Source organism: Algoriphagus kandeliae, from assembly GCF_004571135.1.
Lineage (GTDB): Bacteria > Bacteroidota > Bacteroidia > Cytophagales > Cyclobacteriaceae > Algoriphagus > Algoriphagus kandeliae.
Genome location: NZ_SPSB01000004.1, coordinates 689,917 through 747,587, shown reverse-complemented (window position 1 = coordinate 747,587; position 57,671 = coordinate 689,917). Strand labels below are relative to the sequence as shown.

Sequence of the window (57,671 nt, the reverse complement as noted above, 5' to 3'; positions counted from 1 at the left end):
GGGCTCGAACCCGAAACGTGTAATCACCTTCTTGAATATTGCCAAAGGTAGCGGATGTCCTACGTAAGATCGGGCTCCAATCAGACTCATAACCTTCTAGAATATGCTGATATTCGATCAGGTAGGGTTTTGCCAATTCATTTGTGCTAAATTCAATATTGATCTGATTATGTCTGTAGGGCAGCTCCAAATTTTCAGGAATTGGGATAAATGGGGTAATTCCATCCATTTTTACCCCCTCAAATTTTTCCTTCAACTCTTGTTTTTCAGCAGCAGGAAGCCTTCTGCCCAAAGTAATCAACTGGTCAGTAATGCTTGAGAAGGATTCAGAGCCCGAGCTTTCTGCCAATAAATGCCATGGGACCACCTCCTCATTGAGTCGGACCTGTTTGATTTCCACGATTGGAGGAGTAGAATCGGTCTGAATTCGACTCGGGTCCATTCGGACTAGCCCTGTCTTAACACTGCCCGTTCCTGCCCAAACCAATCCTTTGGAATCTAATAGCATCCCGTTTTGACCATCGGTAAGGTCTTTTACCGGGAAGCCAGTATCGGAATTGAAAATCTCAAAATTTCTGAGTTTTGGTTCTTGTTCGGGGTGGTATTCCAGTCTTGTGATCCCTTGATTTGTTCCTAGGGAAATTGCTTTTCCTGGCAAGTCTACTATCTGTAAAATAAAATTGTCTGGAAGGCCATCTTCGGTATTAAAGCTTTCAAAAGGATTGGCTTGAATTTCTTCTCCGGAAGTGATTTTGTTTTGAATCTCTCTTGGTAAAATGCTCAATCCATGCGTCGTTCCTATCCAGAGGTTTTTGGATTCATCCATTTCCAGCCTCACCACAGTTGGATCAATCAGGCCTTGATCTATTCCGAAATTGACAAAACTTTCTCCATCATATCGGCTGATCCCCCCGTCCAAAACTCCAAACCAGATTATTCCTTCACTATCTTCTTCAATGCTCGTAATAATCTCTCCAATTAAACCTTGGTCTTTGGTAAAGTGCTGAAAGCTTTCCCCATCAAAACGGCTGACTCCATAATCTGTACCTATCCAAATATCCCCTGACTGACTTTCAAAAAGAGAATAAATCTCATTGGAAAGGGGTCCTTGTTCAATACCGAGTTTTGAAATCTGATTTCCATCCAAAATACTGAGGCCATCACCTGATGTACCAAACCAGATTCGGTTTTGTTGGTCTTCAAGTAAGCTGTAAACAATATCCCCAGATAGACCCTGAGAAGAGGAATAGGTGGTAAATGATCTTCCGTCGTATTTACTGACACCCCAGCCATTGGTTCCAAACCACAAGTTGCCTTCGTGATCCTCCGTACTAGTCAAGACAATATTTCCAGCCAAACCCTGCTGATTGGTATAGCTTGTAAAACCCAAACCATCCAAGCGACTTACTCCACCTCCGTCAGTACAGAACCATAGCTTTCCTCGCTGATCTTTGACAATGTCCAGGACGCTGTTTCCTGCAAGCCCCTGTTCAGTAGTATAACTGATGATTTGATCTCCTTCAAATCGACTGACACCTGTCTCGGTAGCTATCCAAATCCATCCTTCTGAATCCTGATTAATGGCTCTGACTACATTTCCTGCCAATCCGTCTTTTTGCGTGAAGCAGGTGAATTTACCTCCTTCTAATCTGCAAACACCGCCTCCTAAAGTGCCTACCCAAATCTTTTCGGGAGATTCTGCAAAAATTGCTCGTATTCGATTGGAGGGGAGACCGCTTTCTTGCCCGAAGGAGGTTAAATTTTCACCATCATAGGAAAAAAAACCAGACCCATTGGTGCCTATCCAAAGAATTCCATCTGCATCAGTTGCCAAGCTAATAATGGCCTCTTCACCCAATTCTTCATTAAAAGGAGCCGGAGAAAAGTCATTTCCATCATATTGGATTAGTCCGGCACCATCTGTTCCCATCCAAATATTTCCTTCTTTGTCTTCTGACAAGGTATAGACGATGTCATCTCCCAATTCATTGTAGCCGAAATTTTGGAAGACTACTCCATCAAACTTACTTACTCCGCCCTCTACGGTTCCAAACCAAAGATTCCCTTGTGAATCTTCCAGAATATCACGTACGGCATTGCCGCCAAGTCCTTGACTTTCTGTGTATGTGAAGAACTCCAAACCATCAAATCTACTCACACCGCCACCGGCAGTACCGAACCAAATATGTCCTCGACTATCAACTAGGGCACAGTTGACCCCATCAATTGGGAGTCCTTCATCGGAAGTGTATTTTTTGAATTGGGCGATTCCCCCTTCTCCTAAAATGAAAGCTTTCCCAGTAGAATCCAGAAGTACAGAACCATCTTCATTTCTTAAAGCTTTAAAATCATTGCGCTGGGGAGGTTCAATTCCCCCTCTGGAGTAATTGGTTAAGAAAACCTGCTCCGGAGCGACAAGCTCAGCAATAGGGATTTTTTCAGGTTGATATTCTTTGGCTAATTCCCTAATAGAAATTCTGATTGGAGGCTCGGTTTTTTGAAAATCCACTTCCGAAAAATTCTCCTCCTGTGTGCTACAGGAAAAAAGGATTGTGCTTAATAACAGAATGTATGATAAAAAATACTTCATATAGAATCAAAAAAGAAAGGAATTGAGGAATACTCTATAGATGAAATTGAGGCGAAAAAAACTTTAAAATGGTACATCAGTCCTGGGATTGCGTAAAAATTTAAATTAGAGTGAAAACCGATTTCCTCCAATTTGTATTGGGAAAATACAAAAAGTATTTCAATTCTGTGAAAATCTCAGAAATAACTTAACTTACCAAAGATCAAACGGAACTTTCTAGTTTTTAGTGGTTTCGGATATTTCCGACAGGAGCTAACTATTTAATTTAATTAAATAAGATTTGGTCAATTTTTCAGGTCTTATTCTTATATTGACACAGACCTTTCTAGGCAAAATCATATTTTCAATTATTGTTTATCATCAATTTTTAACCCATGGAAACAAAAATTGGCGTAGGAGCCAGCAATCAAACCAATTCCTTTGCAGCCGGAAAAGAGGCTGCATCTCAAGCTATGAAAAACGGAAAAATCGAACGTCCCGATTTTGCCTTAATTTTTTGTGGCGGAAAACATGACCCCAGAGAGTTTTTGAATGGAGTCAATGAAATTATTCCAGATACCCCGAAGACAGGAGGATCCTCTTTTGGAATCATCACTGATGAATTTATCGGATATGATGGATTTGAAGTTGGAGTGACCATCTTCAGTTCCGATAAGATTCGATTTGAAGTTTTTGCAGAGGGAGATTTGAACAAAGATGAATATCAAGCAGGAATGAAGCTTGGTCAAAAAATCCAGTCTGCCATCAAGGATGATGCATGCGGGTTGTGGGTGTTTTATGATTCTTCCAAGCAGCAAAACCCTCCCATGCTCAATTTCGCGACTCCATTATTCGCTGCGATTGAGCAATTCATTCCTGAAGAGCTTTCGGTAGCAGGAGGAGGATTTTTGACTGATATGATGCTAAGTACTTGCTATCAATTTGTCAACAATGAGATTTATTCCCAGCATGTCGTAGGAATTTTGATTTCTGGAGCTTGCAAAATGGATACCGTCATTCTTCACGGATGCCAACCATGTAGTGATTACATCACCATCACAAAAGTTCAGGGACCGGTTGTTTTTGAGATAGAGAATAAGCCAGCCTTGGAAGTTATCGATGAATTGCTTGGTCCAGACCATGGTATTAATGTTAAGGATTTTGCCATGAATGTGACCCTTGGAGTCAACCGAGGTGATAAATTCGGAGATTTTCAGGAGAAGGATTATGCCAATCGATTGACTTTGGCTGTAGATGAGCCAAATAAGGCCTTGGTCATGTTTGAACCTGATTTGAAGGATGGAGCTGAGGTGCAATTAATGCGAAGAAATCTTGAACCAGATTATGTGGAGGAAGTTATCAATGAGTTGAAAGAACAAGCAGGAGATTCCAAACCAGTATTTTCTTTTTACATTAATTGCGGAGGCAGAGCAAAACCTTTTTCGGGTGTGAATTTTGAAGATGCCGAAGAAGTCCAAAAAGCCCTCAAAGGGATTCCATTATCCGGGTTTTATTCAGGAGTGGAAGCGGCTCGAGTGGGGGCGAATATTCAGCCACTGGATTGGACTGGGGTTTTATGCCTGATTTCAGAAGACTGATAATTAATGAGCTCCAACGAAAACAGCGACAGCGCACAGCGGGAAATAAATTACTACAAGGAAAGACTCAAGAAGCTCACCAGCTCCTACATGAGTCTGGAATATCGTAATGCCGATCTCTCAAAGGATGTGCTTCAGATGAGCGAGGGGCTCAAGGTTATCGCCGAACTTCAAAATCAAAAGGCTGAAAGCAAAATGGAAGAATTGCTCGAAAGCCTATCAGAACAAATCAACATCCGACTAAAAATGGATGTAACCCTGGTTTTAATTCCTGATGAAAAGGGGTCTTTTATTCATAGCCCGAAATTCATTAAGGCTTATGCAGGGTACCCAATAGAAAAAGTCAAATCTCTTTCCATAGCTATACCTCCTGATTTCTTCGAATCCAGGAGGTATATTATTTTCAATCAAGGAGCAGATGAGGATGACTTTGCTTCAAGTCTTCTAAAAGATTTTGATATGAGTCAGTTTCTTCTTTCGCCTATCATTCACAATCAACAGGTTTTTGGATATTTTTTTGTCGGAAGAAGATCACAACTCTTACAATCTGGTACTGGGATTTTGCCTTATCATCAAAACATTTTAGATGCGATGGGAGGGGTAGTTTCAGCTGTTCAAAATCAAATTGACAGGAATGTGATTCTAGAGGAGTGTGTAGAGGAAAGAACGAAAGAATTGAAGAAAGAGAAGGAATTGACAGAAGAACTTTTGTTGAATATCCTTCCCTATGAAACGACTCAGGAACTCAAGGCTACTGGCTATGCCAAGGCTAAGGATTACAATGTGGTCACTGTTTTATTTACAGATTTCAAAAACTTTACCCAGTTCAGTGCCGGGATGCCCTCTCATGAGCTAGTAGCTGAAATTGATTTTTATTACCGAGCCTTTGATCAAATCACGGCCAAACATGGTATTGAAAAGATCAAAACAATCGGTGATAGCTATATGTGCGCCTCGGGATTACCAGTGGTCAAAGAGCGACATGCCCAGGATGCGATCGATGCCGCCCTGGAAATTCGGGATTTTGTCAATCAAGTCAAGGAAGAACGAATTGCCATGGGGCGACCCTTTTTTGAAATCAGGATTGGGTTGCACAGTGGGCCTGTGATTGCAGGAATTGTTGGAATCAAAAAATTCGCCTATGACATCTGGGGAGATACGGTCAATGTTGCTTCCAGAATGGAGTCTTGTAGTGAAGCTGGGAAAGTAAACATCAGTAACGTTACCTACGAGCTAGTCAAAGATGAATACGATTTTGACTACCGAGGAAAAATAGAAGCAAAAAACAAAGGGGTCATTGACATGTACTATGTGGAAAGGAAGAAAAAGCCTGCCACTTCCAAATAGTTGATTGTTTCCTTTTATCATAATTAACCCAATTTTTTCCCGGATTCGATTCGGGAAATAGTCTTTTTTTATAATTCATAAAACCTAACGTATGAGTCAATTTGATTTTCCGAGGATCAATTTTCATGGATCTGTGCTCCTCGATGTCCCGACAGGTAATAACGGGAAGTTTTCACCTTTAAAAATTTACAATCAGGATGCTGCCCTTCCCTATCGGCCTCCAAGAGTAAATATCTCTCCGGATTTAGTCTCGAAAATTCAGGGTTTAAATTATGATGTCAAGACTGATGCTTCAGGTCAGAGCTATGTTGTGATCGATTCCGTTACAGATGAGGTTTATGATGATTGGGCTACGTATTTGCTCGGGACATCCGGGCATGATGATAAATTTGTTGACCTTTATAAAAATGTTCCTTTAGATGGACCTGGAGATCAGCCTTCTCTTTATGAAGGATTGGTTCAGCCGGGATATTGGAATTACTATGGAGACCTTAGCGTCTATGCGGAGGAAATCCGAATTACCGGGGTACAAATACCGGATGGGCAGGGAAAAGTGATTACTTATACTCCGGATAATAGCGATGGATGTCCGGCAGGTTTAGCCCAGCTTTTGGGTCAGTCATTTTCATTTCACCAGCAGTTTTTTGATAAAAAAAGCAAGACAACAGCCATGTTTTGCGATGTAGATAGTATTAACGATACCTGTACACAGCTTTTCATTTCTCTGGCTGGGATCTATGGCGAGCCGAACGGAGAAGAAAAGACTTTTTTATCGGGAGTTCCCTGTAAATCTACCTTTACTTGGTTGTCACTTTGCAAGGTCTTAAACTACAATAATGGCCTGCTTATGCCTATGAGTGGAGGCACTTATTTTGAATCCACTATTAATTTGAATGCTAATCAAACAGATGCTTCCGTTCAACAGGATTTGAACCAATATGCAGGTTTTCAGGTAGATGCGCTCTCTATGAAAATCCTCCTTCATCAGGTGTATGAGGTAAGAAATCCTATTTATTCTGAAATGCCAACGGCTCCACTAGGAAACAACCAAACTTCGGTTCATAAGAACCCGGCAAGGGTGGCATTTTCGGGTTCGCTTTGTCCCTTTGTGGAAAGCGTGGATATGAAAACCCACAATGTGGGTAGAATTTTGAAGAATGAAATAGTCAATAACCCGACTATAAAATACACTGAGGCTAATCCTCCCGTAGTTGCTCCTACTCCAAAGGGAGAGAATCAAAAGCCTCTTGATCTTCCAGATACGGTTCAGCTGCCTCCTGCTTTTGTGAGGGTTAATCCAAAAGAAAATCTGATCAGCTTAGATGTAATTAACACAATCTGTGAATATGGTGTCGGCTTTGAAGAGGAGTATAGCAAGTATGGAGGAGATACCTCGATTAAGAAATTTCTTGGTTGGGAAAATTATGACTTCGGTGAGTTGACTCTCAAATTTGTCCCTGATGATAAGACAGCCCCTACTACCATAGGGAGTTTTAATCATAAACTGGATTATAACATGAATACCTTCCTTGCACGGGGAGGAGTGATGGATTTTCCGCTTCCAAGTGAAATTTCTGACTTTTCAGCAGGAAAGTTTGCTATCTATACCAGTTCGGACCAGGAATTATTGATGGAGGATGACTATCTAATTATGTCAGATCAACAAGGTTCCTATGCAGAACAGGGACAGCTGCCTTCTGAGGGATATAAGTCTGATGGTGCAGGGCGTGGCCCCGTTATTTTAAGATGCTTTTATAGAGGGGCTCCGGTTACGACTCCGGTATTGGGGAAAATCCGAAATGGCAACACAAATAAATTCCAGGACTTTTATTTCTCAGATGGTGTGCCTTTCGAGTACTGCACCAATGAAGCAGGATGTGTTCAGTATATCTTGGGGATTACTCCTGAGCAATACAATGCACCCGCATCTCAGGCGGAGGGACTTTATTTTGCTGCCAATGGCTATTTTATAGCTACTCGGGTGCTTTCTGCTGATAAGGATTTGGAAGTCTATCTCAATGGGGAAAAACCTTTGACCTTCCAGGTGCTGTATGACAATATTCTTTCGAATTACAACAATGTCCTGCCTATAATGAATGCTATACTTCCATTTAAGGAGGAGGTTTGGAGTGAGCCCTACACCATGCGTAGAATGCTGATGCTTACCGACGAGAAAAACTGGGGAGGCTATATGTATATGCCTGTTACCCGGGAGCTTTCCAAGAATCAGCAAGCCTTACTGCAGATGTGGGCGAAACTTAAAATCAATTCCTAGTCTCAAATTTTTGTGATATGAAAAATTTAATCTTTAGAGTATCAGGATTATTCCTGCTACTTCTTCTTAATCAATATTGTTCCAGTCCTACGGATAACGAAACTGCGGATGAGACAATGGAAATGGCTGATTCTCCATTATATGATAGAATTCAACAGCTATTCGAATCAGATAGTACGGTTTCAGATTTTATCCAAGTGAGTCTGGAGGAGGTTGATCCTGGGTTTTGGATGCCGGAATTACAGAGTCCGGTCTATGCTACTATTGGTGAGCAATGGGTATTGTTTGGTGGGAGAAAATCCGGATTACATAATATGGCTAAAGATCCTCCTGCTTTCCCCAACTTAATGGCAAATGATTCCATTTGGGTGGTGGATTTTGCAAATAAAAAATCCACAGGGGTACCTATTCCAATGCCTTATTTTCACCAACTTTCAGGTAGTAGTATGCTTCATTATCAGGAAGGTGAAACACTCTATGCGTCTGGAGGATATACGAGTGATGGAACAGATTCAGTAAGCAACTGGACTTCAGATTACTTTTTCGAGATTAATGTCCCTAAACTTATTCAATATGTCCTTTCCGAAGGAGCAAATCCAACCTTGGATCAAATCTTCACTAAGGTGATACGAGATCCATTTCTACAAGTAACAGGAGGAGAAATGATGGTAGCAAATGGGAATTTCTACCTCATTGGAGGGCAGAATTATAAGGGCTCATATCTTCCTGGGAATACCGGAGATTATACCTCAGCTGTGCGAAAGTTTAGACTTGCTCAGGAAGGAAATGGTTGGGCTATTTCAGATACTTTATCGGTTATCGATTCGGCAAAACTCCATCGTAGGGATTACACCTTGGCGGAAGTCATTACATCGGGTCCTGATTCCTTGGGTGCAGTGATATATGGAGGGGTCTTCACTAGACAAGGTTTGGGATATCGATCCCCAGTCTATCTCAATGACCTTGGTTCGGGAAACCCCAATGTGACTTTGGATGAGCAAACTTTGCAAAAAGCGAATTTTTATTCAGCAGCTCAAGTAGATGCGGTCATGGCATTTGGCGAATTTCGTGTTAGTCGGATAAGCATTTTGGGAGGAATTACCTATATGGTTTATGATCCGAATTCCGGGCAATTGGCAGCACCCGATAGTATACCCCTACCATTTTCCAATTTGATTTCTACTTACTATACAAATGGCGAGGACGAAACCATAGAGCTGGTTCAAACTCCACCTCAGGCTCAGATGCCGGGATATTTGGGAGCAAATGCGGTCTTTTTTCCGCTCCCTAGTTTACTTTATGGAGAAGCGGCTTCCATTATTGACCTCAACAAAGTTTTCGAAGGAGATCCCTCAGGACCCGTACTGGTTGGATATATGTATGGGGGCATCGATTCTCCTGTTCAAAATCCTATGTGGGGCAATAGTAATTATAATACAAGCGTTAACTCCAACCTTTATGGAGTGTACATGACTTTGGTTGTTCCTTAAAAAATCAAAAATTTCGGATGGTGAATTCCCAAATTTGGGGATTCATTATCTGACTTATTGCATGAGTCAGGGTAAGAAGACAAAGACCAATCAAGCTGATCATGCTGATTTCAATAATGCCCTTGCAAAGGTTCAATTCTGCTTTTCGGGAATTCGGATTCGTTTTCATGGGCTTAAAAATTTAAATGAAGACAGGTAGAAAAATAATGTTGGCTATTGAAACTATCAAAAAAATTCAATAATTCAAAGAAATGTAATATTTTATTTTGCAATTGATTCAATAGGTGAAATATTCAGGTCAAAAAAATGAAAAATTGTTACTTTTTGAACAGTTGGTGGTTTTGAGCGTTTTTCAAGGAATTCTTAGAATATGAAGAGCTATTTATTTCCTACGCTGGTAGTCCTAATAGTCTGTTTAGCCTTACTATTTCCTGGTATTTTAGTTAATTGGGGAGGATTTGAAACCTCCCTTTTGATTGTTCCTTTGCTTCAGATCATCATGTTTGGAGTGGGGACAGAAATGAGTTTGGGTGATTTTTTGGGAGTAATCAAAATGCCCAAAGGAGTGCTAATCGGAATGGCCTGTCAGTTTACCATTATGCCATTTCTTGGTTTTTTATTAGCCAACGTTTTTTCATTTCCCCCAGAAATAGCAGCAGGATTAATTTTGGTAGGTTCCTCTCCCTCAGGATTGGCTTCCAATGTCATGTCCTACCTATCTAAAGCAAATTTGGCCTTATCGGTCACTATGACTGCTGTGGCAACAGCCCTTGCTCCGGTTTTGACTCCTTTTTTGATGAGTTGGTTGGGAGGAGCTTATGTTCCGGTTGACTTTTTCTCCATGATCTGGAGCATTATTCAGATTGTTATTATTCCGGTGGTTTTGGGATTGGTTTTTAATCATTTTATGAAAGGGAAAGCAGCCTGGTTGGACAGAATACTACCAGTCCTTTCTATGGGAGGGATTATTTTGATCATCGGAGTAATTACAGCAAATGGAAGGGATAGCCTATTGCAGATCGGAATACTGCTTGTTTTGGCATGTCTCCTTCATAATATCTTGGGATATGTACTCGGCTATGCGAGCGCAAGGGTTTTAGGATTAGATGAAAAATCTTCCCGAACAGTGGCTTTTGAAGTTGGGATGCAAAATTCAGGGCTCGCTTCTGGGATTGCGGTGCAAATGGGGAAAATAGCAACAGTTGGACTGGCTCCAGCCGTTTTTGGACCATTGATGAATTTTACCGGTTCGCTTCTAGCTTCCTTTTGGAGAAAAAAATCCGAAACCAACCAATAATCAAATTGCATTTTTTTCTACCTCAAGAAGTGCGTAGATTTTATCTCTTTATCGAAAATCCTTTGATCATGAATAAGAAACTACTTTGCTCGCTAATTATCGGCTTGGGAGTAACTGGTCTGTCCTTTTCTCAAGAAGGGCCTGGTTATTTTATGCATCCGGATGTTCACGAAAACACACTTGTTTTTGTGGCTGAAGGAGATGTTTGGATGACCTCCCTTCAAGGAGGAATGGCTACTCGGCTTACCACCCATCCTGGTGATGAATCCAATCCAAAAATTTCACCTGATGGGAAATGGGTGGCCTATGCTGCCAGCTATGAAGGGCCTACTGAAGTCTATGTGATGCCAATTACGGGTGGTTTACCTCGAAGATTAACCTACGAGCCTGCAAGTTCAATTCCAACGGATTGGCGGTCATCAAGTGAATTAGCCTATGTTACCAATCAATATTCAACCTTACCTCGGCTTCGAACGGTTGTCCTGGATTTGAACACTGGAGAAAAAGAGATTTTGCCTTTGGAAATGGCAGCTGAGGGAAGTTTTGATGAGGCAGGGGAGACTTATTATTTCGTCCGGCCTACCTATCACAACAATGTCACCAAACGCTATAAGGGAGGAACTGCAAGAAAAGTTTGGAAATATGGGGAAGGGGAGACGGAAGCTGTCAAACTGACCCAAAACTATGAGGGTGAGGACCATCATCCTACTTTCCATCAAGGACGGGTTTATTTCCTTTCATCAAGAGATGGTATCCAAAATGTTTGGTCTATGAACCCTGATGGTTCGGATATTCAGCAACACAGCAAGGAAGGCTCCTTTGATGTTCGTGAATTTTCCCTTTCTGGAAATACACTAGTATATCGATCAGGAGCTGACATATATCAAATGGATTTGATTGGAGGAAATCCAAATCGAATTGCCATTCGTTTGGTTTCTGATTTTGATCAGTTAAGGGAAAAATGGGTGGATAATCCGGCTTCTTACATAACCAATATTTCTGTTTCCAATGACGGAGAAAAAGTGGCTTTGACTGCCCGGGGTCGGGTTTTTGTCTTTCCGGCTAAAGAAGGGAGAATGGTTCGCTTGAGTAGAAAAGATGGGGTACGTTATCGAGATGCGGTTTTTACCACCGATTCCAAGGATATTTTGACTTTCTCTGACGAAAGTGGTGAATTTGAAATCCATCAGTATTCTGGTTTGGGTTTGGATCAGGGAAAGCAATTGACGGATAATGGGACCACGCTTCGCTTCAATTTGAGCCCTTCACCGGATGGGAAGTGGCTAGCTTGGACTGATTTAAATAATGACTTGTGGATCCGAAATCTTTCCACCGGAAAAGCGGTCAAGGCCAATCTGACCGACGAGGACCTACATGGCAGCATGTCTTGGTCACCCGATAGTCAGTGGCTGGCCTACGGACAGGCAGCTTCGAATATCTTTACTCAGCTCTTTGTCTTCAATCCGAGTACAGAAAAGCGAATCACCCTGACTTCTGACCGGACCAACAGTCTCAATCCCCAATGGAGTGCCGACGGGAAGTGGATTTATTTCCTTTCGGACCGAAATTTCGAAACCCGAGTAGGAAGCCCTTGGGGACAGCGTCAGCCGGAACCTTTCTGGGAAAAGCAGATGAAAATCTATCACATTCCTCTCCAAAAGGGTTTGATCTCTCCTTTCACTCCAAAAAATGAGCTGAAAGTAGAGGAGAAAAATTCAGAAGGCCCTGTTGCCGTGAAGATCGATGAGGAAGGCTTGATGGAGCGAGTGCAGGAAGTGCCCGTGCCAGCAGGCAATTACAAAAATCTGATTGTAACCGAAAAGGCCTTGTACTACCATCGGGTGGGACCCGGTCCGGGAGTTTATTACGGAGGAGGGGCATCCAATGATGATGAACCAGCTTTGATGATGACTCCGATTTCCGAAAAGGCGGAGCAGAAAGTATTTGCTGATAAAATCAACAGCTATGCGGTTTCAGCAAACAACAAGTATGTTTTGTTGCGTCAAGGGGCTAACCATTTTTTGGTGGAATTGGGGACTTCTCCGGTTTCGGATTTATCCAAAAACAGATTGGACTTGAGCGGCTGGAAATTCAGCATTGATCCTCGGGAAGACTGGAAGCAGATCTATACTGATGCTTGGCGAATGGAGCGAGATTATTTCTATGACGCAGGCATGCATGGTGTGGATTGGGATAAAATGTACGAGAAATATCTTTCGCTTGTGGATCGGGTGACGACTCGAAATGAGCTTTCGGATGTGATCGGGGAGTTGATTGGTGAACTTTCTGTACTACACACTTCCGTTCGAGGAGGGGATACCCGAGATGGAGAGGATAATATTCAGTTTGGAATGCTTGGGGGTCTTTTTTCCAGGACCCAAAATGGCTATCAAATCGACTACATTTTCCAAAGCGATCCGGACTATCCAGATGAGAAATCACCATTATCTCATCCAGCTTTTGGAATCAAGGAAGGCGATGTGATTACGCATATCGACGGGACATCTGTTTTGGAAGTGGATGATATGCAGGTATTGCTTCGGGATAAGGCTGGAAAGCAAGTTCGCCTGGCAGTAGCCGGAAAAGGGGACTTCATTCTGAAACCCATGAGCTCAGGCCAGGAAAGCAATCTCCGATACAACGATTGGGAGTACACCCGAAGACTAGAAACCGAAGCAAAATCCAATGGAGAAATCGGCTATGTCCACTTGAGAGCCATGACCTCAGGGGATATCGGACAATGGTATCGGGATTTTTATCCGCAGTTTAAGAAGAAAGGCTTGGTCATCGATGTGCGCCACAATCGGGGAGGAAACATTGATTCATTCATACTGGAAAAGCTGATGCGGGAAGCCTTTTTCTACTGGAAGAGCAGAACGGGTGAACCGTATTGGAATATGAATTATGCATTCCGAGGGCATTTGGTTTTGTTGGTGGATGAGTTTACCGCTTCCGATGGAGAGGCTTTTGCCGAAGGCTTCAGAAGGTTGGGGCTTGGCAAAGCGATTGGAGCGAGAACTTGGGGAGGTGAAGTTTGGCTTTCGGGTGTGAATACACTTTCGGATAATGGCATTGCTCGAGCGCCGATGAATGGGGTTTATGGAGTTGTTGATGGAGACACCAATGACGGCGAAGATGTGGAATGGCTGATTGAAGGGGTGGGATTCATCCCGGATATCGAGGTGATCAATTTGCCGAAGGCGACTTTCGAAGGGAAAGATGCTCAGCTAGATGCGGCGATTGAGCACTTGAAGGAGTTGATCCAAAAAGATCCTAGAACAGTTCCAAGTCCGCCACCTTATCCGGATTTGAGTTTTAAGAATGGGAAGGATTGAAATTATTCGACAGAAGCAATTTCTATATGAAAAATGCCAGCCAGATTTTATTAAATCTGGCTGGCATTATGGTAATTGAGGGATACTTTTCTTTAGATTTTTGACCTGAAAATTATCTTTCTTTTTTCTTCTTGATAATCCAGATGCAATCCTCGCCTGTCCAGGACTTTCCGTCCATTGTATCAAAGGAAAGGGATACAGTAACTTGATCTCCATCTGACACATCGCCTAAAGTGGCCACAACTTCTTGAGTATCAAATTTCAAATCCAAGTCCATTACCCCATCGTAATCAGCAGGGTAACAATCGCAAGCTTCTTCTTTTTCATAGAATCCTCCAAGATCAGCGAAAGATGAATTTTTTGGAGCGATTCCGTTCAGTCGGACAGTAGAAAGATCGATATCATTTACATCTAAATCCATAGAGGCTAAAATGCCCACTGGAATTACCCCTTTGGAGTTGACATTTACAGGATTCTCGCAGCTATCCGGTCTGACATCAACCGTGAATGGATTTTTCTCTGTATACCGAAGTTGAGCAATTGCAAAACCTGAGGAGGGCTCTGATTGTATCAGGACATAGTCAAATCTAGCATCAGTTTCTGCAGCAAAGAGTTTTGCTTGACCGCCAGAAAAACTTTCTACATTTTTTGCAATAGACCCTATTAATTCTCCTTGAAAAAAGAAGTCAACTTGGACACTGAATGTGCCAAACTCGTTGTTTAATAATTCAAATCCAAATGTTGATACTGGAGTAGATAGAGAAATTCCCAGAGAGTTTTGACCATTTGAAAACAAGACATGGGGATTTGAATCTTCAATGTCAGGAAATACTCCCCAACTCAACCAAAAGCAAGAAGAAACTTGTCTTTTATTTAAAGTCTTATCAAAGTTCAAAGTTAAGTTTCCGTCAGATGCATCATTTACATCTGAAAGGCACGGAAGTGAAGAAATATCGATCCTCATCGTTTCAGTAGTATAATCACCGGAAACATCATCAATAGGCGTAAATGAGGCCATAATCATGGCATTTTCTCGACTTCCTTTGGGTGATTCAGACGGAATCTGTATGATATCTATGCTTTCACTTTGGGTTTGATTCAAAATTGTTTTTTGAGTTTCCAGATTTAACTGGTCCGGTTTTTCAGTCTCAGTACAAGAGTACAAAATTGCTCCTAAAGCTAGGAATGCTGTTAATTTTCTCATGATCTTAAAAGTTTTGGTTAAAATTTAGACTAAGAATTAAATCTACTGTCTGAATCATCCATTGGCATTTTGTAAAATCTAGTAAAAAGTATCCCAAGAAATTAGACTCTAATTCAATCCATTTGTGTAATGAATGGATTCAAAACAGTAAATCAATTTATCACTTTCAATGGGTAAATCCAAAGAAAAACTTATGAAATGTATTAATAATCAATTGATTATGAGTCTATGCATTTGGGATGTGCAAATGCTGAAAAGTTTAATAGAATTGGGTTTTACAAGAGAAACTACATGTATTTATCGCTTTGCCATTACGCCTCCGTCAATGGTATATACACTTCCGGTGATCCAGGAAGCTTCATCGGAAGCAAGAAAAAGTACAAGATTGGCGATATCCTGAGGAGTTCCTAAACGTTGAATCAGGGTGTTTTTTCCTGCTTCTTCTACGGCTTTTTCGGGATTAGGAAAGGCAGCAGCTGAATCATGAATCAGCGGAGTATCCACAGGGCCAGGACAAATACAATTGATCCGCACGCTTGGTCCATAATCTACGGCTGCTTGTTTGGAAAGAGCAACCAAACCCGCTTTGGATGCGCAGTAGGCAGGATGATTGGGAAAAGTTTTGAAAGCTGCAATTGAAGAATTGATGGTAACTGATGCGCTTGGTCGCTTTTCTAGTTCAGGAAGAGCTGCTTTTAGCAAATAGAAAACGGAGTTCAAGTTCACATCAATGGTTTGAAGCCAGTCTTCAGTTTTGAGGGAAGTAATAGAACCGAGCCCTAATATTCCGGCATTTGCGGAGATTCCATCTAATTGCCCGAATTTTTTGATAGTTAGATCCACCAATTCCTGATTGTAGCTTTGATTGCTTACATCTCCTTTCAAGAAGAAAGCATTGGAGCCGATTTCATTTACTAAATCGGCACCGGCTTTTTCATTTCTTCCGCTCAAAATCAGATTAGCCCCTTCTCTAGCGAAGGCCTGAGCAATGGCTTTTCCCATTCCGCTTGTGGCGCCTGTTACCAAAAAGGTTTTATTGAGAAATTTCATACTTAGTTGATTCCTCCAATTTTCCCATCTCCATCGAGATCCTTTCCGCTATGTTCCTCCAGTATTTGAAGGGTTTTGATCAGTAATTCCTGAGTCTTCCGCAATTCATGTTCTAATTGAGCTACTCGCGCTTCCAAAGAAGCTGCTCGAGAATTGTGCTCAGAGATTTGACTTTGTTGGATGAGGTTCCAGAATAGTCCCATTGTTTTTTAGGCTTAATATACGCAGTGTACGAAGCTATACCAACAAATTATCTTTATGTCATTTGAAGATAATTTAAGGAAACAGTACAGTTGAGGTATATATTCTATCAGAAAGGAATATTATTGAACCGAATGAACTGATGGCAAAAAGGGTACTACTACTAATCTTTTTAGATTGTCCAATTATTTATTATTCCTGAGAGAAGAACTAATGAGTAGTTTGATTTCATCTATTAAAATAAGAACATCTTTTGCTGAACGGGCTGCATCTTCAAGCAATACATTCTTGATCGCAATTCTATTTGCAAGTTCACGGCTCCATACGGCTTCTTTATCTGAGGAGAAACGTTTGTTAATAGGAGTCTTTTCATAACCCGACGAATGGGGTATCCCAGGATACTCCCAAATCACATCTGAATCTTCCCCATAAATAGTACTTACATTAAATCGATTTACGAAAAATTCTGTCACCTGTCCTGCCCATTGATCGGCTGCCTTTTCTGAGTAGCTATTTGCTAAAGCATTTACTATTTCAAAATTGGAAAGTGCTCTTCGTAGTTCTTCGCTTTGAAGAATGGAGAGCTTGCCAGAATTGACAAGGTCGTTGTAAGCAGTTACCTGAATACCAAAAGGAACATCTATAAATGATTTCCGGAGCATTCCAACCAAGCTATCAGTCGGGGTACTTCCCTCTGGTTCTGCTAGAAGCACAAGCAATTGCTCATTGTGGTTAAGTTGTTCCTGTACAGCTCCAAGAATTAGTTGAAATGACGACTCGGCTGTTTCAAAATCGTTTAGCAAAGAATTCAAATATTGATTCTCTTCTTTTTCGCGCTTTCTTTCTTCATTCCAGGTATTCACCTGAAGGGCAATAAGAATCCCGATCACCACCAGCAGGATTTCCCCTATCGCGTAAATCAGATATTTTCTGATACTTGCTTTCCCTAGTAGGGATTGTCGGATTTTCCTAAAAAATTTTAGCATAATTCTAACTGTGTATTGTAATCGTAAAAACTGTGCTTCCGGGTTGTGATTCGACTTTCAACTCCCCTCCATGTGCCTTCACAATATCATAGCTTAAGCTCAGCCCTAAGCCAGTTCCAGAACCGGTCGGTTTAGTGGTGAAGAAGGGTTGGAAGATTTTTTCTTTGATGGATTCTGGAATTCCGTTTCCGTTATCCTTTACAGAGATTTCAATACCTCTTTCAGTCTTTTTGGTACTGACGTTTACTTCAGGTTTGTAACCTTCAATTCCTGACTTGGCTTTTTCATTTACGGCATAGAATGCGTTGTTGATTAGGTTCAACAAGACCCTTCCGATATCCTGCCTGACTACTTGAACTTTTGGAAGATCAGGGTCCAATGCTGCTTTGAAATCGGCTGAAAAAGATTTGTCCTTGGCTCTGAGTCCGTGATAAGAAAGCTTAAGGTACTCTTCCGCCAGTACGTTAAGATTGGTTGCATGTTTTTCTCCGGAGCTGGATCGGCTATGCTGCAGCATTCCCTTTACGATAGAATCTGCCCGCTTACAATGCTGAACGATCTTGACTTCGTTTTCTTGGATATTGGCAACTAACTCTTTTACCTGATCAAGATTTCCCTTTTCAATTTCTTCACGCAACTCCTCAATTAATTCCTGATTGAGTTCCGAAAAATTCTTCACAAAATTTAATGGGTTCTGTATTTCATGGGCGATTCCAGCTGTGAGCTCACCTAAAGAGGCCATTTTCTCAGATTGAATAAGTTGGGCTTGAGTCGCCTTCAGTCCTTCGTAAGCTTTTTCTATTTCACGAGCTTGAGCTAGTTCTTTTTCCCTATTCTTCTCTTTTTCCCTAGCCAAAATCCTTCCTGTTTGGAATTTCACCAAACCATACACGATTAGTCCAAATAAGATGAAGTATAGGACAAACGCCCACCAAGTGGCATACCATGGAGGGAGAATTTCGAAAGAATAGGCTATTTCCTCAGATTCTAAATTAAAAGCATTTCTAGCTTTCACTCTGAATATATAGCTACCATAAGGAAGATTGCTAAACTCTCTTGAGGTTCTACTATCCCAATCTGACCATTCTTCATCGAGCCCATCTAAAAAAGTCCGATATTGAATTTGATTTTCTTTGATGAAGAAGGGAGCGATATAGTTGAATAGTATATTATTTCCCTTGTAAACCAAACTTGGAACTTGATCTCCAAAGTATTTGGGAAGAACCAGGTTCCCTTCGGATGATTCTACTCTATTGAAATACAAAGGAAGGGGATGGTCTGTCTTATACTCTTTGGTGGCATCTACTCTTAGAAGCCCTTCGTCGGTAGCAAACCAAAAAGTGCCATCTTTCTCTGTATAAGTACCACCGGTAATGTTTGCTGTAATTAGGTTTAAGGGATATTCTCTTATAACATAGCTACCATCCTCCTGTGGTATGGCTAAACGGTTTTCACCTCCAAACGAGAGAAAAACATTTCCCATGGTGCCGAGTCCTATCCCATAAGTATCAAGATTTAGATCTGCTTTTTTATCTGAAAAGCTAAAGACTTCATCTCTTTTGAATGAATCACTTTCTTTATCAAAGAAAAAGTAACCTTCTACTCCTGAGGTATAAATTTTCCCATCGATTGCTGTAACGACACCTGAGACCCCTTCTACAGAGGTTTCGTCAGAAAATGTTGTAGTAACAGCATCTTCTATTTTCAAATTACCCGAAGCGGTCTTTGGAATTTGTACTCTGTAAAGGTAGCCGGCCTGAGTTCCTGCCCAGATTTCGCCATCAGCATCTTCCTGAATGGAATATATTGATCTTCCTACATCAGTTATCGGACCTATTGATTCGTATTGGTAATCACCATTAGCCTTTTGTTCTCTTTTGAAAACATGCAATCCAAAGGTCCCACCCGTGAAAATGTAACCTGGATGTTGTTTAGATATCTGTAGGGTTACCGTTTGAAAAGGCTGTGTTTCCGGGATCAAACGTGCACTATTACCTCGAATTTCATAAAGTCCCGGTCCTGTAGAAACCAATTGATTCCCATCTTCAGCCATGGCGAAAACTTGCGTATTGGGAAGGTTTTGTACTTTTTTTATCTCCCCATCTTCACTGTCAATGTATAAAATTGAGGTAGAGCCTCCCATATACAAATCATCTCCGTAGGCATTTAAAGAAAGGATATTTCCTACCTCATATTCATCAGAATTAAACTGTGTTAAAGGGGAAAAGAGCTCAATTTTACAAAGTCCTGCATTAGTGCCGACCCAAAGGTTTTGGGTGTTATCTAGGTGAAAAGCATATACACTTTGATCAGGAATAGAATTCTTGGTGGTGAATTGGTTCAGGGCTTTTCCTTCCTGATCCAAAATAAAAAATCCATGGCCAAGCACGGATAATGCGTAGGTATTGTTGGGTAATGCTAGGCCTCTGTATAAGCTTCTCTCTTGAAGCAAGTAATCAATTTCAGTTATGAAGGGTAAAAAGCTTTGTCCATCATATAGGTAAAGCCCCCCTGCAAACGCCCCAACTAGAAATTCCCCGGCATTTTTATACGGTAAAAGAACCTGAACCCTATCGTTGTTAAATATTTCACTTCCTTCAATAAATTCTAAGGTTCCATTATTATTCCTAAATAGACCCATCTCAGCTTGATGGGCTAAGTAGTTATCCTCAAATTCCCAACCATACATAAATGCAGTATCGGGTTTCCAGATTTTGATTTTTTTGTTGGGATCAGGCTCATTTGGTGAATAGATGAAAATAGCTTCTCTCGCTTGAAAATAAATTTCACCTTGAGCCTCTACTATGGTCCAGATATCATTGAAAGCAATTTCCTCTGGGATTAGATGCGCGATAGAAACTTCTTTGGTTGCTCCAGTAGAATCTGTTTCAACCACTCCAAAATCACTGATTGATCCGTAATAATAGGTCCCATCCGAAGCCAAATAAGTGGAGCGAACATTTGTTAAAAAGTCTTGGACGGGAGAAGGTAATAATTCCCAGTTGACCCCATCAAATTTTTGAAGACCAGTGGAAGTACCCGTGTAAATGAAGCCCTCATTATCCTGGCCTACATTCCATACTTGTTGACCTGCGGGAGTATTATCGCCAATGATGTAATTGGTATACTTGGGAACTCCCTTGGAGCCATTAATCTGTCCGATGGAATTTTGACTGAGTCCAAATTGCATTGCCGCGAACAATAGGCTGATTACGGCTATTTTGAAAGTTGAAAAAAATCTCTTCATGTTTTTCTATTTAGTTGTGGGAAATTTCCTTTTCATAATTTACTTAAAATCAATGAATTGGTAGATTAATAATAAATTGGCTTCCTTCTCCTTCTATGCTTCTTATCTTTATTTCTCCCCCATGCGCCTTCACTATATCATAGCTCAAACTCAGACCTAAGCCTGTACCCGAACCGGTAGGCTTGGTCGTGAAGAAGGGTTGGAAGATTTTTTCTTTGATGGAGTCGGGGATTCCGTTTCCGTTATCCTTTACAGAGATTTCAATACCTCTTTCAGTCTTTTTGGTACTGACGATTACTTCGGGTTTGTAACCTTCAATTCCTGACTTGGCTTTTTCATCTACCACGTAGAAGGCATTATTAATAAGGTTAAGTAGTACTCGACCTATGTCTTGGGCCGCGACCTTTGCTTTAGGGAGATCAGGGTCTAACTCAAGTTTGAAATTAGAATTGAATGACTTGTCCTTAGCTCGAAGTCCATGGTAACTCAATCGGATGTATTCATCGGCAAGGGCATTCAAATCGGTCAAGGTTCTCTCTCCCGAGTTGGAACGGCTGTGTGCCAACATCCCCTTCACGATAGTTCCGGCCCGTTTCCCATGATGGTTGATTTTGGAAAGGTTTTCCTTCAAATCATCCGCAATCTCAATAGCCACATTTGCATTTCCTGCTGCCAACTCTTCCTTCATTTCTTCAATCAACTCATTGCTGATTTCTGAGAAGTTATTCACGAAATTCAGTGGGTTTTGAATCTCATGAGCAATCCCGGCGGTTAGCTCTCCCAGTGAAGCCATTTTCTCGGATTGGATTAATTGCTGCTGGGTGGACTTCAAGTTTTCTAGCGACTGATTCAATTGAGCCGTGCGGTGATTGACCCGCTCTTCCAGTAATCGGTTTTCTTTTTTGAGGTAGTAGGATCTGATTTGAACGACAGTATAAATCACCAAACCAAGCAAGGCGGCGTATATCAAGAAAGCCCACCAGGTAAACCACCATGGCGGATTGATTGTGAAAGAAAAGGATGCAGGCTCACTCCATACCCCATTAAAGCCTTTGCTGATTACTTTGAAAGTATAATCCCCTGGTAATAAGTTGAAGTAGGTTTTTGAAATGGGGTTTTTGGTGATGTCTGACCAATCCTTGTCGGAGCCCTCCAAGACATACCTGTATGCAATTTCATCCCTGCTTCGGATAGTAGGGTTAGAAAACGTAAAGGTGAGAGAGTTTTGATTATAGGGGAGTACTAGGCCAAGAGGAACTTTGGTTTTAGGATCCAAACTGTCCCAGGTGATCTTGTTCTCATTGAGGTAATTGGAGGCATTACCAATATCAGCAGTAAGGCTATCAAAAACTGAAATATCTCTACCTTGTTGAGAGTTTTTGAAAAGATTAGCTGTTTGATCCATGATGCGGATCCCAGTCAATTCCACTATTGCAGGAGCATCTGTATTCAGCTTGGGATCCTGAAGATTGACAGTTAGGATAGGAGATGCAGCCCACCAAACCTTTCCACTTCTTGTCACCTTGGCAGTCATCTGATTATAGTCAGTAAAAGGAGAGCCTTCAGCTCGTCCATAATTCAAAAACCTCCAAGGCTGATTTGGATTATCCTCAGATGGTTGTTCGATGATGACTATTCCATCCGAAGTTCCTAGCTGAATTCTGCCTTTTGAAACTACCAAGTCATAAAGGGATTCGGGTTCCAGCCCATGATCACTATTCACATTGGTGATTTGGTTTCGCTCTTTGTTGATTATGGAGATTCCCCGACCCCCACCAATGATCATTTGATCTTCAGAATCTCTAAAAATGACAGATTGATCTACTGTAGATAGGCCTTCGTAAATGCCAAGGAAACTGACTGTATTTTTTTCAGGGTCGATGAAATTGATGCCGGAATTAGTGACAACCCAGATTTTATTCAAGTGGTCTTCTTCTATTCCCCATACAGTGCTCCCTGCTAAGCCCGTGAATCCATCCACTTTTTTCATGGTCCCTTCATTTTGATCAAAAACAATCAGTCCATCATTAGTGGCAAGCCAAAGGGTACCATCTTTTCGTAATCTTGCGCGCCAAAAAAACCTGGCTGTTTCCGAATTTCCCTGATAAGAAGTAATCGTGTTCTCTTTTAGATTTAAAAGGCTAAAACCTCCGAGGGAACCGATAAATAAAATATCCTCAGAAAGTTTGGATACTCCACGATGGTCATTAGGGCCGATTTCTCTTGGAATTTCAAGATACTTAAGCGTCTTGGTGGAGGGATCGTAAATGTTGAGTCCGCCATAGGAGGCTAACCAAACTCGGTGATTTTGATCTTCCTCAATGCCCCAAACTTCATTGCTCACTAGGCCATTTTCTGTATTGAGGTGTCTGGAATCCATTCCTAAAGGATCGTATAGAATCAGGCCATTGGTAAATGTTCCAGCCCAATACATTCCATCCTTTTCATCAATTAAACTGACAGCCGGGGGGCCTGCCCCTCTTAAATGGAAGTTGGTTTTGATGGTTTTTAAAGTTCCTTTGGTTGGATTATAGATGGAAAATGACTCATCAGATCCCATCCAAATATTGCCTTCTTGATCTAGGGTGATGTCAATTAAATTTCCTGTAAAACCTTGCTCTTCCCCCATTCGGGAAATAACCTGATTTTCCAAAGAAACATTGACTGCTCCTAGGGAATATGAAGCCAACCAAACAGAACCATCAGATCCTTCTCTAAAATCATAAATGTTTGGAACACTGATTCCCTCATCTCTACCTAGAAATTTTACCTTTGTTCGGTCAGGGTTTGCGATAGCAATTCCTGAATTTAAACCTAGCCAAAGGTTGTTTTTTGAATCGACAAAACTGCCAAATCCATTAATAATATTGAGGTTTTTTGACTCTAAATTGATTCTTGAAAGAGTCCTGTTTTTAAGGTCAACGAATTTTAAAAGTCCTGAAATTCTTCCTCCCCAATAATTACCATCTCGGTCTATAGTTCCGCGGGTGAAACCATAAGGCAGTTTGAATTTTTCTACTATCTCATTTTCGAGATCAACAATCAAGAAACCCCGTTCGAAAGTCGAAACAATCAACCGGCCTTCCTGATCAAAATCTAAGTCTGAAATTATATTTATAACGCCTGAGGCGAATTCGGTTGTGACAATTTCATAAAGGTGAAATTCATTTCCAGCGAATTTAACTAAACCTTGCTCTGTCCCTATCCAATGTGATCCATCTGGGGCGATTGTTTGGGCATAAATCGTATTTCCCGGAAGCCCCTGCCCATTTGATAAATTTAATATACCAGCAGCGCTTCCTTCTGCCTTAAGAGGTGTTCCGACTAGGCTTACAATAGGCGCAGGTAAAGGAAATTTTACGCTTTGTAAAGAATCAAATTCAATCTCTAGCGTGAGTGGTGCTTCTTCCAATTCTTCCCAATCAAAACTAATCTCATCCAATGGCTTTTTAAGTGGTTCTTCTTCCTCAAGAGAAAAAGGCTTGGAAGGCAGTCTATCCCAATTAAAGCTCATTTTTCTTCCCTTCGGAACGCTATCTTTTTGGATCGTTTTCCATTCAATGGTTTTTCCTTCCGGAATTTCAAAAGGAACAGGAGTGGGTATCTGAAAATTGGAAGGATTTTCAGGAATAGGAACGTTTTCATCAGATTGACATGCCACAGCCAATGCCAGTGAAAAAAGTAAAAATACCCGTAGGCCAAAAGATTGCATGTCCTCTTTCATAGTTAGATTGATTTTAAAGGGAGTTTGATGGTGAATTGAGTTCCTTTTCCCACTTCTGATTGGACATCAAAAGTTCCACCATGCGCTTTGATGATATCATAGCTCAAACTCAGACCTAGGCCTGTCCCAGAACCAGCAGGTTTGGTGGTGAAGAAAGGTTGGAAAATTTTGTCTTTGACGGAGTCAGGGATGCCGTTCCCGTTATCTGTAACTGAAATTTCGATTTCGTTTTGATTCCTTTTGGTACTGACTGCTACCTCCGGTTGATATCCCTCTGCTCCTTCAGGGGATTGCGGGATAGATTTGGCTTTTTCATCCACCGCATAAAAAGCATTATTGATCAGGTTCAATAATACACGACCAATATCCTGAGCCACTACATTTACCTTTGGTAGTTTGGATTCAAAGTCTGTTCGGAAATCAGACTGAAAGCTTTTATCCTTAGCACGTAATCCATGGTAACTCAATCTCAGGTATTCATCCGCAAGGGCATTCAAATCAGTTGGAGTTTTTTCGCCTGAGTTGGATCGGCTGTGCTCGAGCATTCCTTTTACAATGGAGTCTGCCCGTTTTCCATGGTGTTTGATTTTTGATAAATTTTCTTTGAGGTCGACAGCAATGGATTTAACCTCATCCAAGTTGCCACTTTCAATTTCCTCATTCATTTCATCTAAAAGTTCTTCACTGACTTCGGAGAAATTGTTGACGAAATTGAGCGGGTTCTTTATTTCATGAGCGATTCCCGCAGTAAGTTCTCCGAGAGAAGCCATTTTTTCAGATTGAATGAGCTGCTCTTGGGTCGCTTTTAGATTTTCGAGCGATTGATTCAATTCTGCGGTTCGTTGATTTACTCGCTCTTCAAGGAGTCGATTTTCCTTCTGCAGATAATAAGATCTGATTTGTACAACTGTATAAATCAATAAGGCAAGAAGTGTAGCATAAACCAGGAATGCCCACCATTTTAACCACCAAGGGAGGTTGATTGTAAATGAATAAGTGGCAGGTTCACTCCAGACTCCATTGAATCCTTTGCTGATCACCTTGAAGGTGTAATCCCCGGGGAAAAGGTTGAAATAGGTTTTTGAAAAGGGCTTGTCGGTGACTTCAGACCATTCCTCGTCAGCACCTTCCAAGACATATTTATAGACGATTTCATCTCGGCCTCGGATAGATGGATTGGAAAAAGTAAAGGTGAGGGAGTTTTGGTCATGGGGTAGAGACAAGCCAAGAGGAACCTTAGTTTTAGGATCCAAACCGTCCCATTTGATAGTATTTTTTTTCAGATACCCCTGTACATTTTCTAAACCGGAAGTAAGGCTGTCTGTGGACGAAAGAACTCTTCCTTGCTCAGCTTTTATAAAAAAGTTCGCTGTTTGATCCATGATTCGAATCCCTGTTAATTCCACATTGGCCGGAGCATTTGCGTCTAATTCAGGATCTTGAAGGTTGACTGTGACAATTGGAGATGCTCCCCACCATACTTTTCCTTCTTTGGTTACCTTAGCAGTCATTTGATTGTAATCGGTAAAAGGAGAGCCTTCTGCTCTTCCATAATTCATGAATCGCCAAGGTTGATTGGGATCATCTTCACTTGGTTTTTCGATAACTACGATTCCATCTGAAGTTCCCAGTTCAAGTCTATTATTGGATTCAACTATGTCGAAAACCCTATCTGGAATCAAGCCATGCTTGCTAGAAATACTCGTAATCTGATTTTGCTTTTCGTTGATGATTGAGATTCCTCCACTTCCACCGATAATTATTTCATTTTCGCTAGTCTTAAAAATTGCAGATTGGTCAATCGAAGACAGTCCCTGTTCTGATCCCAAATAAGTGATCGTGTTCTTTTCGGGATCGATCATGTTTATTCCAGAATCAGTGACTACCCAGACTTTGCCATGGGGATCTTGTTCAAGTCCCCAAACGAAATTTGAGGCTAAACCAGCCGTCTCATCTATTTTTTTGATCGCACCATTTTCTTGGTCAAAAAGGATCAAACCATTATTACTAGCTATCCAAATTTTACCGTCTTTGAGCAATTTTGCCCGCCAAAAAACTAGAGGTGTTTCGGAATTTCCTTGATAAGAAGTGATTGTATTTTCTTCCAAATTCAGGAAACTAAACCCTCCTAGAGAGCCAAGGAAAAAGATGTCTTCGGAGATTTTCGAAATTCCCCGATGATTATTTGAGCCAAACTGGCTTGGGATTTCTAGGTATTTGATGGTTTTTGTAGAAGGGTCATAGATGTTGAGGCCGCTGTAGCTGGTTAGCAAAACACGTCCATTACCATCTTCTTCTATTCCCCAGACATTATTGTCGATAAGTCCATCATTAGAAGAGAGGTGCCTAGAATCCATTCCCAATTGATCATATATGATGAGTCCATTTGTAAAGGTTCCAAGCCAATAGATTCCATCCTCTTCATCGATTGTGCTAACTGCCGGAGGACCCGAACCATATATCCTTAGGTTGGTCTGTATGGTTTTTATGGTAGATTTTTCTGGATTAAAAATTGAAAATCCATTGGTGTGTGCCAGCCAAACTCTTCCTTTTCGATCAACATTTATATTGATTGCATCATTTGAATACCCATGTTCCTCCCCAATCCGGGAAATAATGCCTTTTTCCAAGGAAATATTATAGATCCCATTTTGGAATGACTCTAGCCAAACTGACCCATCAGGCGCTACGACTGTTCCTGAAAAATCCCCAATTAGGCCTTCGTTATTTCCTATGAATTTTACCTTTTCACGGTCGGGACTAATTATTGCTATCCCATCGTTGTAACTTATCCATAGGTTGTTTTTTGAATCTACGCTCAGGGCACTGAATAAGGGTAATTCATTAGCATCAAAAACAAGGGAGAAGACCTTTACATTTTTAAGGTCGATAAACTTGGGAATATCTCCAATCATACCTCCCCAGTAGTTCCCGTCCTGATCTATACCTCCTCTTGTAAATCCATAAGGAAGCTCAAAATATTCCAGTAATTCGGTTTCCGGGTCTAAAACTACAATCCCAGACCCTGTAGTCGAGATGATTATTTTTCCCGATGGGTCTATATCAAGTTCCGGGATTAAATTGGGAGCTCCAGCTGAATAATCCCTTGTGAGGATGTCAAACAAGTGAAACTCGGTACCTGTATACTTTACTAAGCCCTGCTCAGTACTTAGCCAATGTGTTCCATCCGGCGCAATGACTTGAGCTATGACAGAATTTCCCGGTAATCCCTGACTACTGGACAATTCCAGAATTCCAGCCTTGATTCCTTCTGGTTTTTGAGGGATCCCTACTTCTGAGATAATTGGGTCAGGTAGGGGGAGGATGAAATGATGGATTGAATCCGATTCTAATTTTAGATTCAGAGGTACTTCTTTTAATGCGTCCCAATTAAAGGGTATTTCAGTGATTGGTTGCTTGAGTGGTACTTCTTCCTCCAATGAAAAAGGCTTTGAAGGCAGTCTTTCCAAATCAAATCGCATCGTTTTTCCATCAGAAAGGAAGTCCTCCGGGATGTTCTTCCATTCAATAGTTTTCCCTTCAGGAATTTCAAATGGTTCAGGCGATGGAATTTGAAAATTAGATGGGTTCTCAGGAGTTAGTACAGTAGTGTCTGATTGACAGGCTACTGCCAATCCAATAGAAAAAAGTAAAAATACATGTAGTCTGAATGAATGCATGTGTTTGTTCATGACTCGTTAGATTTTTGTGGTATTAGTATTTTAAATAGGGCTCCTTCGCCTTCTTTGCTTTCTATTTGGAGTTCTCCACCATGGGCCTTGATAATGTCATGTGTGATGGAAAGCCCCAATCCTGTTCCTTCTGTGCCTTTTTTGGTCGTGAAGAATGGTTGAAGGATTTTTTCCCGAATCGTATCTGGGATTCCCGTTCCGTTGTCCTTGATTTCAATTAAGATTTTTCCATTCTTTAGACTAGAATGGGCTCTAAGTGTGGGTTCGTAGTCGTTGTCTTCATTTTGAGATTGGCTGTTTAGCTTTTCTCTCATGGAGTCAAAAGCATTGTTGCAGATATTGAGAATTACCCGAGAAAAGTCTTCCACGATCAAATCTGCCTCCCCAACATCCTCCATTAAGTCCAATTGTAAATTCACTTGGATAGGATTTTTGCCAGCTCGCATGCCATGATAGGAGAGGTTGACAAATTCTCTGATAAGTGGATTGACTTCCTGTGCGCTCTTTTGATTATCTCCGGATCGACTGTGTTGAAGCATGGACTTTACGATCCGATCTGCTCGCGAACCATGCTCAAGAACCTTGGAAAGGTTGCTTTTTACATCTTCCAGAATTGAGATTATTTCTTCTTTTGAGTCGGATGGAGGCATATTTTCCAATTCCTCGAAAACCTCATCAATCAACTCCTTATTCAGTTCGGAGAAGTTGTTGACAAAATTCAGGGGGTTTTTGATCTCATGTGCAATACCTGCAGTCAATTGACCCAATGAGGCGAGCTTTTCCTGTTGTACTAATTGATCTTGTGCAGCTTTTAGATCTTCTAGAGATTTTTGAAGTGCTGAATTGGCCTCTTCAATGTCTTTTCTTTTTAATTCCAGCTCCTCGATAGTTTCTTCAAGCAATACGGATGTGGTCCGTTTCACTTTTTCTGTTCTATCCAGTTTGAATTCCAAAATGGTAATTTCCTTATCCGCATCCTTTACTGCCTTGGTAATAGCAGCTTTTTGTTCATCAGAAAGTTGTTCAATCTGCTGAAGGTTATCCAGGATATTTTGAAGATGAACGTTCATTTATTTTTCTTTAAGCGCTATAGTGCAGGTAGTCAGGTTATGCATTTCAAGATTTCCTCCAGCCATTCTGCCTAATTCTGCATAGGAAAACATACCAGTCATCGGTACATTCCAGACTTTCCTAATTCCTTCTATTTCAGCATTCATCATGGGACCAAATGATAAAACTCTGCCAGCACAGCTGAATATTACCAAGGCATCTGCCTCTTGCATTTCCATGTCTTTGAGTTTTTGTACTCCTTTCACCACTTTTTCCATTACATCCCAGTCAGGAGGTAGCGAAAAGCGGATTTTTGATCCCTGCGGAACCGTTCCACTGGTATAAAAGGAATGGTCAGACCAATCTACCACCAGGCCGGGGCGCATTACCGGGTCACCTTTCTCACGTTGTAATTGCAAGGGGAAATTGGCCGCAAGCTCAAGTAATACATCTTTGTTTTCAGGGGTGATATTTTCAAGCCCCCCATATTTTGTAGTAATATCCAGTGCCGGTTCATTGTCTATCGTGAACACATGGTTCCCTTCGCTTTTGGTCACTGTTTTTTCAGTTCCCATCGCTTTCCATCCACAAGTAGCAATACCACTAACGGATACTTTTTCTTCATCTAGGACCAAACAAACCATTCCATGCTCGTTTTCCCATCCATTTGAAAAGACCCATGTTTTGTCAAAAGCTAAATCATCACCTGCAGCTCCACCAAAAGCATTAACATCTTCCCCTGCAATTTCCTGAAGCCCCAGCAACACTTCTTCTCCATCCGTAGCTGCATTGCTTACTGCCAATAAAAAGGCAACTTTTTCAAAGTCATCTTTGGCTTTAGTTGCGATGGATTTGGAAGTTTCCCGGTAATTGTTGTTTTGAAATTCTGCTGTATGAATTCGGAAATATTCTTTTTTGATGTCTAGTAATAAGATGGCTACTGAACCATTTTCAGTTTCCTCATCGATAAATTCCCCATTGGTAGTAGAGCCAAAAATGCTTATACCCGCTTCATCCAATATATTGCAAATTGCCTTTCGGTCTTGAGCAACAGATAGGAAGACAATAGCTAGGGTAGGAAGGAAACTCTCGGCCATACTTTCATTGAGTGCCGATTTTATTTCCGCTGTTGTTTTTCCCTTGATTGATTTTGCTTTCATTTTTTAAATGGTTTTAGGGGGATTATTTCTCTTTTAATGCTATCCAGCTGACTGTTGTCCCATGAAATTCACAGCGACCTTCATCCAACTTTCCAAATTCGCCCAGTGAAAAATAGCCTATCATGGGCTTGCCCCAGGTGGAGGCCAATCCTTCAATTTCTGTAGTGATCAATGGTCCAAATGACCCTAATCTTCCGACGCAGGAAAACACAAGTAAAACATCGGAATCTGGCATTTTCTCCTCTTTGTAAGTTCTTGTGCTTTCAATGACTTTGTCAATCACATCAAAATCCGGCGGTAGGGAAAAACGGAATTTATCCCCTTCTTTTACATGTCCTCCTATCATGATTGACTGATCAGAAGGGTTTAAAAAAAGTGCCGGCTTCATGATTACATTTCCTGATTCCCTTTCAAATTGTAAAGGATAGCCTAGGTCGGAAGGCAATAGTCCACTTGCTTCGGTATTGGATAGGACTATTTCATTTCCTAAAAATCGCTGAATGACCTTCATGGCAGGTTCATCATCAATAGTATAAACCCATGTTCCCTCGGTTTTTGTGATTTTTTTGCTTGTACCTACTGGTTTCCAACCTGATACAGCTAGTCCGCAAATCGAGATATGGTCCTGATCAAGAATTAGAGCAAGTAATCCACTTTTGCTTGAAGCAGAATTGGTAAAAACTATTCCTGAAAAATCTACCGGATTGCCTGCAATGCCTCCAGCGACTACCGAGTCATAGCCTGCTGCATCAGTCAAACCTCGGATAAGCTCATCTCCTGAAACTTGAAAATCCACAGGTGAAATGATGAAAACAGGGTTTTTAAAATAGTTGCTACCGACTGAACCGGTTTGGTATCCGACCTCGTATGCAGACGAACCTTGGTAATCGTTGATTTCAATTTTGAAATTCTCCGGCTTCATATCTAAAAGCATGATGACGATGTCATCCTCTGCGATTCCATGTTCGGAAAACTTTTGAGGCACTGTTAAACCAAAAATCTCAATACCCGATGCTCCAAAGATTTCTCGTAATGGTTCAGCATCTTCAATATTGGTCAAAATGATAATGGCAAGTGTTGGCTTGAATCCATCAGCCATACTTTCAGAGAGAACTTTTTTAATTTCTTCAGGAGATTTTCCTTGTATTGATTTTGCGTTCATTTTTTCAGTGTAAATCGGTGCAATTATTTTTCTTTCAATGCTACCCAGCAACATGCTGTCGAATGAACATGCTGTTGTCCATTTTTGGCTCTTCCAAATTCTCCATAAGTAAAAAAGCCAGCCATAGGGCTATTCCATACTTCGGCCAATCCCTCGTTTTCCATAGTTACAAGCGGGCCTAGCGCCGGTTCTCTACCCGCACAGGAGAATATGAGTAAGGCATCCGCATCTCCATCTGCAGTGGTTTTCACATCTTTCGCTTCATTGATGATTTCTTCCACGATGTCAAAACTCGGTGGCTCGGAAAACCAAAATGTCTCCCCCTCTTTCATTTCCATATCCATGACGAGTGCATTTTCTTCGAAATCAATACCCATGGGTGACTTGATCAATATTTCATCACTATTTTCCCGATTCGTAATGAATGGGAATTCGAATGAAAGCTCGTTTAAAACATCAAAATCCTTTTCTCCGGTTTTTTCTCCTTTGCCCAAGTACTTCAGGTACATATCTACCGCAGGCTTATTATCAATCGAATAGAGGATTTTTCCTTTGCATTGGGTGACTACTCTGGAGATTCCCAATTTTTTCCAGCCAGTGATTGCCATTCCGCTAAAAGCGACTCTATCTGAGTCCAGGACCAAGGCAACAAGGCCGTGATTTGTTTCCCGGGTTTGGGTGAATACTGTCGTTTCATTTATGGTAAAATCATCCCCGGCCATACCTCCAAAAAAGATTTTGTCCCGACCTAAGGCCTCGGAGAGTTCATCCACTAAGGATGCTCCTTCAAACAATTCCTTAGCAGGGGTTACACCCGTACTACAGACTATCATTGAGGGATTTTGAAATTGGGTAAGGGCGGAATTTGCCACTTTTTTTGCCACTTCCTTTATACCCAGCGTTCCGATTTCCTCCAGAACAATTGAATAAGCTTCCTTTACCAAATCCATCAAGAGAATAGCGATCTCACCTGTGCTTTGATGGCCATTTACAAACTCACCACAAGAAGTAGCACCAAAAATGTCTATATCCTGATGGGAAAGAATTTCACACACCGCTTTTCTATCCTGCTTTACAGAAATGAAAACAACAGCGATGGTAGGGTTAAACCCATCAGCTAAAGATGCTTCTAACGCATTTTGAACCTCTTCTGGCGTTTTTCCGAAAATAGATTTTGCTTTCATGTGCTGAGTTTGATGATGAAATTTGTCCCTTTGTCGAGGGCGGTTTCTATGGCTAATTCTCCTCCATGAGCTTTTACAATATCATTGGTGATACTCAGTCCCAAGCCCGTTCCCTGTGTACCTTTTTTCGTAGTAAAAAAGGGCTGCAAAACTTTATCTTTTATCTCGTTAGGTATTCCCGGACCGTTGTCTTCTATACTGATGCTGATATGGTCTTTTCCTGATTTTGTGCAGATTGAGAGTTTAGGCTGGTATGCTTCCTTCTCCAGTGATTGTTGCCTGCTTTTTTCTCGCATGGCATCAAAGGCATTATTACAGAGGTTTACAATCACGCGGCTGAAGTCCTCCGTCACTAGTGGGATTTCACAGATAGACTCATCCAAATCCATTTCAATGGCTACGTTGATCGGATCCTTACCAGCCCGCATTCCATGAAAGGCGAGGTTTACATACTCTTTGATGGTCGAATTGAGGTTGGTAGGTTCCTTCTTGCCGGTTCCTCCTCTGGAATGCTGAAGCATGGAGGTAACAATGCCATTTGCCCGGGAACCGTGCTCATGAACCTTGGAAAGGTTACTTTTTATATCCTCCAGAATAGAGATTATTTCTTCCTTGGTATCGGAGGTAGGCATATTTTCTAATTCTTCAAAGACCTCCTCAATCAATTCCTTATTCAACTCGGAGAAGTTGTTGACGAAATTCAGCGGGTTTTTGATCTCATGTGCGATTCCTGCAGTGAGCTGACCGAGTGAGGCGAGTTTTTCCTGCTGTACGAGTTGGGTTTGAGTGGCCTTGAGTTCACTCATCGCCGACTCAATCTCTGCTTTAGCCTGTTCCAGTTTCACAAAATCCTCATACCTCGAATAAGCAATGGCAAAAGCTTCTGAAAGTGATTTTACCAAGTCAATTTCGTCTTCGGTGAGGGAGACGGTAGAGCCGACATAGATCATCCCCTGTAAAAAAGGAATGAAGTGAAGGAAAAGGGATTCAGGTGGCGCCGCAGCTCCTTGATAGGTTTTTTCGTCCTGAATAAGATCCTTTTCCATGATTTGTTGGATCCATTGGACAAAATCTTCCTTATCCCAATGCTGTCTGTAAACTTCCTCTTTTCGCCAGGCTTTTACTGTTTGATAGGTAAGATCGCTGGCATTGAATGGGAGGCGCAAAGCACCTAAGGATTCACCCTCCGAGGAAGAAAGGTATGCCTCTACGATTTCATTTTTCTCATGGATGATAAATACACCACACCGGATAAAAGGAATTCCCAAAATATTGAGCTCCTTAAATAAAAGCGGAGTGATTTTATCCAAATCTTCTGCCTTTCGCATGGAAGAAATATCGGCCCGAACTCGATCGAGAGAGGCTTGGCGCAAAGCAGCTTTTGCACTGGCTTGAGCTCCCTGAAGATCAAGGAATCGGGTAAAGGCGAAAGAAAATACCGCTGTTGCCCTTCGCATTAAATCCCAACTTTCCTCCGAGATAGGACCTGGAGAGGCTGAACCCAAGAATCCATTTGAAAATTTATAAAGGTGATAGGTTCGTTCAGGAATGTTGTCTCCATAGAACTCAGCTTTGCCAAGAAGCTCAGACTTGCTTTCGCAGTATCGGATCCATTCAACCCGCTGATCACCCTTCATCAAGATGGACGTTTTGTTCTCCTTGGATTGATTGAATTTTAGCATTTGACGACCTACCCAAGTGTCTTGCAGATCAAGAGTCATCTGATCCGAAATAGCTTTTTCTGGGTCTTGGTTATTTTTTATGGTAAACCAGCATTGGGTTTGGCCGGTATTTTCATCATGAATGTAAATGGAGCTTGTTTCCAATTCCTCAACACCCAGATTCCCCATTTCTTCTCGTAACAGTTGCGCCACCTCGGTCAATTCCTCAGGATCTTGCATGGCCAATGAGCGGGAACGGACTTTTTCCAAAGCTGCTTCAATTTGAGCTTCCCGAGCCTGATTTTCTGCTTTTTTAAGGTCTAAGAATCGCGTGTAGGTCAAATCAAAAACCTGAGCAAATCGCTTGAAAATATCTTCTTCCTCACAAGGAACCTCCGTAATGATGACAAGGTATCCAGTCTTAAAATAGGCGGCATGTAGGCGCTGCCAGTTAGGCCTAGGAATACCTGAGGATTCCATCTCTTCAAAAATTTTCTCAGCGATTGGGATTTTCATCAACCAATCGTAGTGCTGATGAAGCTGTTCATTTTCAAGAGTGACTGTGCGGTAGGAGTCGCCCTTCTTCCAACCTTCATAAAGAGTTTCGTGGGCATAGTCACCCACATTCGGAAGGAAAAATGGATCGATTAATCCATTATCCGCACTCAACCACCATTCATCTTCTTTTCGGTCCTTCTCACAAAGGACAAAACCACAAGTCCAAAGATTATCTACCAAGACATTTAACTCATGGAATAAAACGATGGCAACATCCCCTAATTCCTCGGCTTTTTGCATGCCCATGGTACGAGATCGCACCCGCTCCAATGCTGCTTCAATTTGGGCTTCCCGAGCTTGGGCTTCTGCTTTTTCGAGATCCAGAAAGCGGGTGTATGTTTGGTCAAATACATTTGTAAACCGCTTGAAAATATCCTGTGATTCGGGTACCTTTTCATAGGTAATGAAAAGAATAAATCCTTGGTTGAATTTACATAAGTGATTGATCTGATAGGTGGGCAGCGAAAGCCCAAGCCTTTCAATTTCGTCAAAAGTAGGCTTCAGGTCCGGGAAGGATTTCATGTAGGCATAGTGCTCCTCCAAGGCTTTACCTCCGAGCTCCTGAACTAACATCGTATTGTCACTCCGAATGAATTCACCCATCTCCTCGAAAGAAGCTTCACCATAAAGGCGAAGTTGAAATGGGGTTTGAAGGGTCCCTTCACTACTCATACAACAGGTAGCTGTCTTTCTATCCTCCGCCAGAATATTATACCCACAGCTCCATGCAGGGATCCCCAATGCTTGGATTTCCAAAAAAAGCAAATTGGCTACTTCAGGAAGTTCGGAACTACTCTGCATACCCATGGTTCTTGCTCGAATTTTTTCTAGGGAAGCTTCAATTTTGGCTTCCCGGGCCTGTGCTTCGGCTTTTTGTAAATCCAAAAAGCGCTGATAGGTTCGTCCGAATTCCCGTGCAAAGCGGCTGACTATGCTCTTTTCTTCTTCGGTAGCTTTCTGGGTGTGGTTGTAACCTAGGTATCCAAATCGGAAATGACCTTGGGTGGTATATAAGCCATTTGGGAAATCTGATGGACTTATTTTGTTTTCGTCCGGTAAGGCTTCCATTACTTCTGATAGTAATTCCCATAAATAAGGAAGGTCCTCAGGAGCATAATCAATGGTATTCACGGAATTGGGTTCGCAGATTTTCCATTGCTCGAAGGCTTGTTTCCATGCATCAATGGCATGGATATCGATCAGCTGATCTGCTACTACTCTGTTTTCAGCAGAAGTTGTTATCCTTAAACTGAAAGTTTCATTTGCCTCATCAAAAAGGGTCAAATGTGTCAGTACTGGATTGATTCCAAGTATATCAAACTGGTCAAATAGCACGCAGAGTACATCGGTCAACTCATCGGTTTGGTGCATGGCCATTGCTCTCGCTCTCACACGCTCAAGGGAAGCCTCTATTTGCGCCTCACGGGCTTGTTTTTGGGCTTTTTCAATATCCAGATAGCGCTGGTATAGGCGGCCGAACTCACTAGCAAACCTAGCTAGTATTTTTTTCTCCTCTGCCGTGGCTTCACGGGATTGGTTGATTCCCAAGTATCCAAATTTGCAATTTGCCTCAGTGGTATGGATGCCATTCGGAAAGTCTTCTGGGTTGATTTTAGATCCCTTTGGTAAGGATGAGAAAATTCCGTTAAACAATTCCCAAACTTTGGGAAGCACTTCTGGCAAAAAGTGGATATGAGTAACTGTTTCAGGATTTTGGGATTTAAAAGTTTCCACAGTATGAGACCAAGTATCCATCGCATCGAGTTGTACCACCTGTTCGGCATGCACGGGCTTACCATCCTTACTCGTCATTCGATAGACAAATGTGTTGTTCTCTAAGTTGATCAGCGTCAAGTGAGTCCAATGTGCATCGACTTCCAAATTGCTTAATTGATCAAACATCAATGCCAAAACTTCAGACAATTCATTAGGATGGTGCATGGCCATTGCTCTTGCTCGTACCCGCTCCAACGCAGCTTCAATCTTGGCTTCCCGGGTCTGTGTTTCGGCTTTTTGTAAATCGAGGAATCTTGTATAGGCTTGCTCAAAGACTTTTGCGAAGCGTGGGAAAATATATTCTTCTTTAAACTCTTCCTCTGTGATAATCAGGAGATATCCATATTTATAAGAGGTTACATGGTTTTTCTGCCACACAGGAAGGGGACGACCCGAATCGATTACTTTCTGAAAATTTGCCCTGAAGCTGGGGATAGTCATCAGGTGGTCATAAATATCCTTCAGTTCTTTACCTTCCTGGACATAAGAGTAAAGTTCGACTTGGTTTAACCAAGTATCATACATGCTTTGCTCTCCATGATCTGCATCATAGGGGATGAATAACTGTTCAAAAAACTGTCCGGAAATTGGGCTCCCCATCCATTTTTCAACTAGTTTTTCATCTTTTCGACAAATAGCAAAGCCTGCAGTCCATAGGTTTGCACCAAGTATTTTTAATTGTTCGAATAAGACAGCAGCAACTTCAGAAAGCTCGTTACTTTTATGCATTGCCATGGTACGTGCACGTACCCTTTCAAGTGCTGCTTCAATCTGGGCCTCTCTGACTTGTTCTTCAGCCTTTTGAATGTCTAAGAAGCGTTGATAAACCCGCGTGAATTCCAGGCAAAATCTGGAAAGAATTTCCTTTTCCTCTTCGCTTGCTTGTCTTTGATGGTCATAGCCCAAATAACCGAAGGGCGTATAACCTGCCATGGAATAGCCTCCTTCTGGAAAATCTTCTGGTCCCATTCGGTCTTCTTCCGGCATGCTTTCAAAGGTTTCCGAGAAGATTCCAAAGAGCTGTGGAAGTACCTCTTTGGAGTAAAAAATCACCTCAACATTATCCGAATTATCATGAATAAATTTTTCATACAAAGCTCTTAGCGGTTCCATGCTATCTACATGGACTACTTGCTTTCCTGGAGTTCTTGTTCCTGATTTGCCCGAAGCTCGATAGGTAAGTGTCCTGTTTTCCCGATCAAAAAGACTTAAAAAGACATTTACTGGATGTATTCCCAAATGATCAAATTGCCGGAAGAGAACGCTTAGCACATCATGCAACTCATCCGAACTCTGCATAGCCATAGATCGGGCACGTACCCGTTCCAAAGCAAGTTGGATCTCTGCCTCTCTCGCTTGTGCTTCTGCTTTTTGTAAGTCTAGGAAGCGAGTGTAGGTTTGCTCAAATACTTTGGCAAAGCGCTTGAAAATTTCCGGTTCGGGATAGGGTTCCAGCGTGATGATCAATAAATACCCTTTGGAAAAATAGGCGGCATTCCACTGCTGCTTTTCAGGAAAGGAAAGTCCTTCGTCCAAGATCTTTTGGAAAAACGGCTTGACCTCCGGAAGGGACAGCATGTAATCGTAATGGCTTTTGAGCGATGCTCCTGACTTTTCAATGGATAGAAAATCGGTTTTTTCCTGCCACCCCAAGTACATTTGCTTGTGTGCAGGATCAGAGGTGTTCGGAATAGAAACAGGCGGGAAGACCCCATTTTCATTAGCAAACCAAAATTCATCCTTTTCAACATTCTCTTGACACAATCCAAATCCAGTACCCCAGAGATTGCCCCCCAAAGCTCTAAGCTGTTCGAAAAGTACAAAGGCAGCATCTGCAAGTTCTTCTGACTTTTGCATGGCCATGGTACGGGCTCGGACACGCTCAAGGGCCAGTTGAATCTCTGCCTCTCGCGCTTGGTCTTCAGCCTTTTGTAGGTCGAGGAATCGGGTGTAAGTTTGCTCAAATACTTTTGCGAAGCGTTTTAATATGTCTAAGGATTCACAAGGTATAGGATCAGGATTGGTAATGATTATCAAGCCCTTAGAAAAATAAGCTCCTGTATGAAATCGGCGATCTGAGATTAAATGTTCCTTAGTAGGGATCTTCATCTCTTCGACCACATAGGTGATCCAATCTTTTAATTCCTTACCCTGAAGATCTACCTGAATTGATTCTTGCTTATTTTTCCATCCCTCATAAAATTTCTTTATGGAGGTTGGTTCATCAATGGACCCTTTAAATATTTGACCTATTGCTTTGCCTCCCTGTTCGGTAGACCAAAATTCTATAACTCTTTCATCCTCATTTATAATGGCGATGTTTATTCTTTCTGTTTCGTAACCCAGCTCATTGAATTGTTGAAATACGACAGATGCAGTTTCTGAGAGTTCCTCGCTTTTGTGCATCCCCATAGTTCTGGATCTCACTCGTTCCAATGACGCCTCAATTTTGGCCTCTCTGGCTTGAGCTTCTGCTTTTTTGATATCAAGAAACCTGATGTAGGTCTGCCTAAATTCCTTTGAAAATCGCTCGAAAATCGCAAGTTCCTCTTCTTTCAAAAGCTCTAAATTCCACCTTACCAAGGAAACTGTAATCTCTCCCATAAATGCGTCAACTATTGTTGAGCCGGGTGAGCTGTAAACTGAATTAACCACTTCTTGGGGCATTTTAGGGGCATGCTTCCAGTAGTGATCCAGGAACTCATTTTTTTCCTTATCTGTGAAAGTTTTCACATGTATGGGCTGGCCTGTTTTTTCATATTCTTCTACAGCCTTTGCTGTTTTTATGAAGTAAGAAGATTGGGTATAAGGAATATGAATTTTATGGGCTAAGCCTTCTTCCAAGGAAACATAGCTCCATAAGTCCCAGTCTCTATTTTTTGTGATGGACCCTTCAATAAAAGTTACGTTGTCGAATCTTAGATTTACAGCATTTAATTGTTCACCGAATAGTTTTATCACACCCAATAGGTCAGACTGGGTATTCATTGCCATGGTCTTGGCTCTTACTCTTTCCAGAGCCAACTGGATTTCTGCTTCTTTCGCTTGTTCCTCAGCTTTTTGAAGATCTAAGAATCGAGTATAGGTTTGTTCGAAAACTTTAGAAAAGCGGATCAGAATATCATGACTATCAGCTCCAAGGGGTTCACCAGAAATTAAGTTTAAATACCCTTGTTTAAAATTTGCATTATAAAAGAGTACTGGATCTGGAAAATTGGCAGCCATATCATTTGCCAATTGTGAATCTGATTCATCAATGGCAAGACTTATATGATTAATTCTGATTTTACCAGTTATTTCTTGGATGAATAAAGGCTCTTTCCTTTTCCATGCTTCATATCGCTCCTTGAAGACCTGATCGGCATCTATAGGGAGATCAAAACCCTCTAGTAAACTCCCGTCACTTTGTGTTATCCAAGCCTTGTGATTCCGTTCTTTTTCGTAATAAATACAGAATCCGCAGGTAATAAATTGTGTTATTCCAAGCGCCTGAAGCTCCGAATAAAGCGTCATCGATACTTCCCCTAGCTCCTCACTTTTGTGCATGGCCATTGTTCTAGCCCTTACTCTCTCAAGGCCTGCTTCAATCTGAGCTTCCCGGGCTTGGGCCTCTGCCTTCTGAAGGTCGAGGAAGCGGGTGTAGGTCTGTTCGAAGACTTTGGCAAATCGCTTCAAAATCTCATTCTCTGAATCCGTGAAGGGAATCCCTGAATAATTCTGAATTCCCAGCATGACATCACTCAATAAAACAGCAGAACGTGAAAATCCCGGGCTTGAAATAATGAATCGCTTTCTTTCTTCCGGTACTTCAGGGTAATGAAGAAAGAATAATTCAAAAAAATCATTCTTTTCCTCTTTGCTGAATTGGTCGGAAATGAAATTAAGACCGGCCTTCTTGGCATTTTTTATAGAATTGAACACGGCATTATTCCTATATGGAATGTGCTGAAGAACAGGATAAGGCCTGCCTGGGACTGCGGTCCAAAGATTAAAGTCATCCGTATCTCTAAAAGACAAATCAATCTGAGCAGAATCAATGTTGAAATTGAGTTGGCGGAACTGCTCAAAAACTACCTGAATTACTTCAGGGAATTCCTCACTCCTGTGCATAGCCAGGGATCGGGAACGTACTTTCTCCAAAGCCGCTTCAATCTGGGCTTCCCTTGCCTGATCTTCAGCTTTTTGGAGATCCAAGTATCGGCGATAGGCGAGTTGAAAGACATTTGCAGCTCGTCGAAGAAGGTTTAGAGAGGTCTCATCAGGCTTGGTATAGGTTAGCATTACAAGGGCTCCTCCCTTGAAATCTGAGATAGACCAATAGGCTATTATTTCTTCAGGTTGGGTGGATTCAATCTTTTTGGAAAGCATAGCATAGGCCTGAGGAGAATATTTTTTCATAGCTAGTAACCACTCCTGGCCCTTCTCCCCATCATTTACTAAGACATAATCCTTGTCTCCAGCATAATAATGGGCCATCATCTCCTCTACGATCTTTATCCCAGATTTTGGGAACTTAGCCATTCCCTGAAAAAGCTTTTCCTCCATGCCAGGTGCACGAACAGCTCCCCAAGATTCGAAATAGTCTTCATCCTCTTCATATAAATGAATAGCACAGACTTCAAGGTCTTTTTGACCTAATTTGCCCATTTGAATTCTTAGTTCTAAGGCTACCTCTTCCAATTCTTTTGAAGAGTGCATCGCCAAGGCCCTAGCCCTCACTCGCTCAAGTGCTGCTTCGATCTGGGCTTCTCTCGCCTGGGCTTCTGCTTTTTGAAGATCGAGGAAGCGAGTGTAGGTCTGTTCAAAGACTTTTGCGAAGCGAATAAGAATTGATTCTTGATCCGTGCCAAGTTGGGCATTGGCGACGATATGCAGATACCCATGAGTGAAGTGAGCATTATAAAAATGAATAGGATCCGGCATGTTTTTGCGTGCTATATCGACTTGCTCCGGATCTATCCCTGATTTAACCTTTTGCAAATGTTTCAGAAAATCAGATTTGCTTGTTTTCTGGTAAAAATTTGGAAGATCAGATTTCCATGCCTTGTAGCGCTCAGTTAATAAAGCATCGCTTTTAAGAGGTAGGGAAAACTGACTCATACGATTACCATCAAATTGGGTTAGCCACATATTCTGAAGCGCCATATCTTCATTTATGATCGCATAGCCACATTGTTGGACAGATTCGAAACCCAAATTCAAAAACTCCCCATACATCAATACCGCTACTTCTTCAAGTTCAATGGAATCATGCATGGCCATGGTTCTGGCCCGAACTCGTTCCAAAGCAGCTTCAATTTCCAACTCCCGGTTTTTGGCTACCAGATCTGCTGTCTTTTCTTCTACCAGCTGTTCCAGTTCTTCCGCCTTTTGCTTCCAGTTCTCTATGCCCCAAGTATCTTTTTCGCTTTCTACTTCTTCAGGCTTGGAGCCATGCCAATGGATTACTTTCCATTCGGTATTTCTATAATTCAAGACCGTGGTGAACCGCATGTACATCTCCACATCTTCAGGTTCAGTTTTGATCGTCAAAAAGACATCGTCGGCAAAGACTGCGGTATTTTCATCATCAGAAATAAAGCGATCCATAGGCTCCTGTCTCCAGGACATATCCAGTCCTTCGGCTTGCTTCTTTTGGATTTCAATCAGCTTGATCAATCCCTCACTGCCTATAACTTTTTCATCGATGGCAGTTCCAAAACCCATTATTTTATCATCGACCAATTTTTTCATCAGGCTAGGATTATCCCCTTCAATGCCTGTTTTCATGAATTGCCGATAGGTTTTTTCTAATAATTGCTGCTTCTTCTTTTCCATCGAATTCTTAGACAATTGGTAAAGTGATTTTAAACTGGGCCCCACCTTCGGCTAGGTTTTGTGCGGTCAATTCGCCTCCATGGGCCTTGATGATATCATAGCTAAGTGACAAGCCTAGGCCTGTCCCTTCACCTGTGGGCTTTGTGGTAAAAAATGGTTGGAATATTTTATCTAGAATATGTCCAGGAATGCCTTTGGCATTATCTGAGATCTTGATTTCTATAAAATTCTCACCCAGTCCTGTTTCTAATTTGACCATCGGTTTGTAATCCGATACCTCATTGGATTTCCGATAATCATGCACTGCATAAAATGCATTGTTGACCAGGTTGAGCAGGACTCTACCGATATCCTGATTAATGATGCTGACAGCAGGGAGGTCGGGGTGAAGATCCGCTTTGAAATCGGCCGAAAAGCTTTTGTCTTTGGCTCGCATTCCATGAAAGCCCAGTTTTAAGCATTCATCCGCCAAAGCGTTGATATCTACCGATTCCTTCTTCCCATCAGATTTTCGGCTATGTTCCAGCATGCCTTTCACAATGGATCCGGCACGTTTTCCGTGATGGTTGATTTTGGTCAGATTGTCTTTCAGATCGGATAGAATGGCTTCTACTTCTTCTACATCTCCAGCTTCCAGTTCTTCTTTCAATTCATCCAAAAGCTCAGCACTCAGTTCTGAGAAATTGTTGACAAAGTTGAGTGGGTTCTGAATTTCATGGGCGATTCCGGCTGTTAGTTCTCCAAGAGAAGCCATCTTTTCGGATTGAATCAATTGGGCTTGGGCAGCTTTCAAATCGGATAGCGCTTCTTCTGCTTTTTGCTTGGCTTCCCTGATTTCTACCAAGTCTTTTTCAGCCTTTTTCAAGTCCTCAAATCGTTTGTAAGCCAAATCAAAAACACCGGCAAAACGAATCAATGTATCAATGGATTCTTGTGGAGGCTCAGGAACTTTTCCGGCTATACTGAATCCGATTTCTCCATGAGAAGTTCGGGCAATTATGAAGGTAAGTCCGCCTAATTGGAGGATATCCTCTTTGCTTGGTGCATGAGGATCGGCCTGTTCATAGTGGCCATAGGTGTTCATTTTGTCTATGTAATCCCAAGCTTCTTCTCCATCCAGCGCCAATACGAATGCCGGCTTTTTACTCTTTTCCCATTTTGCCAAACTAGGAATAGCATCATGGACAAATTTGGGAACGTTGATGACCATCCCAATGCGATCTCCCTCTTCGGAAGTCATGGACATTTCATACTGCTCAGCTGTCCACCGCATATGCCAAAAGTAGTCAGCCTGATATCCCAGGGAGACAAATTCTTTTCGCATAGCCACCACAATATCAAAGAGATCAGAGGACTCCTGCATGGAAGTTACCTGGCCTCGGATTCGTTCTAGTGAAAGCTCAATCTGTGTTTCTCTAGCCTGTGCTTCGGAAAGTTGTAGATCTAAGAAACGGCGATGTGCCAAGTCAAAGGCACCTGCAAAACGAACAAGAATATCGAGCGCCTCCTGAGGAGGATCAGTCACAGGTCCGGGTAGGCTATACCCAATTTCACCATGGGTAGTTCTTGCCATGATAAAAGTAAGACCTCCGATATGGCGAATATCCTCATCGGTAGGAGCTTGGGGATCGATGCGCTTAAAGTCCCCCAAAGAGACCATTTTATGGACATAATCGATGGCTGCATCTACATCCATGGGATAGATTACGGTAGGGGAGGTTCCCTTTTCCCATTCGTCAATAAGTGGAATTTCAGCGTGAATAGATCGTGGAAGCTCCATCACAAAACCTATCCGAGTGCCATCCCCAGAGGTCATGGCTTTCTCATATTTATCTGGCTTCCAGAGCATATGCCAGAAGTATTGAGCTTCATGGCCAAGATTGATAAATTCCGTGCGAAGGGTTACTACCACATCCAGTAAATCGGAGGTAGTCTGCATGGCCATCGCATGGGAACGAACCCGCTCAACGGCTAAATTGATCCGAGCTTCTCGGGCTTGTGCTTCAGCTTTTTGAAGGTCCAAAAAGCGGGTGTAGGTCTGTTCGAATACCTTAGCAAAGCGAACGAGAATGTCCCGAAATTCATCTGAAATAGGGTTTATGTTCTGATAAAATAAAATCCCCTGTTTGTAGAAAGCATCTTCAAAAGTCCACTGAGGAAGATTTAATTGGGTCAATTCTAATACTGCATCTGGAACAAATGCATCAGGATGTCCCCCCTTATTATATGCAACCAATTGATTGACCCACTCATCGAATTTATCCTTAAGAAGAGTTCTACTCAAGAATTGAGGCGCAGATTTGCTTTCTTTTGCTTTTTTCCAAGCTTGATGCAATTCTTGAATAAATGGGTGATGGTCTAATGGCAAAGCCATTTGCTCCCTCATTACCGGGCCACCCGAATCTGATATGTATGAGATGAATTGATTTTTTTCTTCATCTATCAGACTTACTCCTAAAAGCCCTTGATCGTCACCTTCACCTAAACTTCTCAATTCCTTTAAGATAAATGTAGAGGTAGGGAGTAGCTCCTCGCTGGACTGCATAGCCATCGTACGGGCTCTGATTCGCTCCAAGGAGGCTTCAATTTCTGCTTCTTTTGCTTGAGCTTCGGCTTTTTTAAGGTCCATGAAACGGATATATGCCTGCTCAAAGGCCCGGGTAAATCGTAATAGGATAGATTCCGCTTCAGGATCCAAGGTTTCCCCAGAAATAATGGACAGGTATCCTTGGCTGAAATTGAAGCAGTAGAAATAGGTAGGGTCGGGGAAGGTGGAAGCCATCTCCTGAACACGTGCTGATTCCAGCGTAGGTAAGGTAAAGGCCAAGTGCGCTTCCAACTCCAGTCCGCTCACTTTCTGACAAAAGGCGGGTTCACCTTTCTTCCAAGCGCGGTATCGTGCGTCCAACACGCTATCTCCATGAAGCGGCAAAAAATAACCCTCCCCCAGGCTTCCATCGGTCATGGTAGTCCAGCCCGATTGTTTCTGGCCTTCCTCGTCCACTTCTACAAAACCGCAATTGAAGAATCCTCTTACACCTAGTTTGTCGAGTTCTTGAAAGAGCATGACCGAAAGCTCGAGGAGTTCATTACTTTTATACATGGCCATGGAACGGGCTCTCACCCGCTCAAGACCCGCCTCAATTTCGGATTCACGGGCACGCTCTTCAGCTTTTTGCAGATCTAGGAAGCGGGTGTATGTCTGCTCGAATACTTTTGCAAATCGTACAACAATGCTTTGTAATTCCTCAGAAATAGGCTCGTGATCCATCGCATATAGCAAACCATATTTCATGGATGCGAAGGAAAACATGACATAATTTTTGGATAAAACCTCTTCCTTAATATTCTCTGGTAATCCTCCTAATTCGGTATTGGAAAACATCCAATTATCATATTCTCGCTTTTCCTCATCGCGTAGTTCAAGAGTGAATTTTTTTTCTTGGTTTTTATAATTCTCAAAAATTCTCTGAGAGATCTTATGGTCTGAATATCTTAGGCTATATGGTTCTGGGAGAATACTATTCGTGTGAGTTGTTAACCAATAAATCGCCTTTTCATTCTCCTCATCGATCAATAACAATGCACACCCAAATTTGGCGAAGCCTAATGGTTCCATTTGTTGGAACAGTTCAGACACGACTTCTGCCAATTCTTTGCTATCTCGCATTGCCATGGTTCGTGCTCGAACGCGCTCCAAAGCCAACTGGATTTCTCCTTCTCTCGCCTGTGCTTCAGCTGTTTGTAAATCTAAAAAGCGGGTATAAGTCTGTTCGAATACCTTAGCAAAGCGAACTAGAATATCCCTAAATTCATCCGAAATGGGGTTTACGCTTTGATACCATAAAATCCCTTGCTTGAAGAAAGCATCTTCAAAAGTAAATTGGGGCAGATTGAAATAGTTTTTGGACAGATCTATTACATCAACAGGAATAAATGCATCTGGATGTTCTCCATTTTTATATGAAATCAGTTGATTGATCCATTCGCGGAAGGGTTTCTGAGGAAGCGTTCTACTAAGGAATTGGGGTGCAGGTTTGCTTTCTCTTGCTTTTTTCCAAGTTTGATACAATTCTCGAATCAATGGATGGTGTTCTAAAGGCAATACCATTTGATCCCTCATTACAGGTCCACCTGAGTCCGATATGTAAGAAATGAGTTGGCCCTTTTCTTCATATACCAGACTGACACCAAAAAGACCTTCGACATCATCCTGCCCTAAGCTTCTCAATTCTTTTAAAATAAAAGAAGAAGTCGGGAATAGCTCCTCACTGGACTGCATAGCCATCGTGCGGGCTCTGATTCGCTCCAAGGAGGCTTCAATTTGTGCCTCTCGTGCCTGTTTTTCAGCTTTTTTTAGATCTAAGAATCTCGTATAGGTTTGGTCAAAGACCTTGGCAAAGCGAATAAAGATGTCATGCGCTTCCGGTACAGGTTTGTAGGTGATAAAGAGTAAATGACCATGCTTGAAAAATGCCACATGATCTATTTGTCTATCCGGAAGAGGTACTCCGGACTGATGAAGATCTGTTAGGGATTCCCCTAAAACTGGCAAAGTCTTGAGATAATCATAATGCTGCTTGATGACCTCAGGTCCAAACTCCTGTACATAAAGTGGATTACCTTTTTTACTTTCCTCATAGTATTTGAGGAAAATATTTTCCCGAGGTGTTTTGTAGAAAGGAAGGAATCCCGCCGAAGAAGTAAACCATTCCAAATCCCATGGTTTACCGTTTGTGGTTTCCTCATCATAAATATGAAATGCACAGCCCCAATTTTCAATCCCTAATTTTCTGATTTCCTCTTCCAAAAGGATGGATGCTTCAGCTAATTCATCACTTCGGTGCATGGCCATGGTTCGGGCCCGAACTCGTTCCAAAGCAGCTTCAATTTGGGCTTCTCTAGCTTGAGCTTCTACTTTTTGAAGGTCTAAGAATCTGGTGTATGCCAAATCAATCACTTGAGCAAAGCGCTTAAGCACTTCTGGAAAATCTCCTGGCAATGGTTCTGTCCCTACGGCCTCCAAAAATCCATTTTTGAACATTGCCTGCCCTGCGTACAACTTCTGGAGGGAATAAAAAGAATCCTTGTACTCTTGGGAGGCATCCTTAAATACAGTTTCTGAAAAAATCAGATCTCCATAGGATTTGATCTCCTCTCCTTCCAGTAGAATCTCCCGATAGGGAACTTGCCTTTCAAAATCCCTCAATACCGCATTCAAAATAGGATGATCCAGGAAAGGAAACTGGTATTGATTCAAAATTGAATCCCCTGTACTGTCTTTTCCCCATACGGTGAATTCGCGAGAATTTCCATTTCTGAAAAAGATGCTGCATTCCCATGCGGCTAATCCAAGTTTTTGCAATTCCTCAAAAATCACAGCGATGATATCTTCCAATTCATCACTTTGGCGTAACCCCATAGCATGCGCCCTAACCCTTTCCAATGAGGCTTCGATTTGAGCTTCTCTAGCTTGTGCTTCCGCTTGCTGAATATCTAGAAAGCGTCTATACGCTAAGGAAAATACCTGGTGGAATCGTTTGAATAAGTCCAGTACTTCCTGCTTTAATTCATTATAGAGGGAAAGCCCCAATCCACCTTCACCGATAGACAGAAAGCAATAGCTCAGTTCGGAGGTCTGATCCAAAATGGGGTCAGAAAAATGATTTTCCTCTTTTCGATGTGCTGCAAATTCTTTGAGTTTTTCTTCCTGAATACTACCAATGAAATGCCCGTCTTTGGAAGCCAGCATTTGTTGGACCATTTCATATTCTACGGGGCTTTTGAGGTATTCTGTAAGTTCGACGGTAGTTTCTTGATATGGAGGAAAGTACTGATAGCAGAGGTAATGGCCTTTTTCCTCATTGATAATCGCTGTTTGCACGTTCCGGATATTTTCAATCCCAAAGCCCTGCAATTGATCCGCAAGAATCCGACAGACATCCAGCATATCTTCGGGTTTTTTCATCCCCATGGCTACGGTCCGGACACGTTCCAGAGAAGCCTCTATTTCCAGTTCACGATTTTTGGTCTCCAGCTCAACGGTTCGGCGCTTGACAGCTTCCCGGAGTTCCTGGTTTTCTTTGCTGATTTTTTTGATTGCAAGAGTCTGTCCCTCGTCCACCCGCATATCCGGAAATGAACCATGCTGCTGAGCTACTTTCCAGCCTGCTGGAGTTTCTCGGAGTATGGTAGAGATCCGTATGCTAGCATAAAAATTCCATTTCTCATCGGTGTTTACATAAATGTCACAAGTCTCATTGATCAGCACGTGAGGGTCAATCCAAATGGGATTGATTTGCCGATTTCTCATTTCGGCTTTTCCACCTAGTTCATCTTTTTGGGCTTTCAAAAATGCAATTCCTTCAGCCTTGGAGTGACAGATTTCGGTCTCAGAAGTTCCGATCATCTCAAAATGATCATCTAAAGTAGCCGCAAAAGCATCTTCGTCGAATTGAAGATAGCTATCCCAAAATCGTTCATATACTTTTTGGGCTTCTTTATATTTTATTTTTGCCTTTGTCATGATAATCACTCCGCTAGGGGTAAAAAGATAATCATTTCAGTACCCTCGTCTTCTTTGCTTTTGACTCGTAGGTCACCGCCGTGTGCCTTGATTATATCATAGCTCAAAGAGAGACCTAGGCCAGTGCCTGAGCCCGTAGGCTTGGTTGTAAAGAAGGGTTGGAAAATTTTATCAATAATCTTTTTAGGAATTCCTCCTCCGTTATCTCTAACGCTGATTTCCACACCACCCGAGGCTAGCAATCTTGATTCAACAGTAACTTTGGGCTTAAACCCTGCAATACTTTTGCTTCGTTCTCCACAGGCGTAGAAGGCGTTATTTATTAGGTTCAAAAAGACTCTCCCGATGTCTTGGGTTACTACATTTACTTTTGGGAGATTGGGATCCAAATTAGTCTCAAAATCCGAGTAGAAAGTATTGTCTTTTGCTCTTAGTCCATGGTAGCTCAGGCGTAAAAACTCATCAGCTAAAGCGTTAAGATTGGTAGGCTTTTTATCCGAAGAACTCCCTCGGCTATGTTCAAGCATCCCTTTGACTATAGCATCTGCTCGCTTTCCGTGATGTTTGATTTTGGAAAGGTTTTCCTTGATGTTTTTTCCAATTTCTTTTGCTTCATCAAGGTCTCCGTTTTCCAGTTCATCATTCATTTCATCGATCAGCTCCTCGCTGACTTCAGAAAAGTTGTTCACAAAATTCAGTGGGTTTTGGATTTCATGGGCGATACCAGCAGTGAGTTCACCGAGGGAGGCCATTTTCTCGGCTTGGATTAATTGGGACTGGGTGGCTTTGAGCTCGGTATAGGCTTTTTCGATTTCTTTTGCCTGCGCCACTTCTCTTTCTAGACTTTGGGCGCGCTCCTTCATTCGGATTCTTCGCTTCAGTCCAGAGTAAGCCACTAAACCTACGAGTCCTAAGAAAAGACCATAGAGAGAATAGGCCCACCAGGTTTTCCACCAAGGAGGAAGTATATTGATAGTCAGAAATTTGCCTACATCATTCCAGACGCCATAGGCATTGGATGCGATAACTTTGAAGGTATAGGTTCCCGGCTCAAGATTGGTGTAGGAGGCAAAATTTCTATTGTCATAAATCCAATCCTGATCCAATCCTTCAAGCATATGAGCGTATTGGTTTTTGGAAGGATTGGCGTAGTGGAGGGCGGCAAATTCAAAACTGAGATCATTTTGATCATGTCGGAGAGTGATTGCTTCGGTGGACAAGAGATCATTTTCTAGCGGGGAGTTTTCGCCCATGTCATAGACAGAGCGATTGGAGAGTAAAAAGTTGGAAATGATCACCGAGGGTGGAACCTTATTGGATGCTACAGAAGAAAAAGTGGTGAGTCCATGATCCCCTCCAAAATAAAAGTTACCATCGGGAGTTTTTACCGCTGCTAATGAAAGGAAAGATTCCCCACCAATTCCATCATCCTCATTGTAATTGATAAATGTGACTTTGTCCAAAGCTTCATTTTGCATCATTTGAATCAGTCCGTTTTGGCTGGAAAACCACATTTCCCCATTGTCCCCAGGTAATACCGTTTCGATGAAGTTTGTAGGTAGCCCGTCCTGTTCGGTGTAGTAGGATATTTCATCGCTTTCGATATCCAAAATATTGATCCCTCCATAGGTGGCCATCCATAGCTGACCTTCATGCTCCAATACATCAAAAACCTGCCTATCGCTTAGCGTGGAAGGGTCCATTGGGTCGCTGGTATAATATTTCACAGCATTGGTCTCTGGGTCAATTCGGGTAACTCCCGCATTGGTACTGGCAACCCAGATGTATTTTTCACCGATTTCTATGTCGGAGATATTGCCATCCTGAATGACGATTTCAGCTTTTTGCTCATTGACATTTACAATTAGCGATTGAGTTTTTGTCTGATCTTCTTGCTGGAAAATAGCTATTCCATAAAGGGGTAGAAACTCGGGTTCCGGTTCATTCCAATCTCCAAAGTGGTGACTGTCATCAGAGGTATAGCGAAGGGAGTAAGACCCAGGATTTAATTCGATTTGAGCAATTTGAAGTCGGTTTTTCAGGCCTCCTCCAGCCCAAAATGAATCTTCAATGGTTTTCATCCCGATGATTGTTTCACCCAAGGAGTTTTCAAGCCAACCATAATCTGCCATACTTGCTGGATCCCCTTCCCCAACCGAGACTAGAAAGTAGGTGCCACGTTCGGTTATTTCAAAACCCTGGGTCAATTCTTCAAATGGACCTACCTGTTCGATGATCGCGATCTCTTGGTCGGTTTCAAGCCAGCTTTTTACTTTTGCTAAAATTTCTTCAGAATAGGTTTGGCTGTATTGACTGACGATTGGGTCGAAGGTCTCAACGGCAGGATTGAAAACTGCCAAGCCTCCGTTGGTTCCTACCCAAAGGTTTCCTTTTTTATCCTCCCGGATTACTCTGATTTGATCATTGGGAAGGCTATTCCCTTTGCCATCCGAATTACGCTTATAGCGTTTAAGCTCCTTTAGTGTATTTGGATCCATTTTGATCAGTCCATCTCCCCAAGTGCCGATCCAGATCGTCCCATCTTTTTGTTCATAGATAGACCGAGCTGATCCTCCAAACATGTCATTGGACGAGGCAAAATTTACCCGTTGTACTGTTTCATTGGCTTCATTGAAAATATTGATTCCTTCACCCCGTGTTCCCACAAAAATTTTCCCAGGACTGATCGTCGATGCGAATAATCCAAATGTACCCCCTGGGCTAAGGGATGCTGGATTATTTGCATCATGGCTGTAATACTTGAAGGGTTGATTGACAGGGTCATATTTAAAGAGTCCCTCAGTTCTCGATCCAATCCAAAATATCCCACTCCGGTCTATCATAAACTCGGTTAGGCGATTCGTGTAATAACCATTGGCCATTTTCCGATTTCCGGGAATAAATACTTCTGAATAGCGATCGCTATTTCCCTCAAATTTTAAGATTCCGCGATAGTTGTTTAATACCCAAATGTTCCCTTCGGAGTCCTCAACAATCGAATTTTTATAGGTTGCTATATCCTCATTGCCGCTTGGATAATTGACTATTTGACGAAGCTTATTCTTTTCTACATCATACTTGTAAATACCCTGCCGGCTGGTAATCCATAATATTCCATCCCGATCATGATAGAGTTTGGTAATGGTATTTTCTACACTGTTTAGTGTGTGTTCAATATCAAATTTTACCGGACTAAATTCGCTGGCCCCTTTGGGCAGATACATCAATCCATGGTTGGCAGACCCTCCCCAGATCCCTCCATCTCTATCCTCATATACCACGATGGATATTCCCGAATGGACAGCTGGCTTGCCATTAATATTGGCATAAGGTGCAATTTTCAAACTATCCGACTCGGTATCCAGCTGGATGATTTCAAAAGCAATGGTGGTTGCCCACACTCGTCCCTGTGAGTCCGGTAGCACCGTAATGGTCCGTCCAACACCTGCAACCTGAAACATCTCCTCAATACTGTAATTTTTGAATGTGTTTTTTGCTCGGTTGAAATAGGTGAGGCCCAGCTCATTGGCGATCCAGAGGTTTCCTTCAGCATCTTCTTCGATGTCAAATGTGGAGTTGTGTTGTGGGCTGTTTGGATTTCCAATGATGTTCCGATAGGTTTTCCAATTGTATCCATCGTAGCGCTGTACTCCATTTCCTGTACTGAACCAAAGCAGTCCATACTGGTCTTGCATCACATTCATTACTACCGGTGAAGCCAAGCCATTGGAAATAGAGATCGTTTCAAGGTTGATTTCTTGAGCCTTTACAAACAGCGAGGGAAGCAGCGTGAAAATGAATAGAAAAATGATTGATCTAGTGGGATTGAAAATAGATTTTTGCATAAATGCAGTCGTTTTGAAAAGAATTAATGTAAAAACAAGGAGCCCCCTCAAGGAATCCACAAGCTTGGTAGTCGCTTTTCCAAATGAAAACAAGAAGAAATCTGTACTAGAAGATGTCGACTGATAAAAAGGAAAGAGCTGGATCTAATTAGTTAGTCTTCAATGAAATAGTTTGGCATTCATAAAATACAAAATCCAAATTGAAATAATCTTATTTATCTCCTTGATTTTCTTGAGATTTTGAAAAAAATGCTAAAAAGCTGACAGGTCATAACTTGAAAAAGTTCAATTGGAAAAATTGAGAGGGAGAATGTAAAATACTAGAATTTTGTAGGAGGGAAGAGGAAAATAAAGTCAGGAGTTTTTGCCGGATTTTCCTAAAAAATGAGATCATAGTTTTGTATTTATATGGATCAAGGTGCCGCCTCTGTCTCTAAGCTAAGTAGGGCTTCAGTACTTAAATCTTCTAATGCTTTGAGCCAAAGTATTTCAGTGAATACTCCAAGGAAGGTCCTATGGAGATAGGAATAAGTAGACGGTTCTTGAAGAAAACTGATAAACTCAGAATCATTGACATCGAAATAGGGGTGTTTAGGCAAAGGCTGCTGATTTCCTGATCTTTGAAAGAACTCATCCAATTTTGAAAATCGTATTAAAAATTCATTCCTTTCCTCAGTGAAAACTATGTTTAGAGCTTCAGAAGCCCCCTGATAATCTTCTACGTAGGTGTCATAATTGGTAATGGACCTACTTTGTTTCTCTGACAATAAACCAAAACTTTCAGAGGCTTTAGCTGCATTCAACCTTGACCTACCAATGGATAACTTCAAAACAGGCAACATACTTGAAGATAAGCTTCTAACAGAATCTATCGAAAGACTCTTTTCTAGATTTGCAGATACTGCCATAATCTTCCTCAATTCTTTTTCGCATTTCTCCAGATAGGCACGATGTGATTTAAATTCTGCGAGGTTCGTTTTTATTTCCTCCGCTAAAGAGGCTGTGAGCTTTTTCTTCTCTATTTTCTGTTTCCGGTTTTCATTCCAGTTATTCACCTGAAGGGCTATTAGGATTCCTATTACTACAAGAAAAATTTCTCCAATAGCATAGACCAAGTAGCGAGTGACCCGGTTCTGTTGTAGAAGTTTCTGGCGAATTTTGCGGAAAAGGCTGATCATTTCATTTTTACTTAATGCATCTCAGTACTTAGATATTCATTTATCTCTTCAATCAGATTTTCTCCTCGCATCCGAGTACTCTCAAACCGTAGTTTGAAATCTTGAAAGATATAGATTTTTCCCATCAGGATATTTTGATAATCGGGATCATTGATCATCCCTTCGTAATCTTTTGGAGAAAAAGTTCTCGAAAAATTTCCCCCAGAGACACCTCTGTCTGTGTATTTTCTAAAGAAAGGTAGCCATTCGGATTTCCAAAACTCATCAAAATCTATTCGGTAAATTTCATTACCAAAATCCCACCATCTATAATAATTGTTGATTGACTCTAGTAAATCTTTACTTTGAATGATATCAATTCCGATAGATTCAATACTCCTCATTGCAGAATATCTATAATTAGCCAATGTGCCCTTGTCTGCAGAAGCAAGTGCATCATCAAATGCCTTACCTGGTGGAGGTGGGTTTTTCAATACATTTAAATATTTTAAAATGCTGTCAGATTGAGATAATTGAAATTCAAGCATAACCAAATCCTCTCTGAGATCTTTGGTAAGCTCATTCAATAATTCTCTTTCTTTAATTTTGTTTTTTCTGTCCTCATTCCAATTATTAATGCTCAGAGCGATTAAAATCCCGATCACTACCAACAAGATCTCTCCTAAGGCATAAATAAGGTATCTAGTGATCCGTTTTTGGGAAAGAAGTTTTTGACGGATTTTACGAAAAAAGGAGATCATGCTGAATTGGTTTTGAGATGAATAGAAAAAGTAGTTCCCTCTCCCTCTTTACTATCTACTTTCAGTTCCCCTCCATGTGCTTTCACGATGTCATAACTTAAGCTCAATCCCAATCCGGTCCCGATACCGGTTGGTTTGGTCGTGAAGAAAGGCTGGAAAATCTTGTCTTTGATTGAATCAGGGATTCCGTTTCCATTGTCTTTTACAGAAATTTCTATCCCATTAGTTTCAATTTTGGTAGAGACTATGACTTTTGGTTTAAAGGACTCAGCACTTCCCGCTTCTTTTTCGATCTTTCGCCTTCTGTCATCACAGGCATAAAAAGCATTGTTGATCAAATTCAGCAAAACCCTACCAAGGTCTTGAGATATCACTTCCACCATTGGGAGCTTGGAGTCAAAAATTGTTTCAAATTCTGCTTGGAAGCTTTTGTCTTTGGCACGAAGACCGTGGAAACTTAAGCGAAGGCATTCATCAGCTAGGTTATTCAGGTCAGTTAGCTCCTTTTTCCCATCTGATTTTCTACTGTGTTCCAGCATTCCTTTGACAATGGATCCTGCACGCTTTCCGTGGTGGTTGATTTTCGAGAGGTTTTCCTTGAGATCTTCGGAAATAGCTTTTATTTCGGATAGGTCTCCCTTTTCAATTTCCTCCTGAAGTTCCTCTAAGAGTTCTCCGCTGACTTCGGAAAAATTGTTGACAAAGTTCAAGGGGTTTTGAATCTCATGGGCAATACCGGCTGTGAGTTCTCCAAGAGACGCCATTTTTTCAGATTGGATGAGTTGGGCCTGAGTAGCTTTTAGATCGGCATAAGCCTTTTCGATTTCCTTGGCTTGAGCAAGTTCCCGGTCTCTTGCCTTGTCCCTTTCTTTTTTGGCAGCCCTTCGCCTTTCCTCTTGGACAAAGAATACGGCTAGTAAAATAAATACTGCAGCATAGATGGAATAAGCCCACCAAGTTTGGTACCAAGGAGGCAATACCCTAATCTTCAGAATGGTTGGCTCTTCATTCCACACACCATCTAGATTCACGGATTTTACTTCAAGAACGTAGTCTCCCGCTGGTAGATTGGTGTAAGTCAACCTTCCATTAGTGCCTGCATCTTGCCAGGTTTCATCAAATCCAAGCAGTCTGTATTGGGAAGGATTTTGTCCATTTCCTCCAAAATGAATAGAAGCAAACTCCATACTCAGCGTAGTGATCCCTGGTGGAATTAGGAGAGAGGAAAGCATGTGATTGGGCTGTTTTTCCGCTGAGTCTAAATAGGATTGATAGTTTTCTCCATCAAGTCGAATTTCCTTGAAGAGTATTTGGGGTGAATAGGGATTGGTTTTGATTTGATCTGGATGAAAAATATTTGCACCACTTGTTCCCGCAAAGTAAATTTTTCCAGAGGCACCTCGATGGTTCAACCTCTCAAAGCGTAAGGATTGAAGTCCGCGTTCATAGCCAAACTTTCGGAAATTGCCTGATTCGGGGAAGTATTGAAGTATGCCATCAGATGTTGCCAAGTAAATATTTCCCTGATCATCATAACTGATAGCTCGGATCTCTATATCAGGGAATTCAGTCTCTTTGAAATCTACCCAGTGGATGAATTTTTCATAGGTCAAATCGGTATATCCAAAACCATCCGAAAGAGCAATCCAAACTCTATTTTGATTATCAACTACAGGCCTTGATTGAAAGTAGGTTATTGTTTTTTCACTGAATAATTCATGAATTTTAAATTGTTTTGTTTTGGTGTCGATTGTGAATAGTTTTTCGATTGAATCTTCTGTGGTACCTACTAGCTTTCCATTAGGATCAATGAAATTTCCTCGCAGTCTTTCATATTTCGATCCTGGATCGATAAGGGAGAATTGTTCTGTTTCTGGATCAAAAACATCAATGCCGCTCGAATGACTGATCCAAAGTTTTCCTTGGGGGTCTTCCATAATGTTAAAAATCCAGTCAGAGGAGAGTGAATTTGGATCAGACGGGTCATGTTTGTAGCGAATAATCCGATCAGACCCAGGTGATATACGATTAAGACCTCCACTGCTTTGGCCTGGGGAACCTGTACCCACCCAGAGGGTTCCATCAGATGAGACAAAAATTTCCCAAGCGTATGGGTGGCTTAATTCTTTTGAGATAGTCTTGCCAATCGGAGAATTTGAATCTCCAGACCCTATGCGCTCTAAAATGGTTTTTCCGTCTTTAGAAAAATGAATTAATCCCTTTTCCATAGAGGTTCTAGCTCCTACCCAAAAGGTCCCGTCCCACAATTCATAGGCTGATAAAATATCTGCGATTACTTTACCGTTTTCATCTCGGAGCAAGCCAAAGTCTGATTGGTATAAATTGAGCAAACTGATTCCGTAGGAAAACCTTGTAGCCCACAAAACCCCTTGGCGATCTATGAATAAATTACAACCATGATTACTCTCCATGGGTAAGAGTCCTCTGGAATTATTGATTTCAGAGGATATAGTTTCCATCTCTCCAGTCTCGAGATCTATCTTACTAATGGAATTTATTTGGTTGAGCCACAGATAATGATCTTGAAGCTTGTAAGAATTATCATTTTCAAAACCTTTTTCTTTTAAAATTTCAGGCTGACTGACTTTGAAAAACTCCCATTCTTCTCCAGGATTTGACCTTTTTGCAAAACCATTGGGATTTAAAATAACCGTTCCTGTTTCACCATAAGGGAATACAATCGTTGGATAGTTTTGAGAATATTTCTGTCTATCAGGGCTGTTTTTGTCCAAGGGTAAATCTTCATAACTGTATTCTCCTTCGGGGGATCGAGTGCCTAAAAAAAGTTCTCCTTCAATATTTAATAGGAAATTTAACCGTCCGTCATTTCCCACATTCATTTCTCGAATACCCCCTTCTTTTTGTCCTCCCTCCAGTTTGAAAGTATTGGAAATAGGATCAAAACGCTTGATCCCAATACTTGTACCCACAAGGACATTTTTGTTTTCAAGAATCCTGATATCTAGGAACCTGATATT

At 41.6% G+C, this 57,671-nt stretch carries 24 protein-coding genes (2 of these 24 only partly in view); 6 read left to right on the top strand and 18 right to left on the bottom strand.

Annotated elements, in window-relative coordinates:
* A protein-coding gene (locus tag E4S40_RS15545; RefSeq protein ID WP_161971818.1) for a two-component regulator propeller domain-containing protein crosses the window boundary here: on the bottom strand, positions 1 to 2,509 show its 5' portion. Its footprint begins 1,079 nt before the window's first position; only the first 2,509 of its 3,588 coding nucleotides appear in the window; the start codon lies at positions 2,507 to 2,509; the stop codon falls past the left edge of the window.
* A 455-nt stretch (positions 2,510 to 2,964) separates the two neighbouring features.
* Between E4S40_RS15545 and E4S40_RS15540 the strand changes: the two genes are divergently transcribed.
* From E4S40_RS15540 to E4S40_RS15515, 6 genes are all read left to right on the top strand, one after another.
* The gene (locus tag E4S40_RS15540) at positions 2,965 to 4,167 is read left to right on the top strand and encodes an FIST signal transduction protein (RefSeq protein WP_135076233.1); all 1,203 of its coding nucleotides are present in this window, start codon (positions 2,965 to 2,967) and stop codon (positions 4,165 to 4,167) included.
* 6 nt (positions 4,168 to 4,173) lie between these two features.
* Positions 4,174 to 5,514 (top strand): adenylate/guanylate cyclase domain-containing protein, encoded by a 1,341-nt coding sequence (locus E4S40_RS15535; RefSeq protein WP_135076230.1) that lies wholly within the window; start codon positions 4,174 to 4,176, stop codon positions 5,512 to 5,514.
* Between the two features lie 91 nt (positions 5,515 to 5,605).
* Complete coding sequence (locus E4S40_RS15530; protein ID WP_135076227.1) at positions 5,606 to 7,789, top strand: hypothetical protein; 2,184 nt, start codon at positions 5,606 to 5,608, stop codon at positions 7,787 to 7,789.
* Positions 7,790 to 7,806: 17 nt separating this feature from the next.
* Positions 7,807 to 9,279, top strand: coding sequence for a hypothetical protein (locus tag E4S40_RS15525; RefSeq protein ID WP_135076224.1), 1,473 nt, complete (start codon positions 7,807 to 7,809; stop codon positions 9,277 to 9,279).
* Positions 9,280 to 9,649: 370 nt separating this feature from the next.
* Positions 9,650 to 10,576 (top strand): bile acid:sodium symporter family protein, encoded by a 927-nt coding sequence (locus tag E4S40_RS15520; protein ID WP_135076221.1) that lies wholly within the window; start codon positions 9,650 to 9,652, stop codon positions 10,574 to 10,576.
* A 68-nt stretch (positions 10,577 to 10,644) separates the two neighbouring features.
* Positions 10,645 to 13,911 carry a S41 family peptidase gene (locus E4S40_RS15515; protein ID WP_135076218.1) on the top strand — a complete coding sequence of 1,089 codons (3,267 nt, stop codon included), beginning with the start codon at positions 10,645 to 10,647 and terminating at the stop codon, positions 13,909 to 13,911.
* A gap of 112 nt (positions 13,912 to 14,023) precedes the next feature.
* On the opposite strand, the gene E4S40_RS15510 is transcribed toward E4S40_RS15515, so the two are convergent.
* The 17 genes from E4S40_RS15510 to E4S40_RS15430 all read right to left on the bottom strand — a co-directional run.
* Positions 14,024 to 15,115 carry a hypothetical protein gene (locus E4S40_RS15510; protein ID WP_135076215.1) on the bottom strand — a complete coding sequence of 364 codons (1,092 nt, stop codon included), beginning with the start codon at positions 15,113 to 15,115 and terminating at the stop codon, positions 14,024 to 14,026.
* 297 nt (positions 15,116 to 15,412) lie between these two features.
* Positions 15,413 to 16,165 (bottom strand): SDR family NAD(P)-dependent oxidoreductase, encoded by a 753-nt coding sequence (locus tag E4S40_RS15505; RefSeq protein WP_135076212.1) that lies wholly within the window; start codon positions 16,163 to 16,165, stop codon positions 15,413 to 15,415.
* A gap of 2 nt (positions 16,166 to 16,167) precedes the next feature.
* On the bottom strand, positions 16,168 to 16,368 hold the full coding sequence (locus E4S40_RS15500; RefSeq protein WP_135076209.1) for a hypothetical protein: 201 nt from the start codon (positions 16,366 to 16,368) through the stop codon (positions 16,168 to 16,170).
* A gap of 183 nt (positions 16,369 to 16,551) precedes the next feature.
* Positions 16,552 to 17,352 carry a DUF6090 family protein gene (locus E4S40_RS15495; RefSeq protein ID WP_135076206.1) on the bottom strand — a complete coding sequence of 267 codons (801 nt, stop codon included), beginning with the start codon at positions 17,350 to 17,352 and terminating at the stop codon, positions 16,552 to 16,554.
* A gap of 4 nt (positions 17,353 to 17,356) precedes the next feature.
* Positions 17,357 to 20,599: a sensor histidine kinase gene (locus tag E4S40_RS17315; protein WP_135076203.1), complete on the bottom strand. Its 3,243-nt coding sequence runs from the start codon at positions 20,597 to 20,599 to the stop codon at positions 17,357 to 17,359.
* Between the two features lie 49 nt (positions 20,600 to 20,648).
* Positions 20,649 to 24,323, bottom strand: a complete 3,675-nt coding sequence (locus E4S40_RS15485; protein ID WP_135076200.1) for a sensor histidine kinase — start codon at positions 24,321 to 24,323, stop codon at positions 20,649 to 20,651.
* 2 nt (positions 24,324 to 24,325) lie between these two features.
* Positions 24,326 to 28,015: a sensor histidine kinase gene (locus E4S40_RS17265; protein ID WP_135076197.1), complete on the bottom strand. Its 3,690-nt coding sequence runs from the start codon at positions 28,013 to 28,015 to the stop codon at positions 24,326 to 24,328.
* Positions 28,012 to 29,085 (bottom strand): sensor histidine kinase, encoded by a 1,074-nt coding sequence (locus E4S40_RS15475; RefSeq protein WP_135076194.1) that lies wholly within the window; start codon positions 29,083 to 29,085, stop codon positions 28,012 to 28,014. The genes E4S40_RS17265 and E4S40_RS15475 overlap by 4 nt, the downstream gene beginning before the upstream one ends.
* A complete protein-coding gene (locus E4S40_RS15470) occupies positions 29,086 to 30,225 on the bottom strand; it encodes an FIST signal transduction protein (RefSeq protein WP_135076191.1) in 1,140 nt (379 codons plus the stop codon). It abuts the gene before it with no gap.
* A 22-nt stretch (positions 30,226 to 30,247) separates the two neighbouring features.
* Positions 30,248 to 31,387 (bottom strand): FIST signal transduction protein, encoded by a 1,140-nt coding sequence (locus E4S40_RS15465; RefSeq protein ID WP_161971817.1) that lies wholly within the window; start codon positions 31,385 to 31,387, stop codon positions 30,248 to 30,250.
* Between the two features lie 23 nt (positions 31,388 to 31,410).
* Positions 31,411 to 32,571 (bottom strand): FIST signal transduction protein, encoded by a 1,161-nt coding sequence (locus E4S40_RS15460; protein ID WP_135076185.1) that lies wholly within the window; start codon positions 32,569 to 32,571, stop codon positions 31,411 to 31,413.
* Positions 32,568 to 42,383, bottom strand: coding sequence for an ATP-binding protein (locus E4S40_RS15455; protein WP_135076181.1), 9,816 nt, complete (start codon positions 42,381 to 42,383; stop codon positions 32,568 to 32,570). The genes E4S40_RS15460 and E4S40_RS15455 overlap by 4 nt, the downstream gene beginning before the upstream one ends.
* A 7-nt stretch (positions 42,384 to 42,390) precedes the next feature.
* Positions 42,391 to 48,909, bottom strand: coding sequence for an ATP-binding protein (locus tag E4S40_RS15450; protein ID WP_135076178.1), 6,519 nt, complete (start codon positions 48,907 to 48,909; stop codon positions 42,391 to 42,393).
* Positions 48,910 to 48,914: 5 nt separating this feature from the next.
* Positions 48,915 to 52,754, bottom strand: coding sequence for a sensor histidine kinase (locus E4S40_RS17310; protein ID WP_135076175.1), 3,840 nt, complete (start codon positions 52,752 to 52,754; stop codon positions 48,915 to 48,917).
* 413 nt (positions 52,755 to 53,167) lie between these two features.
* On the bottom strand, positions 53,168 to 53,932 hold the full coding sequence (locus E4S40_RS15440; protein WP_135076172.1) for a DUF6090 family protein: 765 nt from the start codon (positions 53,930 to 53,932) through the stop codon (positions 53,168 to 53,170).
* An 11-nt stretch (positions 53,933 to 53,943) separates the two neighbouring features.
* Complete coding sequence (locus E4S40_RS17185; protein ID WP_135076169.1) at positions 53,944 to 54,672, bottom strand: DUF6090 family protein; 729 nt, start codon at positions 54,670 to 54,672, stop codon at positions 53,944 to 53,946.
* A protein-coding gene (locus E4S40_RS15430; RefSeq protein ID WP_135076166.1) for a sensor histidine kinase crosses the window boundary here: on the bottom strand, positions 54,669 to 57,671 show its 3' portion. The gene runs 372 nt beyond the window's last position; only the last 3,003 of its 3,375 coding nucleotides appear in the window; the start codon falls outside the window, past its right edge — the gene reads right to left on this strand; its stop codon occupies positions 54,669 to 54,671. The genes E4S40_RS17185 and E4S40_RS15430 overlap by 4 nt, the downstream gene beginning before the upstream one ends.

Coding starts and splice junctions, on each gene's coding strand:
- E4S40_RS15460 (WP_135076185.1), bottom strand. CDS start 32,571: ATGAAAGCAAAATCTATTTTCGGAAAAACGCCAGAAGAGGTTCAAAAT.
- E4S40_RS15440 (WP_135076172.1), bottom strand. CDS start 53,932: ATGATCAGCCTTTTCCGCAAAATTCGCCAGAAACTTCTACAACAGAAC.
- E4S40_RS15530 (WP_135076227.1), top strand. CDS start 5,606: ATGAGTCAATTTGATTTTCCGAGGATCAATTTTCATGGATCTGTGCTC.
- E4S40_RS15535 (WP_135076230.1), top strand. CDS start 4,174: ATGAGCTCCAACGAAAACAGCGACAGCGCACAGCGGGAAATAAATTAC.
- E4S40_RS15505 (WP_135076212.1), bottom strand. CDS start 16,165: ATGAAATTTCTCAATAAAACCTTTTTGGTAACAGGCGCCACAAGCGGA.
- E4S40_RS17265 (WP_135076197.1), bottom strand. CDS start 28,015: ATGAACAAACACATGCATTCATTCAGACTACATGTATTTTTACTTTTT.
- E4S40_RS17310 (WP_135076175.1), bottom strand. CDS start 52,754: ATGCAAAAATCTATTTTCAATCCCACTAGATCAATCATTTTTCTATTC.
- E4S40_RS15525 (WP_135076224.1), top strand. CDS start 7,807: ATGAAAAATTTAATCTTTAGAGTATCAGGATTATTCCTGCTACTTCTT.
- E4S40_RS15510 (WP_135076215.1), bottom strand. CDS start 15,115: ATGAGAAAATTAACAGCATTCCTAGCTTTAGGAGCAATTTTGTACTCT.
- E4S40_RS17185 (WP_135076169.1), bottom strand. CDS start 54,672: ATGATCTCCTTTTTTCGTAAAATCCGTCAAAAACTTCTTTCCCAAAAA.
- E4S40_RS15500 (WP_135076209.1), bottom strand. CDS start 16,368: ATGGGACTATTCTGGAACCTCATCCAACAAAGTCAAATCTCTGAGCAC.
- E4S40_RS17315 (WP_135076203.1), bottom strand. CDS start 20,599: ATGAAGAGATTTTTTTCAACTTTCAAAATAGCCGTAATCAGCCTATTG.
- E4S40_RS15450 (WP_135076178.1), bottom strand. CDS start 48,909: ATGACAAAGGCAAAAATAAAATATAAAGAAGCCCAAAAAGTATATGAA.
- E4S40_RS15540 (WP_135076233.1), top strand. CDS start 2,965: ATGGAAACAAAAATTGGCGTAGGAGCCAGCAATCAAACCAATTCCTTT.
- E4S40_RS15515 (WP_135076218.1), top strand. CDS start 10,645: ATGAATAAGAAACTACTTTGCTCGCTAATTATCGGCTTGGGAGTAACT.
- E4S40_RS15485 (WP_135076200.1), bottom strand. CDS start 24,323: ATGAAAGAGGACATGCAATCTTTTGGCCTACGGGTATTTTTACTTTTT.
- E4S40_RS15455 (WP_135076181.1), bottom strand. CDS start 42,383: ATGGAAAAGAAGAAGCAGCAATTATTAGAAAAAACCTATCGGCAATTC.
- E4S40_RS15475 (WP_135076194.1), bottom strand. CDS start 29,085: ATGAACGTTCATCTTCAAAATATCCTGGATAACCTTCAGCAGATTGAA.
- E4S40_RS15520 (WP_135076221.1), top strand. CDS start 9,650: ATGAAGAGCTATTTATTTCCTACGCTGGTAGTCCTAATAGTCTGTTTA.
- E4S40_RS15495 (WP_135076206.1), bottom strand. CDS start 17,352: ATGCTAAAATTTTTTAGGAAAATCCGACAATCCCTACTAGGGAAAGCA.
- E4S40_RS15465 (WP_161971817.1), bottom strand. CDS start 31,387: ATGAACGCAAAATCAATACAAGGAAAATCTCCTGAAGAAATTAAAAAA.
- E4S40_RS15470 (WP_135076191.1), bottom strand. CDS start 30,225: ATGAAAGCAAAATCAATCAAGGGAAAAACAACAGCGGAAATAAAATCG.